The organism is Ruegeria sp. HKCCSP346, from assembly GCF_017872595.1.
GTDB lineage: Bacteria > Pseudomonadota > Alphaproteobacteria > Rhodobacterales > Rhodobacteraceae > Ruegeria.
Genome location: NZ_JAEDOT010000007.1, coordinates 114,872 through 168,412, shown reverse-complemented (window position 1 = coordinate 168,412; position 53,541 = coordinate 114,872). Strand labels below are relative to the sequence as shown.

The following is a 53,541-nucleotide window of genomic DNA, read 5'->3' as shown; positions in this document are numbered from 1 at the left end:
GTGGACCGTCAGAGCGGGTGTTCGGTTCAGGTGGTTGGCCAGCAGGCGGTCGGCCCGTTCCATCCCACGCAGTGTTTCCAACGCCAGTCGCTGGGCACGCGCGCGATCCTCGGGTTCCAACCGATCCACTGCGCCCGCCGCCAGACACTCGGCCAGCAGGCGACCTTCGCCCAGAACCTGATCCAGAAGATAGATTGCGCTGCGCCGTGCTGCTGTCGCGCTGTTAGACATGGTACCGCCTTCATGTGACCTGCGCCCGCATTGCCAATAGCGGACGCGGGCGTATATCAAGACTGCGCAAGGAAAGGAACCCGATGTCATGAGTGACGACCGCAAAGACTTGCCCCCCGCCGCCCAGCGCGCCCTGGCCGAAGCGGAAGAACGCCGCCGCAAAGCCAAAGCCGAGGCCCGGGAATTGCCGAAAGAGCTGGGTGGCCGAGACGGACCGGACCCGGCCCGCTACGGTGACTGGGAAAAGAAGGGCATCGCCATCGATTTCTGAACGGTCAACCACGCAGCGCCTTGAGGAAATCCTCGATCAGCGCCCGTTGTTTTCTGGACTTCGCCCGGTCTTCAGGCCAGGTCAGCCAGTACCCGTCTTTGGTGTGCAATTCGGGTAAATCCAGCCGCCGCAACCGACCCTCTTGCAAGTCGGCAAGGGCCAAGGGCACCGATCCCAAAACCACACCCATGCCGCGCTGCGCAGCCGAAATCGCATGTTCCATCGAATCAAAACTGATTTTTGATTGCGGCAGGTCCTGCTGGCCGTTTTTCTGGCTCCACTCTCTCCAGCCGGGGCGTTCTCCGCGCAGGTCAATCAATTGGGCGCCCCAGTCGACACCCGGCGGCGCCATGGGGGCAAGGACCTCAGGCGCGATCAGGGCGGCATCACGCCCGGCCCAGATGCCCCGACCATATCGGATTTGCAGCCAGGTTCGTTCTTCGTCCAAAGACGACCGGCGCGCGACCGAGTCGGTCATCACCCGAACCCCTGGCTGCATCTCGTGAAACCGGGTCAGTGCCGGCAGAACCAGTGCGTGGATGTTCGACGACAAGCCGGCCACGCGCAACTCGCGCGGGGATTTGCCAAACAGGTCCTCGGTATTGCGCTCCAGCGCGCGAAGGCTGTCCTGCACCAAAGGCAGATAGCTTTCACCTTCGACCGTCAGCGACACGCCCCGCGCCTCGCGCACGAACAAGGATCGGCCCAGCCAGGCTTCGAGGTTGCCGATCCGCTGGCTGACAGCGGCCTGCGTCAGCCCGAATTCCTTGGCTGCTGCCGAGAACCCACCAAGACGCCCCGCGGCCTCGAACACGCGCAGCCAGTCCAGTGGCGGTAGCCCGATCTTTTTCTTAGCCATTAGATTTTCCAAGCCTCAGCCGAAATAAGGATTAATTGTCGTAATGCCATGAACGGCGTATCTGCTCAACCAAAGCTCGCGCCGAACAGGAGACCCCAAATGCTGCGCACCGCCACCCATGACACTTCGATCGTCACCGTCGCGTTCGACACAGGAACGCAAGCCCGCTTTCACGCCGTCTGGTTGCGCGACAACGCGCTGGACCCGGAAACCCGCGCCCCGGGCAACGGCCAGCGGCTGATCACCATCGGCGATATCCCTGCTGACATCTCGGTCAGTTCAGCCGAGGTTGTCGCGGGCGGCCTTCAGGTCACGTTCCAGCCCGAAGACAAAACCGTTACCTTCCCGGCCGAATGGCTGATCGAACACAACTATGATTGCAAACGGGACGATACGCTGGGCCGCACCGCCCCCGGCATCATCACCTGGGAAGGCGGGATCGCCGCACCCTCTGGCGATTGGAACGAGGTTCATGCCAGCCCTGCGGCCAAACGCAACTGGCTGGCGTCTGTGGCGAGTTACGGCTTTGCCAAGCTGACGGGCGGGCCAACCGAACCAGAATCGCTTTTGAAAGTGGCCGACCTGTTCGGCTATGTCCGCGAAACCAACTATGGCCCTTATTTCGAGGTTCGGACGGAAGTGAACCCGACCAACCTCGCCTATACAGGGCTTGGCTTGCAGGCCCACACCGACAACCCCTATCGCGACCCTGTGCCGACGCTGCAAATCCTCTATTGTCTGGAAAACAGCGCCGAAGGCGGCGACTCGATCGTGGTCGACGGCTTTCGCGCTGCCGAAAAACTGCGTGCGCAGAACCCCGAAGGTTTTGCGCTGCTGGCAGGCTACCCGGCGCGGTTTGAATATAAGGGGTCAGACGGTGTCTGCCTGCGGTCTCGCCGTCCGATGATCGAATTGTCGCCGGATGGAGAACTGGTTGGCATTCGCTTCAACAACCGTTCCTCAGCGCCATTCGTGGACGTGCCTTTCGACAGGATGGAAGCCTATTACGCGGCTTACCGCCAACTGGGCGAGATCATCGACGACCCGGCCATGGGCGTGTCGTTCAAACTGGAGCCGGGCGAAAGTTTCATCGTCGACAACACCCGTGTCCTGCATGCACGGCTGGGCTATTCCGGTGCCGGTTCGCGCTGGTTGCAGGGATGCTATGCCGACAAGGACGGGCTGCTGTCAACACTGGCGGCGATGAAGATGACGCAGCCGGAGGCAGCGGAATGAAGCCCGATTTCTCGACCCTGAACCGGGACAATATCGTCGCCTTCATCGGGGATATCTTCGAACGCCGCGGCGGTGAGGAATATCTTGGCGAACCCGTCACCATGGCCCAGCACATGCTGCAAGGCGCCACCATCGCCGAACAGAACGGCCAGCCTGAAGAGATCATCGTCGGCGCCTTGTTGCATGATATCGGCCATTTCACATCCGAGTTCGGGACCTACCACCCCGATGATACCGAAGATCGCCACCACGAGGACGCAGGTGCGGAAGTTCTGGAACAGTTCTTCCCTTCGGTCATCACCGATTGCTGCCGCTATCACGTGGCCGCCAAACGGTATCTCTGCGCCACCAAGCCCGAATATTTCAACCGCCTCTCTGCCGCCTCGGTCCATACCTTGGAACTGCAAGGCGGCCCGATGAGCGCCGAAGAAGTCACCGCCTTCGAATCCAATCCAAACCTGAAAGAGATCATTCAAGTCCGGTACCTGGATGAGGCCGGCAAACGGGCGGACATGGAGACACCGGATTTCGCCCATTTCGCACCGATGGTGCAGCGCATGGTCGACAAGCACCTGGGGGCATCATGACCGCACCCGAGTACATCTTCGAGGCCAGTTCCAAGCCATCCCTGCCGTGGCACGAGGTTCCCCTGATCCGGGCGACGGACAACACGGTTAGGGGGTACGGCTGTTTGGTCGACGACCCCGAGACCTTTGAAATCGAGATCGTACGCTGGCCGCAGCAGGGCTGGCGACCGATTGACGACGGCACGGGTGACGAAGGCGGCTGGGTTGAAGGCACGTTCAAATGCGATTGGCAGGGTGACGTGCTTTACGGTGAGAACGAGGCGGTCAAAGGCCATTACGTGCTGGGTTGGTCCGCCGACCCTCAGCACGCGCAAACCGACCGGCAAACGGCCCCGCGGGATCAGGTGTTGCTGTGGCATATGAATTATCACCCCGATGGCGGGCAGATGTTCTGGCCGCTGGACAACAAGCCCTTCATCGTGCCCGCGGCCCTGCCTGGCGACAATCTGACCCCGGACAAGGTGGTGGCATTCTGGTGTGACGGGTCAAAGGGGCTCTATATCCATCCCGGCATCTGGCACGAGGGGATTTTCCCGGTCGAGGACAACCAGCGTTTTCTGGATCGTCAGGGCCGGGTCCACGCGCGGGTCAGCGCCGATATCGGCAAAGAGTTCGGCGTTTATCTGGCCTGCCCGCTGCGGGCGGATAAAGTCAGGGATTTGTGACCAACGCCCCCTGATGCCTCTGGCGCCGGCGCGCAATCCAGATCTGCACGGCCAGCAGATAAGGCACAAAGAACGCGAAATTCTGCACCAGATCAAAAGGGCCCGAGAAATCGGGCTCTGACCCCACCCCTCCGGTCAGCAGATACCAAAGCGTATAGTGGACTCGGTAAAGCCACGACCCCAACGCCAGCCAGAACAGCCGCAATCCCCATGCCCAATGGCCTGCGCGATCCCCTTCCAAAGCCCTGCGCGCCACCATCAGCGCAGCCGTGAAAAGACACAGCCCGTACAGAAAAAAGGCGGCAGACATCAGCGGCCCACCGATGGTTCCGCGCAGGGGAATATAGCTCATGCCCGCCAGCCCGGTGATCCATGCCAGCGCCACCAGACAGGCTCCCAACATGCGGTGAAATCGATTGTACTTGAGCCGCAGCCCCTTCAACAGTTGAAGCGGGACGAGTGCGACCAGAAAAGTACCAGCCAGAATGTGTACCAACATCGCGGCATTGCCGACATTCTCACCATCAGCGAACAAGTAACTGTGCCGGGCAGCGTCCTGCGACAGGCCTTTGCCGATCATTCCAACGCCATGCGCAACGAATGGCAACAGTGTCAGGTAGAACACCGCAAGCAAAATGCCGGTTGCCAGTCCAGAGCGCCGAATCCTCATGAATCAAAGCTTAGCGTCGGCGACCGCTTCGTCTATGGCTCACAACCCCAGCACATCCACCATGTCATATTGGCCGGGTGCCTTCCCCTGCCCCCACAGCGCCGCCTTCAGCGCGCCGCGGGCAAAAATCGCGCGGTCGCTGGCCAGATGGCGCAGAACGATGCGCTCGCCGGGCGCGGCGAACAGGACGTCATGTTCACCAACGATGTCTCCGCCGCGAATGGCGTGGAAGCCAATGTCACCACGCTTGCGCGCACCGGTGATGCCATCCCGCCCCCGGTCGGCCACATCCGACAGTTTGACGCCACGCCCCTCGGCGGCGGCCTCGCCCAGCATCAGCGCGGTGCCGGATGGTGCGTCCACCTTGTGATGGTGATGCCCTTCGATGATTTCGATATCAAAATCCTCATCCAGTGCAGCCGCGACTTTCTTGGTCAGTTGCACCAGCAGGTTGACGCCAAGGCTCATGTTCCCTGCCCGCACGATCACCGCGTGGCGCGAGGCCGGTTCCAGCGCGGCGATCTGCTCATCCGTCATGCCGGTCGTGCCGATCACATGCACGCAACGCGCCTGCGCGGCCAAAGCGGCAAAGTCCAGCGTCGCCTCGGGCACCGTAAAGTCGATCACCGCCTGTGCCTGCGCAAAAGCTTCCAGCGGGTCATCGGTAACTTTGACGCCCAGCGCTTGGCCACCCATGGCTTCGCCCACATCCTGACCGACCCAGTTATGCCCCATGCGCTCGACCACGCCGACCAGACGCGCCTGATCACTGTCGGTTACGGTCTTGATCAGCATCTGCCCCATACGGCCCGAAGCCCCTGTGATGACTATACCCGGAATATGGGCCATGGCGGTATTCCCTTGCTGCAAACTGCTCAAAGCCTCCTACCCCGTTCGCGCCCGCTTGGCAAAGCCCCGGTTTGCGCTTAGATCGGGGATTATGGCAAAGAACAAATTCCACGATGGCCCCGGCCCATCCCAACGACAGCTGCGCGTCGGCGAACTGATCCGCCGCACCCTGTCCGAGGTTCTGGCGCGCGGAGATGTCCACGACCCCGACCTGAACCGCATGTCGATCACAGTGGGTGAGGTGCGCACCTCGCCCGATCTGAAAATCGCCACCGCCTATGTGCTGCCCTTGGGCGGCAAAGGGCAGGAGGACGTGATCGATCTGCTCGCCCGCAACAAAAGTGAACTGAGGCGCATGGTCGGCAAAAAGGTCGGCCTGAAATTCTCGCCCGATCTTCGGTTCCGCCTGGATGACACGTTTGACCGTCTGGACGACACCCGCCGCATGTTCGAACAGGACGCGGTGCGCCGCGATCTGGACGAGTGATCCGGGCATTCGTCACATTGGGCGCGGTTGTCTGGGCCGCACAAGCCTCTGCGGTCACTTGCGAAAAGCTGACCCATGATGACAAGCGCTATACCGTCTGCGAGGTCGACGCGGAAAACGAAGACCTGCGCCTGTTTCTCAACGACGAAAACGGGGATCTGCTGGGGCATTTCTCGTCGGTGAACGAGGCGCTGGCCCCCGGCGGCAAGCGTCTGGCCTTTGCCATGAACGCGGGAATGTACCACGATGACCGTTCGCCCGTCGGCCATTATGTCGAGAACGGCAAAGAGGTCATGCGGGTGATCTCCAACCCCGGCCCCGGCAACTTCGGCCTGCTGCCCAACGGCGTGTTCTGCATCCGTGAGGGCCGCGCTGACGTGTTCGAGACGCTGGATTTCATCGACCGGGCCCCCGACTGCCGGTTCGCCAGCCAATCCGGCCCGATGCTGGTGATCGATGGTGACCTGCACCCCCGGTTCCTGCCCGATTCGACTTCGCTCTATGTGCGCAACGGGGTGGGCACCAGCGCCGATGGTACCCGCGCGGTGTTCGCGATTTCCGAAGATTACGTCACATTCCACGAATTCGGCCGTCTGTTCCGCGACGTGCTAGAAACTCCGAATGCGCTGTTCTTCGATGGCAATATCTCTCGCATGTATGACCGCGCGAACAATCGGTCCGATGTCGGGTTTTCGCTGGGGCCGATCGTGGGTGTGGTCGAAGACGCACCTTGAAATTGACAGGACGATGGCGATCCGCTAGGTCGCGCGCCTCAGCAAGATTGAAGGTGCTATATGGGACGCAAACGCAAGGGTCGCGACATTTCCGGCTGGCTGGTGGTGGACAAGCCCGCGGGCATGACGTCGACCGCTGTGGTCAACAAGGTGCGCTGGGCGATGGATGCCAAAAAGGCGGGCCATGCGGGTACGCTTGACCCCGAAGCGACCGGCGTTCTGGCCGTGGCTCTGGGTGAGGCGACCAAAACCGTTCCCTACATCACGGACGCTCTGAAAGCCTACACCTTCACTGTCCGTCTGGGCCAGGCCACCAACACTGACGATGCCGAGGGCGAAGTGATTGCCGAAAGCAATGCCCGCCCGTCGGATGAAGACATCAAACAAGCATTGACCCCGTTTCTGGGCGACATCATGCAGGTTCCGCCCAAGTTTTCCGCCGTGAAAATCGACGGCCAGCGCGCCTATAAACTGGCCCGCGACGGCGAAGACGTGGAACTGACAGCCCGGCCTCTTTGGGTCGAGGAACTGATCCTTGTCGACCGCCCCGACGCAGATCACGTGGTGTTGGAGATGACCTGCGGCAAGGGCGGTTATGTCCGCTCGATCGCCCGCGATCTGGGTGAAGCGCTGGGATGCCACGGCCACGTCCGGGAACTGCGCCGGATCTGGTCCGGACCGTTCGAGGCCGAAGACGGGTTGAGCATCGAACAGATCGACGAAATGGCAAAAACCACGGCGTTGGACGACTATCTGCACCCGCTGGAAGCCGGCCTGTCCGACCTGCCAGAGCTTAAATGCACCCCCGAAGGCGCAACCCGCCTGCGCAATGGCAACCCGGGCATGGTGTTGGCCTCGGATGTTGAATACGGCGACGAGGCATGGGCCTCGCTGGATGGCAAGGCCGTGGCCGTGGGGGTTTACAAATCGGGCGAATTGCATCCCAGCCGGGTGTTCGCCGCCTGAACCACGTGTTAGGCGAAAGGCATGATCACCCGAACGCACACCAAGGGCGATGCGCCCTCGACCGCCATTTACTCCGACTGCGAGAAATACCGCTATAGCCTGACCCGCGTGTGGGACCCGGCAGGGCGCAAGGCGCTGTTTGTCATGTTGAACCCGTCTACCGCGACCGAAGTGCAGAACGACCCGACGGTTGAACGCTGCGAACGTCGTGCCCGGGCGCTGGGGTTCGGCGCGTTTCAGGTGACCAACATCTTTGCCTGGCGCGACACCGATCCGCGCAAGATGCGCGCTGCTGCCGATCCGGTAGGCCCGGAAAATGACGCCGCCATTCTAGGAGGTGTTCGGTGGGCTGATCAGGTCATCGCCGCCTGGGGCACCCATGGTGCGCATCTGGACCGGGGCCCGGCGGTGGAAACCCTGCTGCGCCGGACCGGCCAGCCGCTGTTCCATCTGGGCTTGACCAAAGACGGTCACCCCAAGCACCCGCTTTATATCGCCTACAGCCAACAGCCCGAGCAATGGTGATAAAGTATTAACCATTTCAATAACTTGACTTTGACCCGATTGCCGATTGCATGGGATGTTCACCCTCGGAGCATTCTGCGATCGGAGAGGTGTCATGTTTCTGGCCGGATTGATCGGACTCGCCGCCATCGGCGGTGCCGCATACGCGATGAGCGATATGCTGATCGAAGACGAGGACGTTTCAGAGGACGGGCCCAACGAGGACCCGGAAGCGGAACCCTACACCGGAGAGTTTCTTGAGATTGGCGAAAACGTCGAAGACCCGGTGAATCCCGACATCGAAACCCAGTCCACTGGCACCGTAATCTCTGAATTCGAAGGAGACCTGGTGATTGCCGGCAGCGATGGCCCTGACCAGATCACCGGTCAGGACGGTGTTGACCAGATCAACGGGTTTGGCGGCGATGATACCATCGACGGCGGCAAGGGCGATGACGTTCTGCACGGGGGCGAAGGTACGGACACGATTTCGGGCGGTCAGGGTGATGATGTTCTGCACGGAGAGGCGGATAACGACATTCTGTTCGGCAATGAGGGGGGCGATGCCCTGTTCGGCCATTTCGGGGACGACACCCTGGATGGCGGCGAAGGCGAAGACGAACTTTATGGCGGTCAGGGCGACGACACTCTGACGGGCGGGGCGGATGATGACGCGTTGCAGGGCGGGTTCGGAGACGATGCCCTGAACGGTGGCGCAGGTGGAGATACGGTCTTTGGCGGCGACGGCGATGACTTTGTCTTTGGCATCGAAGAGGGCGCAGCCGAAAAGGACTTCCTGAATGGCGGCGCCGGTGACGACACCATTGTGGCAGGCGGCGGGGATGTGGTTAACGGTGGTCAAGGCGCCGATGACATCGTGCTGAGCCCGGGTGACGAAGACGTGACCGTCATGGGATTCCAACCCGGTGAGGACAAGCTGCTTGTCACCTGGGAGGATGAGGCCGACCCGGAGATTGAGGTGGAACCCGACGCTGAAAACGCCAACCTGACCCGGGTGATGATCAACGGTCAGGAAGTGGCGCAGGTATACGGGGCTCAAGGCATGACGGTGGCCGACATTCAATTGATCACCGAAGCGCAACTGGCCCAGTACGGGCAGATGGTCTGAACCCGCAAATTCCCTTTGCCATTTGGTGAAAATGCGCTTATACGCGCCCATCCGCATCGGAATCGGTGCGGTTTTCTCCATGGGCCTGTGCTGGACGACATCCCGGCCTGCGCCATCAACTCTAACCTTTGAAGGAGACCCCGATGTCGATCACTGCTGAAGAAAAAGCACGCGTCATGAAAGAATTCGCAACCAAAGAGGGCGACACCGGTTCGCCTGAAGTACAGGTTGCCATCCTGACCTCGCGCATCACCACTTTGACCGAGCACTTCAAGACCCACAAGAAAGACAACCACGGTCGTCGCGGTCTGCTGAAGATGGTTGCCCAGCGCCGCAAGCTGCTGGACTACCTGAAAGGCAAAGAAGAAGCACGTTACCAGGACCTGATCAAAAAGCTGGGCATCCGCCGCTAAGCGCTTTTTGCAGATGACCTGAAACCGGGTTTTCCGGTTCAACGCCCGCCAACCGGCGGGCGTTTTCCGTTGGATCCGCCGCAAGCGATACATCCCCCTTAACTTGCCAGAACAGCAGAGCATTCCGTGGCGATCAGGGAATGCCGCGGCCGTCAGGGATTGTCCGTTGCGGCACTTGGTTCTAAGCTTTCTGCGTGTTTTCCCAGCGCGTGGCATAGTCGCTTTGCGACACACTTGCACTTGTCTTGGTGCCGGCAACAGGTTTTCGAACCACATAATCCAGAAGGACAGGCAATCCCGGACCAAAAGTTCCCAGCGGTCGCGGACGTTTCTTTGTCTTGTTGGGATTCGTCATCTTCACCACGTCACGGGCGGCATATGGCCTTAACGGCTGCCACACACATTTCAGAGCCTCATAGTTCATAGCGTTGACCCAAAAGCCGTACACGATCTCTGGGCAAATCTGATAGAAGCCGTGATTGATCCAGTTGTTCGATGGCGAATGTGCGATAAACACACCCCCGGGCTTCAGCATCTTGTCGATGTTCCGGTATGCGGTCGGCAAGTCGAACACGTGCTCGCATGTTCCACCGTCATAGATAACGTCAAACCGACCAACCAGGTTTTCAGGCAAATCCCCCGCGAGATCCTGAACGATGCTCGCACCTTCGAAATCCGAAAAATCCAGCGAATCCACTTCCGAGAACCCAAGTTTCCGAAAGAATGTTTCCGAATATCCATCATCCGGGTTGCAAAGGTCAGCTTCGGCCACTCCGGGCAGGTATTTCTGCAAGGTTTCCCTGAACAATGCGGCGGACGCAGACCGGCGCGCACCGATCCAATCCTGCCGCCCAAGCATCAGAAAGCTACCTGACAGGTCATTGGATTTGACATCTTCGATCAGGCGCGCAGCCAGGACATCAACAATTGACACTCATTCCTCCGGGGTGGTCGACAGCAGATCGTTTTGCAGTACAAATCCTGTTCCGAGAGTTCAATGTCAACGCAATAGCAGCGCCGAAGAACACTCGACAAGGCGGGCAAGTTCCCTGTTTGGGCAAGGATGGAATCGTCCCTGCCTCAACAGTATCTTGCAGCCATGGTTATTGGCATCTGGAAACACTCGCTGCGCCAGCCACAAGCCTTGGCACATCATCAGAACCAGCGGCTTTACCGGTATCAATTCCACACCACAGCGCCCTGCAGGGAGGCTGGACTTTCTAGTATGAACCGGAACACAAAACCGATACCACCCAATGCCCAGCTTGATTGTTAAACGCAAATGAGCTTTGTGCTAACTCAGGCTTATACAAAATTCAGAAATTTAGATGACCAGCTTCAGCATATCAGACGGTAACAGTACCACATATACAGATACTTCTCCCGGTGGCGGTGTCGTTATCGATTTCGATACGCTCGACAACAGCTTCAGTGCTCAAATCAACGGTGTTGACCTGTTTGTGGGCGGACCCGGATCTTCGCCCAATGAACTTCAGTTCCAGATTTCTGGAACCTCGGGGCAAACAGTTCGGTTTGCCGACGGTCAGAGATATGAAGTCAACACGCCAGCTGTTTGGCAGTTGGGGAATACAAACGGTGATCCCGTGGTCCGCCTGACGATCAATCCGGATGGGACGGTCGAACTCTACGGTGTGAAGACAAACAATGGTCCGCTTGAACCTCTAGAGCTGTTCAACGGAATGACAGTCAATACCGATGCGATTGCAGCGGCCTGGAACGACGGCGGTACCAATACTATTGAAATTGACCAGATTTTAACCGGCCCGACCAACGCAAGCGGTGAGTTTGTGGACGTTCTGTGCTTTGCATCTGGGACAATGATTGAAACACGCCACGGATCAGTGGCGGTCGAAGACCTGCAGATTTCAGATCAGGTGTTGACCTTTGACAATGGCTACAAACCTATTCGATGGATCGGTACGCGACGCCTCAGCGCTGCCGAGCTTCATGCGCAGCAAAGGCTAAGACCCATTTTGATCCGCACCGGAGCTTTAGGCGACGGATTCCCCAAACAGGACCTTGTCGTCTCACCGCAGCATCGCGTTCTTGTGTCGTCGGCAGTTGCACTGCGGATGTTCGATTGCAAGGATGTGCTGATCTCCGCAAACAAGTTGTTGCCACTGGACGGCGTGGACATTGTGCAAGACACAACTGACGGTATTGAGTATTTCCACTTGCTGTTCGATACCCATGAAATCATCTGGTCCAATGGGACACCGACAGAAAGCCTGTTTACCGGCCCCGAAGCACTCAAATCAGTCTCGGCTGACGCGCGACAAGAAATCATGGACTTGTTTCCAGAGTGCTGCGCTCCGCAGTTTCAAGCAACTTCTGCGCGTTTTATTCCGCAACGGGGCAAGCTAATGCGAAAACTGGTTCAACGGCATCAGGCAAATCGCAAACCCCTCTTGGAAAATGTTCACAGGTAAACGCCCGTGCCCATCTTTACTTGGAGTTACGAGTAACGAAGGTCCAGGATTTCTTAAATCGACCCGAAAAAACGCCCACCATGCGGCAGGCGTTTTTTGGGAATTCGGTGTATAATCTACATCTTTGCCCGCTCAGATTTCAACGCCAGCCACAGGCAGTAGCACATTATCAGAACCACCAGCGTAAAGGGGATGCCGGTTGAAACCGCCGCGCCCTGCAATGCGGAAAGACCGCCTCCCAACAGCAATGCGATGGCAACCAGGCCTTCCAAAGTGCACCAGAACACGCGCTGAACCACGGGTGCGTCCATCTTGCCGCCTGCAGTGATCGTGTCGATCACCAAAGATCCGGAATCAGACGAGGTGACGAAGAAGATCACGATCAGGACTAAGGCGATCGGGGCTACGATGCTGTACAGCGGCAGCTCCTTCAGGAAACCGAACAAGGCTCCCTCGGGGGCGTAGCTGTCGATCACGGTCGCGCGAACGCCTTCCGCTCCGCCTGCGTTCAACATGTCGATGGCAGCGCCGCCGAAGGTCGACATCCACAGGGCACAGACGGCAGTTGGCGCGAGCAGCGCACAGATTACGAACTCGCGCACTGTACGGCCCTTTGAAATGCGGGCAATGAACATCCCAACAAACGGTGACCATGCGATCCACCACGCCCAGTAGAAGGTCGTCCAACCGTGGAAATAGCTGGTGTCTTGCCGTCCGAACGGGTTCGACAGCGCGGGCAGGTGCAGCACGTAATCAGTCATCACGTTGAAATACCGCGCGATGGCGGTGCCAATGCCCGTTACAGCGATGACGAAAAGGAACAGCCCCACGGCCATGATCATATTGATCTCACTCAGCCGTTTGACGCCCGCATCCATGCCCAGCAAAACCGAGCCCAGCGCGATCAACGTAATGCCAATGATCAGCAGAACCACGACGGTGGGGCTGGGTTCGATGCCGAAGACCTCGTAAAGGCCAGCGGCAACCTGCTGGGCACCCAGACCGAGCGATGTGGTCAATCCGAACAACGTGGCAAAAACCGCCAACGTGTCGATGATATGGCCCCACCAGCCCCAGACCCGTTCACCCAGAATTGGATAGAAGGCCGAACGCAAAGTCAGGGGCAGGTTCAGATTGTAGCTGAAGATCGCCAGGCTCAGGCCGACCGCGGCGTAAACCGCCCAGCCTTCCAGCCCCCAATGGTGAATGGTACCGACGATGCCGATATACTCATTGCCCGGGACAGTGATATCGATACCCAGTGGGCGCGCATTCCCGTCTTCGGCAAAGTTGTAGTAGACCGGCTCCATCACCCCGAAGAACAACAGGCCGATACCAATACCGGCGGCGAACATCATCGCGATCCATCCGGCGTAGGAATAATCAGGCGTGGCGTCCTTGCCGCCGATCCGCACACTGCCGACGGGCAGGATGATCAGTACCAGACAAAACAGGGTGATTGCATCTACCGAAAGGACCAGAAACCAATCGAACGTGCTGGTTAGCCAAGGTCGGAGCCAGCCGAAAAACGTAGCTGCGGCCTCTTGGTTGGCCAATGCGATCAGAACGAACGCAAAGATCATGATACTCGAGATCAGAAAGACCGGGTTGTGAATGTCCAAGCCAAACGGCCGGACGTTATCCTGCCCCAGTTCATATTCCGTTTCGAAGTCGTAAATCCGGGGGTCCGGATCCAGCATCTTCTTTGTTTGTGCCATTCGATTGCCCTTCTGTTCGCTGTCTGCAAACGCCAAGGTATTCGGTCGGCGGACGGGAATGAGTTAGTTAACCCCCTTGGCGCGTTTCCGTCATTTCGACCGCAGGCTTAATGGTAAGAGCTTATACTGCCTTCATATTTTTACAAAATGCATTCGACTGCAGATATGTTAGCGCTACAAATTGTTCTGTGTTCCCGTAATCCCGCTCGTGAAAAACGAACCGCGACTTGATAAGTTGATCGTTGTTCGGGCTTGAATCTTTTGCACCCGGTGGCAGCACAAGCCAGTCCCGGCATGAAACGGCCATCCGATGCAGTTTCTCTTTCCTTCCAACGCATTCTCATGTATGCGCGCGGTATCTGAGACGTTGTGCCCTGACCTCGGCACTCGAATGGAAGATAAATTGGGGTCGGCGGCAATGGGGCCGCCACGCAAAACGGGAGACCCGCAGGGGCGGGAGTGCTCCCATCTAGGATACGCATATGTTTGATGTAACGAAGAAATCGATGCAGTGGGGCGAGGAAACGCTTACACTGGAAACCGGCAAGGTTGCCCGTCAGGCTGACGGCAGCGTGATTGCCACCCTGGGCGAAACCAGCGTCATGGCCAACGTGACCTTCGCCAAGGAACAGAAGCCCGGTCAGGACTTTTTCCCGCTGACCGTGCATTACCAAGAGAAATACTATGCCGCCGGCAAGGTTCCGGGTGGCTTCTTCAAGCGCGAAGCGCGCCCGACCGAAAAAGAGACGCTGACCGCGCGTCTGATCGACCGTCCGATCCGTCCGTTGTTCGTTGACGGCTTCAAAAACGAAGTCCTGGTGATGTGTACCGTGTTGAGCCACGATCTGGTCAACGATCCCGACATCGTTGCGATGATTGCTGCTTCGGCTGCTCTGACCATCTCGGGCGCACCGTTCATGGGCCCGATCGCGGGCTGCCGCGTGGGATACACCGACGGTGAATATGTCCTGAACCCGACCGTGGACGACATGCAGGATCTGCGCCTGAACCCCGAACAGCGTCTGGACCTGGTTGTGGCCGGCACCAAAGACGCCGTGATGATGGTGGAATCGGAAGCGTACGAACTGTCCGAAGCGGAAATGCTGGGTGCGGTGAACTTTGCGCATGAGCAGATCCAACCTGTCATCGACCTGATCATCTCGCTGGCGGAAGAAGCCGCGAAAGAGCCGTTTGACTTCCAGGCGCCGGATTACTCCGAGCTTTATGCCGCCGTTAAGGCCTCCGGTGAAGAGCAGATGCGCGCCGCCTTCGCGATCACCGACAAGCAAGAGCGCACCGCCGCTGTTGCCGCCGCCCGCGAAACGATCAAAGAGGCGCTGACCGAAGAGCAGCTGGAAGACGGCAACCTCGGTTCCGCGATGAAAAAGCTGGAAGCCGGCATTCTGCGCGGCGACGTCGTCAGGGGCGGCAAGCGGATCGACGGTCGTTCGACCACCGATGTCCGCTCGATCGTTGCAGAAACCTCGATTCTGCCCCGGACCCACGGTTCTGCCCTGTTCACCCGCGGTGAAACACAGGCGCTGGCCGTGACCACGCTGGGCACCGGCGACGATGAGCAATTCATCGACGCGCTGCACGGCAACTTCAAATCGAACTTCCTGCTGCACTACAACTTCCCTCCGTATTCGGTGGGTGAAGTGGGCCGCGTTGGTTCGCCCGGTCGTCGCGAGATCGGCCACGGCAAACTGGCATGGCGCGCGCTTCAGGCGGTTCTGCCTGCGCCGACCGATTTCCCCTACACCATTCGCGTGGTGTCCGAGATCACTGAATCCAACGGCTCAAGCTCGATGGCCTCTGTCTGCGGCGGTTCGCTGTCGATGATGGATGCGGGTGTTCCGCTGAAAGCGCCAGTTGCCGGTGTGGCCATGGGTCTGATCCTGGAAGATGACGGTGAATACGCTGTTCTGACCGACATCCTGGGTGACGAAGACCACCTGGGCGACATGGACTTCAAGGTTGCGGGCACCGAAAACGGCATCACCTCGCTTCAGATGGACATCAAGGTTGCCGGCATCACGCCTCAGATCATGGAAACCGCCCTGGCACAGGCCAAGGAAGGCCGGATGCACATTCTGGGCGAGATGGGCAAAGCCCTGTCCGAGACCAACGATTTCTCGGTCCACGCCCCGCGCATCGAGACCATGAACATCCCGACCGACAAGATCCGTGAAGTGATCGGTTCAGGCGGCAAGGTCATCCGCGAGATCGTCGAGGTTTCGGGCGCCAAGGTCGACATCAACGACGATGGCGTCATCAAGATCGCCTCGCCCGACGGGGAATCGATCAAGAAGGCCTATGACATGATCTATTCGATCGTGGCAGAGCCTGAAGAAGGTCAGGTTTACACCGGCAAGGTGGTCAAGATCGTCGATTTCGGCGCCTTCGTGAACTTCTTTGGCAAGCGTGACGGTCTGGTCCACGTGTCGCAGATCGAAAACCGCCGCCTGAACCATCCGTCGGATGTTCTGAAAGAAGGTCAGGAAGTCAAAGTCAAACTGCTGGGCTTTGACGATCGCGGCAAGGTGCGCCTGTCGATGAAAGTCGTCGATCAGGAAACCGGCGAAGAGATCGTTCCGGAAAAGAAAGAAAAGAAAGAGGAAAACGCAGAGTAATCTGCCCCTCTGACAGACAGCGGAAGGCCCCGGTTTCATCCGGGGCCTTTTTGTTTGCGCGGCACAGGACGGTTAACTGCGCCGCAACTTTGGTAAATCAATTATTAACACTTATTGCGTGTATTGGCTCAACCTTAAGGGGGATATTGCCGTTTTCAAGGAAGCTGTTCGACCGTGGCATCGATTACTGTTTACGAAATCAGCGCAGACCCGTTCAGCAACCGCAGTGTTGATATTACTGCTGCGTATTCGGTCGAAGTCACGGATAATGACGCCCTGCTGCAAGATCCCGACCCGGATGGCAGCTCGCAACTTGACCTCGGGTCTCTTCCCGGCTTTTCCGGCTCGACCCAGAAATTCAGTACTTTCGAAAACTACACAGGAACGGTCGATGGCGCGCCGGTCACGTTCATCCTGATCCAGTTTTCAAACCCGCGTTACATCATAGTCACTTCGGGTCAGGCCGAACTGAATGACACGATTTCAGATACCAGTTTTGCCGGCACCGCGCCGCCATCCGCGTATGACACTTTGCCTTCTTTCGTGTGTTTCACCACAGGATCTCTGATCCAGACACCGACTGGGCTGCGCAGGGTCGAGGCGCTGGAGCCCGGCGACCCGGTCATCACCGCCGGCGGCCATGCACGCCCGGTCCGCTGGATCGGCAAGCGCCGGTTGTCCGCGGCTGAGTTGCGGCGAAACACGCACCTGTCCCCTGTACGGATCAAGGCGGGCTGTTTCGGGCCGAACAGCCCTAGCCGCGATCTCGTCATTTCCCCACAGCACCGGATTGCCGTGACCTCGACCATGATGGAGCTTATGCATTGCGAGCCGGCGATGCTGGCCCCCGCAAAGGGGCTGATCAATGGGCATACCATCGTTCAGGAAACGCCCGCACATGGGGTGGAGTACATTCATATCCTCTTTGATCAGCATGAGTTGGTGAATGTCGAAGGACTCTGGTCCGAGTCCTTTTACCCCGGTGACACAAGTCTTAGGGCAATGGCATCCGCCACACGAAGCGAGCTGTTCGAACTGTTCCCGGAACTGGCCAATGGTGAAGGCTGTTGCGGTTCGACCGCATTGCCGGTCCTCAAACCCTTCGAAGTCCGGGTGCTGTCGGCGGATCTGGCGGTTCCGGGCTGGAAGATCCGCCCCGATGAATCCGCGAAAGCCGCCTGACCGCAGGTCAGTGCGCGACGCCACCGGGGCCATGTTTCAACAGGTGCCACTGGCCGTAGCTGTCTTTCAGATCCAGTTTGATCGCCGCATAAGCTCGGGTCGAGGCGCTGCCGATCTCGGCAATGGTGAATTCGATCCCGCCGGGAATATCGATGCGTACACGGTGTTCGCCGCCACCATGCGGGGCCTGAATCGGGCGCCCGGTCGACTTTAGAACGTCGCCAACGGCAACGCTGGCCGTTCGTCCTTCGATATCCATCTTAAGCTCGATCGGCAGGTACAGCGTGTCGTGCACCGTCTCACACATGGCTCGGAACACGTACCAATGGGTTGCCATCTCTTCGGTTTCTTCGCCGTGAAAGACTTTTTCCAGCGCATCGCGCTGCGCCGGTGAGGCCGCGGGGTCGACGATCACCTGCATTTCACCGCCACCCTCGAATATTGGCCCGGGCCATGCATAGATCAACGCAGCCTTGGTTCCACTCAGATCCGTTTCGCCAAAATATCCGGTGGATATTTCAAGCACCTCGAAGCCGCGGCAATCGCCATGCGTCGGCAATTCCTCGAACTGGCAGGGGCAGGCATAGCCGCAGTTGCAGTTTCCGAAGCTTTCTCCCTCGACGTACCAATCTGTAAAAGCCATGGTTTTCTCCTGTTCAGGACAGTCAGAAAGCCCGACATCGTTGGTCCCATGCCCGTATGTTTCCGCAAAACAAACTAGCACAACTTGATTGCAATCTGAACCTGACGCGCGCAAACGGCTGCGAATGGCCTAAACCTTGGTTCTATTCACCCTGTTTCAACCAAAAACCAATCGCAGGGCGCCTCTGCCATCCCCAGTTCCACTGCATCGCCACAACGCAAAAAGGAGATGCGATATGGAAACCTTGAAACTGCTGACACTGACGGGATTGATCGCAACCGCACCAGTTCTTGCTTTGGCCAATGTCGGACTGGGCGACAAATTGGGCACAAGCGAAGCCGATATCCGCGCGGCGCTTGAAGCCCAGGGGTACCAGATCGAAGAGATCGAATTCGAAGGTGGGAAGATCGAGGTTGAACTCACCAAGGATGGCGTGGAAACTGAACTGGTTCTGTCTGACACGGACGGGGTGGTGACAGCCATCGAGCTCGAAGAGGACGACGACTGAACCCGCAACGTCCATGGGGCCGCATGAAAGTTACTCAAACGTCTTTGCTCTGGCTTCTTCTGGTGGTGCAGGCCCTCTGCGCCGCCTTTTTCATGACGGATGCGCTGCTGGATTGGACAGGCGGCGACGGCGCGGGATTTCGTCACCTTCATTCGTTCGAGCTGTTTTTGTCGCTGGCGCTTGTCGGCGGCCTGAGCGCCACGATCGCCCTGATCCGTTCCCAGTCCAGACGGGTGCGCGACATGCAGCGGCAACTGCAAGTGGCGCAAGGGGCTTTTGCCCAGGTCATCGAAACCCAGTTCAGCGCGTGGCAGCTTAGTGAGGCTGAGCGTGACGTTGCCATGCTGACGATCAAGGGGCTTTCCATCGCGGAAATCGCCGAAATACGACAGACGAAAGAAGGGACGATCAAGGCCCAAAGCGCTGCGGTCTATCGAAAGGCCGGCGTTTCCAGCAGGGTGCAGTTGCTCAGTTTCTTTGTCGACGAACTCCTGTCAGAACCGTTGGTCAGGGATGTGCCCTGAAACAGTGGCAGAGCCTCGTGCCTATTCACTCACACATTCCTAAAAACCTGTGAAACGAAGTGAAGGCCCGGCGCCTTTCTTTTTTGGGCCAGCCTCGTCCACATCCATGGCATGCGGACTTTGGAACACTGGAGATGGTTATGTTCACACGCCTCATTCTCGCCTCTTCGGCTCTGGCGATCAGCGCAACGGCGCTTGCCGCGCAGAGCCTGGGCGACGGCACCTTTATTCACGGCTTCATCGGCTACAGCCAGCTACAGGACAGCGATTTCACCGGGACGATCGGTGGCGCGACGCAATCGGTCGATACCGAATTCGACGCAGGTTTCGGACTGGGCCTCGCGGTAGGCAAGGAAATCCCGCAATGGTCCAACGATATCATCGGAACGCGGATCGAGCTGGAACTGTCATATCGCGACAGTGACGTGGATGGTGTAAACTTTACCGGCAATGGTCCGGGGCCCGAGGGCAATATCTCGGGCGACGTCACGCAGACCTCGTTATTTGCCAATCTGCTGTTCGATTTCAAACAGGCCGGCGCGCTGACACCGTTTGCCGGGTTTGGGCTGGGTGCCACCTATTCGAATCTGGATTTTTCTTACGGGCCGGGTGTGGCGCTGGACGACACCGACACCACCTTGGCCGCCCAGCTGATCGCCGGTGTGGCATATGACATCAACCCGTCGACAGCGTTCACGATTGACGCCCGTTACGCCCGCGCCTTTGATGTTTCGTCGCAGCGCCTGGCCCCCAACGGAGCTTTGACCGGCAACGTAGAGAACGATCTGGATACTTTCAGCATCAATTTCGGACTTCGCCATAATTTCTGATTGCTTCGGGTGTCAGGTTTCTCTCCGGATTCCTGCACCTCTTTGCCCTCGCGCCTCAGGCGCGGGGGCACCCGGAAAACCCCAAAAAATGCAGTACGCGCAGGACATCTCGGTGGTCGCTCGACCTGCAACAACCGCCTGCTTCATCTGGCTAAAAATATCCTCGGGGGGAATCGTGCCTGCGGGCACGATGGGGGGCAGACAGCCCCCCTGACCCGGCAACCGGCTTACGACGGCGCTTTGGTCTTGCGCAGATAGGGGAAGATCGTTTCGAACTCGCCAAACTTGGCCTTGGCGTCTTCGTTCGACACGGTTGGCGGGATGATCACGTCTTCACCCGGCACCCAGTTGGCAGGTGTCGCAACGCCCTTGGCCGACATCTGCAAACCGTCAAGCGCGCGCAGAATTTCGGCAAAGTTCCGGCCCACGGTCATCGGGTAGGTCATCGACAGCTTCAGCTGCTTGTCCGGTCCGATGATAAAGACGGAACGCACCGTGGCACTGTCAGCCGGTGTACGGCCGTCGGGCAGATATGCTTCGGCGGGCAGCATGTCGAAAGCCTTGGACACAGCCAGACCGTCGTCGGCGATGATCGGAAAGCCGGGTTCGGCCTTGCCATATTCCTCAATGTCCTTCTTCCACTTTTTGTGGTCTTCGACACCATCGACCGATACGCCGATCACCTTGGTGTTGCGCGCGGCCCATTCGTCATTCAACTGCGCAACGGCCGAAAACTCGGTGGTGCATACAGGTGTGAAATCCTTTGGGTGCGAGAACAGAATGGCCCAGCTATCGCCAATCCAGTCGTGAAACTGAATGGTGCCCTGATCCGTTTCTGCCGTGAAATTCGGAACGGTGTCGTTGATACGCAAACCCATGGGGCATCTCCTTCTCTGTGAAAAACCTGAATCGGTTGTTTGGAACCTAATCACTTTGTGTGCAGGTTAAACCGTCCATCGCGCTTGAGGATACGGATTTCGTGGGCATTGCCAGAAAATAATTTGATCAAATTCACTATTGCTCAGCCTGTGCATGGGTGACAGAGTGGCCCCGAACAGCCGGCTTCAGGCAGACCTTCAGGAGGGCTCAGGATGATCGAAAAGCGGGATTTCTATATTAATGGTCAGTGGGTGGCCCCATCGCAGCCCAATGACTTCGAGGTCATCAACCCGTCAACCGAAGACCCCTGCGCCGTGATCTCGCTTGGCGCCGAAGCCGACACGAATGCGGCCGTTGCCGCGGCCAAGGCCGCCCTGCCGGGCTGGATGGCCACGCCAGTGGAAACCCGCATCGCGCTGGTGGAAAAACTGGTCGAACTCTATGCAACCCGGGCAGAGGATCTGGCGCAGGCGATGTCGCTGGAAATGGGCGCCCCGATCGATCTGGCGCGCTCAGCGCAGGCGGGCGCCGGCATCTATCACCTGAAGAACTTCATCCGCGCCGCCAGGTCGTTTGAATTTGAGCGCCCGCTGGGGGATCATGCGCCGAATGATCGCATCATTTACGAGGCGGTAGGCGTTGCCGCTTTGATCACGCCGTGGAACTGGCCGATGAACCAGATCACGCTCAAGGTTGGTGCTGCTGCGATTGCGGGCTGCACGATGGTGCTGAAACCGTCGGAACAAAGCCCGCTGAACGCGATGATCTTTGCCGAGATGATGGGCGAGGCAGGCTTCCCGCCCGGTGTGTTCAATCTGGTCAACGGCGACGGCGCGGGGGTTGGTTCGCAACTTTCGGGCCATCCGGATGTAGACATGGTCAGCTTCACCGGCTCGACCCGCGCAGGCACCGCGATTTCCAAAAATGCGGCTGATACCCTCAAGAAAGTACATCTTGAGCTAGGAGGCAAAGGGGCCAACGTCATCTTTGAGGACGCGGACGAAAAAGCGGTCAAGCGTGGGGTGCTGCACATGATGCAAAACACCGGCCAAAGCTGCAACGCCCCCAGTCGGATGCTGGTGCAGCGCCCGATCTATGACAAGGCTGTGGAAACCGCGGCCGAGGTCGCAAACATGGTCAAGGTTGGCCCTGCCTCAGAGGAAGGCCGCCATATCGGACCGGTGGTGAATGAAGTTCAGTGGACCAAGATTCAGGACCTGATCCAAAAGGGCATCGATGAAGGGGCGCGGCTGGTCGCAGGCGGCACCGGACGGCCAGAGGGGCTGAACAAGGGCTACTATGTCCGCCCCACGGTCTTTGCCGATGCAAACAACCAGATGACCATCGCCCGCGAAGAAATCTTTGGCCCGGTTCTGACCATGATCCCCTTCGACACCGAAGAAGAGGCTGTCGAAATCGCCAATGATACACCCTATGGCCTGACCAACTATGTTCAGACGCAGGACAGCGCGCGTGCCAATCGCATGGCGCGGGCGCTGCGGTCGGGCATGGTCGAAATGAACGGACAATCGCGCAGCGCGGGCTCACCGTTCGGCGGCATGAAGCAATCCGGCAACGGGCGTGAAGGCGGCGTCTTTGGGCTTGAGGACTTCCTCGAGATCAAAGCTGTCGGTGGTTGGGCGGCAGAGTAACTATACCTGCAAAGCAGACAGATCGGGCGGGGCAACGCGGTTGGCCCCGCCCGTAACCCCCTATAGCGGCCGCACTACAAGCTGGGGTACGCCATCGGACGTGCGGCGCCGGGATCGACCGTCCCACCCAATCTCGCCGGTGACGCGCTGTCGAAATGCGGAAAAGCTGTCAAAGCGCACCACATCTACCGGCGTATCGAAATGCAGGGTCACTCGGCGACGCGCGCCATCGCCAAGCATGGTCAGACCGCGAATTTCGGCCGTGAACGCCTGACCCAGATAGCGCCCTTCGACCCGATCACCCACGCGCAGATGCATCCGGTTTCCGGCCATTGCGTGCAAGGTGTTCCAGTCTCGAACGCCATGCTGATGGGCCAGCAGTTCCAATGCCGCACTGTGCGACAGCGAAACGCCCTTCGTTTTCAGTTCTTCCCGCAGGCGTTTCGCCTGCGCTTTCAGCTCTTCAACCGGAGCAACGGTTCGGGATCGTGTCATCATGTGCCTCGTTTCCTTGAACGGGCGCGAAATCAGGACGGGGCTCGCATTTCCATCCGCGCGCCGGGAAAGGGCAACAGATGCTCTTCAAACCGGGTTTCACCAGAGCCAATGGCCGCGAACGGCAGGGGACCCGAACCTGAGGTGCCTTTTGGCAGCGGCCGGGCCGCATGTCAATCAGGCGTCTGCCTGCGCCGCCTCATAGGCCAGCATGGCACGCTTGACAGGCAAGCCCCAGTGATAGCCCCCCAGACCACCTGATTTGCGCAATGCCCGATGGCAGGGGATCAACCAACTGACCGGGTTGCGACCAACTGCCGTTCCAACGGCGCGAACGGCTTGCGGCGAGCCGACTCGCTGGGCGATCTCGGAATAGGTCGTGACCTGCCCGGACGGGATATGCATCAGCGCTTCCCACACCTTGATTTGCAAAGGTGATCCGATCAGGAAAAGCGGTGTCGGCTCCAACCGGTCGCTGGCAGCGCCAAAAGCACTCAGCGCCCAAGGGCGCAGGCGCATCAGATCTTCGACAAACGTTGCCTTGGGCCAGCGCGAGATCATGTCTTCCATCGCGGCCTCTTCGCCGGTCTCGGCACCGAAGGCGATGCCGCAGATGCCCTTGTCGGTTCCCATGACCAGCGCAGGGCCAAAGGGGCATTCGAACCACCCCCAATAGATCGTCAGGCCTTCGCCCTTGCGGGCATATTCGCCGGGGCTCATCGATTCCCACTTCAGGAACAGATCATGCAGACGCCCGCTGCCGGACAGGCCCACATTGTGGGCCGTTTCCAATGTCGTAAACCGTTCACGCAACAATGCCTTCGCATGGCCCAGCGTCAGGTATTGTTGATACCGTTTCGGTGACACTCCGGTCCAACGCGAGAACAAACGCTGGAAATGGGCCGGGCTCATATCCATCTGGCGTGCCAGTTCATCAAGGCTCAGGCCTTCACCGCCCTGATCGATCAACTCGATTGCCCGGCGCATGACGTTGTAATGATAACCGCTTTCTGGGGTCTGGACGTTCATGGTTCCACCTCATCATCTGACAAAACCATAGCGCGACGGCCACGCTGCCGCGACCCGGAACTTGCGCATTGGCTTTGTGCTTGTGTCAGGGCGCGGTGGACGGCATTAAGGCCCGGATGGCAAAGCAACTCGACTATCATACGATCCGCGAGATTTTCACGCGCTTTCAAGAGGCCGACCCGGAACCCAAGGGCGAGCTGGAGCATGTGAACGTCTATACTCTGGTCGTCGCCGTGGCCCTTTCGGCGCAGGCCACGGATGCGGGCGTCAACAAGGCGACGCGCGAGTTGTTCAAGATCGCCGACACGCCGCAAAAGATGCTGGATCTGGGCGAGGACGGCCTGATCGAGCACATCAAGACCATTGGCTTGTTCCGCCAGAAGGCCAAGAACGTCATCAAGCTCAGCCGTATCCTGGTTGACGAATATGGTGGCGAGGTTCCCAATTCCCGGGCTGCCCTGCAATCCCTTCCGGGTGTGGGCCGCAAGACGGCCAACGTGGTTCTGAACATGTGGTGGCGGCAACCGGCGCAGGCGGTGGACACCCATATCTTTCGCGTCGGCAACCGCACCGGTATTTGCCCCGGCAAGGATGTGGACACGGTCGAACGCGCCATCGAAGACAATATTCCCGCTGACTTTCAACTTCATGCGCATCACTGGCTGATCCTGCATGGCCGGTACCACTGCAAGGCGCGCAAGCCGCAATGCCCGACCTGCATCATCCGTGATCTGTGCCAATTCGAGGACAAAACCCTATGAAGACTTATCAACTGACCGGCATCGGAAATGCCGTTGTGGACGTGATTTCCCAGGCCGATGACAGCTTTCTGGAGCTGATGGGCATCGAAAAAGGCATCATGCAGTTGATCGAACAGGAACGCGGCGAGGTGCTGTACGCCTCGATGGAAAGCCGCGTTCAAACGCCGGGCGGCTCAGTAGCTAATACCATTGCGGGCGCAGGCGCGCTTGGGCTGGATGCAGCGTTTATCGGCCGGGTACACGATGACGCTCTGGGCCGGTTCTATGCAGATGCGATGAACGAAGATGGCGTCGACTTCGTGAACCCGCCTGTTCCGGGTGGCGAATTGCCGACGTCACGCTCGATGATCTTTGTGTCGCCTGATGGCGAGCGGTCGATGAACACCTATCTGGGCATTTCCTCGGAACTGTCGTCTCAGGACGTTCCGGATGAGGTCGCAGGAAACAGCCAGATCATGTTTCTCGAGGGGTATCTGTTCGACAAGGAAAAAGGCAAGGCGGCATTCCTTGAGGCCGCACGTGCCTGTCACAAGGGTGGCGGCAAGGCCGGGATTGCCATTTCCGACCCATTCTGTGTGGAACGGCATCGGGTGGATTTCCTGCTGCTGATTGAAAACGAGCTGGATTTCGTGATCGGCAACGAGGCCGAGATCAAATCCCTGTTCGAGACCGACGACCTAGAAGAGGCGCTGCGGCGTACGTCGGCGATCTGCCCGCTGGTGGTCTGCACCCGTTCGGGTGACGGGGTGACGGTTATGAACGGCGATGCTCGCATTGACGTACCGGTCGAGAAGGTCGTCCCCGTTGATGCAACAGGTGCGGGCGACCAGTTTGCCGCCGGGTTCCTGTTTGGCATGGCAACCGGCCGCGATTTCGAGACCTGCGCCCGTATTGGCAATGTCTGCGCCCGCGAGGTCATCAGCCATATCGGCCCGAGACCCGAGGCGGATATGCTGGAATTGCTGCGGGAGGAAGGGCTGCTTTGAGCCCAAACCTACCAAGGTTGGCTGCCCCGGGAACTTCCTTCTTAACACCAACGGTAGTTCAGCTAGATAGTTCGAAACTGTCTAAACACAGATGGATATCGGGGGGCCTATTTTGGATAGAAGCGCTTTGATTGGGTCATGGAAAATGCATGCGTGGACGCGGCAGTCGGTGGCAACGGGAGAAATTACCGATGCACTGGGGCCCGACCCAATCGGCTATATTGCATACCACGCAGACGGTCGGATGATGGCCACTGTTTTCAGGCGCGATCGCCCGAACTCAGGCCGAAATGGTTGGACCGAAAGCGAAAAAGCGCAGCTTTTCGACGACATGCTTGCCTACGTCGCGTCTTATTCACTGGAAGAAGACCGCGTCGTTCATCATGTTGATGGGTCTTGGAATCCAAATTGGCACGGCGACCTTTCGCGTCCATTTGTACTCGAAGGTGATAGATTGGTGATTAGTGGTGCTCCCGGAATCGATCCCATGACGGGCGAAGAAGTCGTCTATCGGATGGAATTTACGAAGGTATAGGCGCTTTAACGACAGAACCGCCAAACACCGGCTGGTATTGGTTTTGGTATACATGCCGACCAATACGAACGGCAGATTTGTCCGCCTAGCGGATCAATCTGAAACGCAACCCAAGCGATCAGAATTCGCTTAGATAGTCGGAAAAAGCCTCGACCACGCGCTCATACACCTCGCGCTTGAAGGGCACGATCTCGGCGATCAGCCGGTCTGGCTCCTGCCATTTCCAGCAGGTGAACTCGGGGTGGTCGGTTTCGATGTCGATCTGATCGTCGGTTCCCAGATACCGCATCAGGAACCATTTCTGCTCCTGCCCGCGGAAGCGGCCCTTCCATATCTTGGGCACGATGTCATGCGGCAGGTCATAAGGCAGCCAGCCCTCGGTTTCCGCGATGATTTCAACCAGATTAGCCGTGACTCCGGTTTCCTCCAACAGCTCTCGCAAGGCCGCATCACGAGGGTCTTCGCCCTTGTCCACACCGCCCTGCGGCATTTGCCAGGCGTTCGCGTGGCGGTCGTTGCGCTGTCCGACAAAGATCTGGCCCTGATCGTTCATCAGCATCAGCCCGACGCAGGGGCGGTAGGGCAGTTTTGCAATATCTTCGGGGGTCATGCGCGGCCTCATCGGGTTGTTCCGCCCACCTCTAGCAACCACCGGCGCAACAGCAAAGAGGGTGACGTGGGGTTTCGCGTGACAAAGTTTACGCGAACGTCAATCTATCGCACAAATTCAGGAGGGAGAGTTTTGCCATGACTGTGTACCCAAACATGCTGGCACCACTGGATCTGGGCTTTACCACGTTGAAGAACCGGGTCCTGATGGGCTCGATGCATACCGGGTTGGAAGAAACCGGCGACTGGAACCGGGTGGCCGAGTTCTATGCCGCCCGCGCGCGCGGTGGCGTGGCGCTGATGGTCACGGGGGGAATCGGGCCGAACCTTGAAGGCTCGGTCCTGCCGGGGGCAGCGATGATGACCAGCGACAAGGACGTGGCCAATCATTCCGTCGTCACCGACCGTGTGCATCAGGCAGGTGGCAAGATCGCGATGCAGATCCTGCATGCGGGCCGCTATGCCTATGGGCCGAAATGCGTGGCGCCCAGCCCGGTGAAGTCTCCGATCTCGCCCTTCCCCCCCAACGAGTTGGACGAGGACGGCATCGAGAAACAGATCAGCGACATCGTCAACGCCGCCGTGCTGGCCCAAAAGGCGGGCTATGACGGGGTCGAGATCATGGGGTCCGAGGGTTATTTCATCAACCAGTTTCTGGTGACCCACACCAACAAGCGCACAGACCGTTGGGGCGGGTCCTATGAGAACCGCATGCGCTTGGCTATCGAGGTGGTTCGCCGCACCCGCGTGGCGGTGGGAACCGATTTCATCATCATCTACCGGCTGTCGATGATCGATCTGGTACCCAACGGCTCGACCCATGACGAGGTGGTGCAACTGGCGCAGGAGATCGAAAAGGCCGGGGCCACGATCATCAACACTGGCATTGGCTGGCACGAGGCGCGGATTCCGACCATCGCCACCAGCGTGCCACGCGCGGCCTTTTCCTGGGTGACCAAGAAGCTGATGGGCAAGGTGGGGATTCCGGTCATCACCTCGAACCGGATCAACACGCCCGATGTGGCCGAGCAGGTGCTGGCCGAGGGCTGTGCCGATATGGTCTCTTTGGCGCGGCCGATGCTGGCGGATGCGGATTTCGTGGCCAAGGCGATGGCCGGCGAGTCGGCCAGGATCGCGCCCTGCATCGCCTGCAACCAGGCCTGCCTGGATCACACCTTCAGCGGCAAGCTGACATCCTGCCTTGTCAACCCGCGCGCCTGCCACGAGACCGAGCTGGTGATCGAAAAGGCCGCCACGCCCAAGCGCGTGGCCATCGTGGGCGCGGGTCCGGCGGGCCTGTCCACGGCGATGACGGCGGCGGAGCGCGGCCATAACGTGACCGTGTTTGACAAAGCCGACGAGATCGGCGGCCAGCTGAACATGGCCAAGCAGGTGCCGGGCAAGGAAGAGTTCTGGGGCTTGGTGGACTGGTACCGCACCATGCTGAACGATCTGGGCGTCAAGGTCGAATTGGGCCGCAAAGTCGGCGCCGACGATCTGGGCGGGTTCGATGAGGTGGTGATCGCCACGGGCGTCAACCCGCGCGACCCGCAGATCCCGGGCGAAGACAGCGACAATGTCGTGAACTATATCGACGTGCTGCGCGACAAGGCCCCGGTGGGCAAATCGGTGGCCGTGATCGGCGCCGGCGGCATCGGCTTCGACGTGTCGGAATACCTGTTGGAGGAAGGCCATTCGCCCACCACCGACCTGCCCTTGTGGATGAAGGAATGGGGCGTCGCCGACCCTGAACAGCACCGCGCAGGCCTGGCGCCCGAAGGCCCGCAACCCGAGGCGCCCAAGCGGCAGGTCACGCTGCTGCAGCGCAAGAAGCAGGCGCATGGCAAGGGGCTGGGCAAGACCACCGGCTGGATCCACCGCGCCACGCTGAAGATGAAGGATGTCAACTTCGTGGGCGGCGTGAACTATGAACGCATAGACGACGAGGGGCTGCATGTCTCGTTCGGAGAAGAGCGCGCCGATCCGACCGTCATCAAGGCGGATACGATCGTTCTGTGTGCAGGACAGGTGCCCGAGCGGTCGCTGGCCGACGCGCTGATCGAACGCGGGATCACCCCGCATGTGATCGGTGGGGCGGACGTGGCGGCCGAACTGGACGCCAAACGCGCGATCAATCAGGGCACACGCCTTGCCGCAGAGTTCTGAAGCCACTCGTTCAGAGTGTCTTCAGTCCGACAGCGCGAGCTTTGCACCCAATGCACCAAAAGCGGTTGCGAAACACCGCTTTATCCACGCCATCACAGCAGGGCGCCGGATCACATAGTCCCGCGCCAGTGCGGCGCATGCCCCATACCCGACAAAAACAACAAATGTCATGGCCATGAAGGCCAGCGCCAGTTTGGCCAGTTCCATTCCTGCATTTGCTGCGTTCGCCGGCAGGAATTGAGGCAGAAAGGCCAGGAAGAATAGCGACAACTTTGGGTTCAAAACGTTGATCAGCGTTCCTGTCACGGCAATTCCAAAGTCGCTTTTTGCGGATTTCTCCGCCGCGACATCCATGGCACCGCCGTCCTTCAGGATACCCCATGCCATGTAGAACAAGTACAAGACGCCAAGATATTTGATGAATTGAAACGCGACGGCACTGGTGTGCAGCAAGGCTGCAAGTCCGATGATGCCGGCCAAGGCCGCCGGAACGATCCCAAGTGTGCATCCGAAGGCTGCGGCAAGACTTGCGCGAAACCCGCGCCCAAGACCGACAGCCAAAGTATAGATGACGCCGGTACCCGGCAGCAAAACAACAATCAATGATGTGACGAAGAATTCCAGCGACATTATTACCCCCTGCAAATGCAGGCAGATTCACTAAGTGCGCCGAAAATGTAAATGCCCTTCCATCACATGAACCGAACGGACGGTTTCAACGACCTGCGGCTATTCCACGGTGATCGTGATCACTTCGGATACAATCGGCGGGGAATGCGGCACATGCCCGGCATCGCCCAGAACCAATTGCAGGGTGTGTTGGCCCGGCGACAGATTCAATGCTACTTCGGTCTGACCGCCTCCGAAGTGCATGTGATTATCGTCGGCGGGCAGGCCATTGGCCAACTCATCCGCGCCATCCTCGCCTTCACCCAGCGGGGGACGGTCAAGCAGCAGGTGGTGGTGCCCGGTGTTTTCTTTGTCGGTTCCGGCGGGCGCGACGCCCATGCCGCTTAGGCCAAAGACAACCGTGACCGGTGATTGCACGGTATCGCCATCCGACAGGTTGACGAAATAGACTTTTGCATCAGGATTCGACGGGGTCTCTCCTCCGGCATGCGCAAAGCCCACAGAAAGGCAAAGCGCAGCAATGGCGAAAAAGGTTCTCATGATCTCCTCCCTGGTCACAAAAATGCCATTCTCAATGAGAGATCTTAGCGCGATTGCCTGAAAAACACAGCATCACAATGCCTGAGGTGAGTTTGGAAACCACTGTTTCTGCGTTTCTCATACGCAAACGATCCGATTCAAATCCCTGATATTATCCCATGTCTGCCCCGTTTCCGCCCAGATTCAGCGCCATAGTCAGGACGGAAATCAAGATCTGGGGAACGAGTATGGACCGACTGACCGAAATGGAAGCCTTCGCCAATGTGGTGGACCAGGGTGGCTTCACCGATGCGGCCAAAAAGATGGGCATCTCCAAATCAGCTGTGTCCAAACACGTATCGAGCCTTGAGGCGCGTCTGGGAGCGCGGCTGTTGAACCGCACCACGCGCCGGGTTTCACCAACGGAAATCGGGCTGGCCTATTATGACCGCGCGCGGCGCGTGTTGAATGATGCCGGAGAAGCGGATTCACTGGTCACGTCAATGCAATCGGCCCCGTCTGGTCTTTTGCGCATCAGCGTCGCCACGGATTTCGGCGTCAATCACCTGTCACCTGTTCTGTCCGAGTTCCTTGCAGCCTACCCCGACATCACCGTGAACATGGTTTTGAACAACCGCTATGTCGAACTGATTTCCGAAGGATTTGACGTGGCCGTGCGCATTGGTGAGCTGGAAGACAGCACGTTGCGCGCCCGCAAACTGACCGAGACGGTCAAACGCATGGTCGCCGCGCCCAGTTATGTCGAAAGATTCGGCCGGCCGCAGAAGATCGATGATCTGAACGAACACAAGCTGCTGCATTATTCCAGCCAATCCTCGGGCAATGTCTGGAAACTGACCGCGCCGTCCGGCGAAAAACGTCAGGTTCGTACCGCCGGGTGGTTGAGTGTCAATGATGGCCAATCCCTGTTGAACGCGGCGGTTTCCGGCCTGGGTATCGCCTATCTGCCCAGCTATCTTTACGCCGAAGCCCTGAAGGCCGGGCTGGTTGTCGATGCAATGCCGTCCCTGCCTGACGAAGTTCAAGGCGTTTACGCCGTCTACCCGCCGGGCCGCTTTACGCAACCCAAAGTGCGGGCCTTCATCGATTTCCTCGTTGATTCCTTCCACGGGAAGGGTCCGATGGACTGGTAATTTCTCCCTGAAGACCAACCTTTGGCCCGCGTATGAAAGTGCGGGCCTTTTTTTACGGGTCGATCACTGACAGTCCCATGGACCGGGCGGAAGTGCGCAAGCTGTCCGTCAGCACATTCTGACCCGGCGGTGGGGTCTCGGAACTGCGTGCCAAAAGAGCAATATCGCGATTTGCATTGGCGATGGACAGCGGTCGCAAGCGCACCTCGTCGCGGTAGATCCCCTGTCTGCGAGCATAAAGATCAGGCAGTACCGCAACACCAACACCCGAAGCCGCCATCAGAACAATGGAATCAAGCGTCGTGCCTTCATACTCATCCGAAACAACCCCACCGCATTCCGCCGCCAATGCATAGACGATGCGCGACAGGCGGTGGCTTTGATCCAGGGTGAGGAAGATCCGGTTCTGAAGATCGGTGGCACTGACACCCTGCAAGTCCCGCGCCAGAACGTCATCAACGGCAACCGCGACCCAAAGAGGTTCGTTGAACAACCGGTGTTGCACGGTATTCGGATGATCTTCGGGCGTGGACAATATCAGATCAAAGCGACCGGATTTCAGACCCTGTTCCAGATCCAGTGTGTTTTCCTCGCGAACCGCAATACGCAATCCGGGGCGAATCCGGTGCACCTGTTTGATGGCTTGCGGCAACAGATAAGGCCCGATCGAAGGCAAAACCCCCAGTCGCAACCTTCCTCCGACGGGCATATCGTTCGACATGGCGTGGCGAAGGTCCTTGACCTCTGCCAGGATCTTCTGTGCGCGCAAGATGAATTCTTCTCCTTTCGCCGTCACCTGGATACCACCCCGGTTACGCTCAAAGATCCGAACGCCAAGCTCTTGTTCTACAGTCGCAATTTGCGTCGACAGGCTGGGCTGGCTGACATTCAGCACCTCGGCAGCCAAACTGAATCGCCCAAGGCGACTGACCGTAACGATGTATTCCAACTGTCGCAATGTGGGACGCATTTCATAGCCTGAAACTATATATAACTTAGAAAGATAGTATTTGGCGAAATCAGTTTTGCAAGGCACCTAACCCGAAAACGAGGGATCAGGAGTCAATTATGCCCGGAGTGATCGAGACGCTTTCCAGCAACCTGCTTGTGCCGACCATACTGTTTTTTGCCCTTGGGCTTCTGGCTGCCTTTGTACGCAGTGACCTGTCCATTCCGGCGGGCGCGGCCAAGTTCATGTCGCTTTACCTGCTGCTGGCCATCGGGTTCAAAGGCGGTGCCAGTCTGGCCGCGCATGGCATTCACCTGCAACTGTTCCTGACGCTGCTGGGCGGTGTCGCCTTGTCCTTTACCATCCCCTTCGTGGCCTTTGGCCTGCTCAGGGTGATGACACGGCTGGATGCGCTGAACGCGGCGGCGGTGGCAGGGCACTATGGTTCGATCTCGATCGTCACCTTTGTTACGGCCACCAGCCTGCTGGATCTGGTGGGGCTGACCCATGACGGATTCATGGTGGCCGTTGCGGCTGCGATGGAGGTGCCCGCAATCCTGTCGGCGCTTTGGTTGGCGCACAAGACCGGAAGCAATGGCGTCAAGGATGACAAGCTGTGGCGCGATCTGCTGGCCAACGGCTCGATCGTGCTGCTTACCGGTGCCTTCCTGATCGGAGCCATCACCGGTGGTGAAGGCATGCAGATGATCGCGCCTTTCATCGTGACGCCTTTCACAGGAATCCTGTGCCTGTTTCTGCTGGATATGGGCCTGTCGGCAGGGCGCAGCCTGATCAGCAACCGAGACAAGCTGTCGGTTGGCCTGTTCGCCTTTGGTGTCTTGATGCCCCTGATCGGCGCATTTATGGCCTGGGCGGTAGGTGCCGTGATCGGCTTGCCACAGGGCAGCTTGTTCCTGTTCATGGTGCTGTCAGCCTCGGCTTCGTATATCGCGGTTCCCGCCGCGATGAAGATCGCCCTTCCAAAGGCCGAGGCCGGGATCTATCTGACCTTGTCGCTGGGGGTGTCGTTTCCGTTCAACATCACCGTCGGATTGCCGCTGTACCTGTGGTTGGTCAGTTGACCAGCAATACGGCTTCGACCCGACGGTTGAGATCGCGCCCTTCCGGAGTTGCATTCGATGTGAGCGGAGACAGATAGCCAACACCCTGCGCTTCGATCCGGTCGGGTGCCACGCCATGCGCATCGATCAGGCGGGTCCGCACCGCCTCGGCCCGGCTTTTGCTAACCGCAATATTTGCCTGTAAGGCACCGGTATCGTCAGTGTGCCCTACCAACGCCAGGCGTGTGTTCGGGTTGTCGGTCAAGTATCCGGCCAGCAAGGTCAGCGAGTCAAACGGCCCTTCGCCCAGGGCAACCTCGCCCGTCGGAAAATGCAGGTCATCCAGGATCACGTGGCCCGTTGTCGCCAAGGCCTCCAGCAATCCGACCGGGCCTTCCACGGCTTGCTCGATCACCACAGGGTCCGGGTCCGGCGCGTCCTGGGGTGTGACCCGGATCATCTGAACATAGCCATCCGGGGGATTGCGGCTGACCAGCAGGCTAAGGGCAACCGGCCCCTTGGTGGCCGACAAAAACCGGTAATCCTGAATGGCGACATACATGTCCGGGGTTGGCACGACCTCGGTGCCAAAACGGAAATCGAAACCGCCACAAACCCGCGCGTCGCATTCGAACAGGATCTTGTAGCCCTGCGCCTCGATCTGTTCCCGCAACGGTGCCAGCAGCTGCAATGTCGTGCTCGACCCCGCCTGAAGCCGCCACGTATAGCGTTCCACGCGCCCTTCGAGCGTTTCTGCGGGAACCGAGCCATTTGCATAAGGCCCCGTCGGCAGGTCATAGCTGTCCAGTGGCGATGTTCGGTCGCTGATCTGTCGGGCACTGGCCGGCAGGGTCAGGTCCTGTGCGGCAACAGGTCCTGTCATCAGCAGGGCAACAAGGGCGGCGGCGCGGATCATCGAAACTGTGCGTGATATTCTTCGTTGGGCACCATCGCCGTTGCGCTGGCGACCCGGTTTGACATGTTGAAAAACCCGGCGACATTGGCGATGTCCCAGATGTCGCGGTCGGAAAAGCCTGCATCGCGCAGGCGCTGGCGGTCGGGCTCTTCGATCTCGGCGCTGGCGGTGGTCATCTTTGCGGCAAAGTCCAGCATCGCCCGTTGACGCGGCTCCAGCGGGGCGACGCGATAGTTCATCACCAGCATTTCGCCCAGTTGCGGATTGCCCGAAAGCTGACGCACCGCCGCCCCATGGGCGACCAGACAGTAGAAACATTTGTTGATTGACGAGACGACGACCGCGATCATCTCGCGTTCCAGTTTGGTCAGCCCGCTGTCAGCCAGCATCAGGTCGTTATACATCGCGGTGAAGGCGTTCAGCTTGTCGATGTCGAATGCGTTGGCTTTCAGCACATTCGGCACCATGCCCAGTTTTTCGACACAGATATCAAAGTATTTCTGCGTTTCCGGCGGCAGTGGATCGACCATGGGCAGGTTCAGCGCGGTAGGCATGTCTTTTTGTGTCACGGCGGCCTCTTCGGTTCAGACAAGATGACGGTAATGGTATTCGCCCGCGATCTCCATCCCGAGGGCACGATAAAGACCGTTGGCGCCCTCATTGGCCTTGGTGCAGATCACGCTGAGGTTCTGCGCACCGTGATCACGCGCCCAGAATGCGGCCGCGCGCATGGTCCAGTGGCCCAGCCCCTGACGACGGTGCTCGGGCAACACTTCCAGCGCGTGGACCATCGCAGTGTCTGCATGCATCGCCACAAAAGCCACGCCGCTGGGTTTGTCGTTGTGACGCAGCAAAAATCCTGTCTTGGGTCCCTTGGCACGTTCCATCACCGCGATCCGCTCGGGTCCGATCCCGCCCGAGGCCCAGATTTCGCGCATGATCTCAAGCGGTTCCCAGATCGAAAACACCATTACCGGTGGGATCGGCTGATCGATCAGCCGAGAGATGGGGCAGACATAAATGTTGACCGGGTCAAGAATGTCGTATCCCCGCTGGGCCAGCATTGCATCCAGAGCTTCATCCCCGGGCGGCAGGCAAAAGATGCGTTTTTGCCCCATGGACAGCATCGCGGCCTCGGCGGCGTCGATATCGTCTTCGTTGGCCGGGCCCAATGCACTGGCCGCTGATACGCGCGACCCTCCGCCCCGCCCCTCACGCAGCAGAAACGGGCCAAGCCGCTGATAGCGTGCGGCGGGCCATGTTCCGTCGACTATTTCCGCCCAGTTATTGCTCAAAGCTCAAGCTCTTTCGCCAGGCGGGTGGTGGCCGCGTCGATCCGGCCTCCGTCGGTGCCGCGTACAACCACGTTGGCCCCGAAGGCACCGTTGATCTGAAACGGATAGCACCCGATGGACAAGTCACTGAAATCTTCGGCCAAGGCCGCCAGGGTTGCGGCGATATCACCTTCTCCGCGGTCCACACGCAGAGTTTGCGACAGCAAAGGGCGGCCTCCGGTCAATGTTGGCAACACGCTCGCCACCATCGCCTGAAAAACCGACGGCACACCCGCCATGACATGCACATTCGCAAGCGTGAACCCGGGCGCTGTCGAAACCGGATTTTCGATCAGCGTCGCCCCGTCCGGAATACGCGCCATGCGCAGGCGGGCGGCATTCAGTTCCAGCCCGGATTTGTCGTAATGGGCCTGCAATAGCGCGCGCGCGTCATCGCGCACATCAATGGGTGTGTCAAAAGCGCGGGCAATGCAATCGGCCGTGATATCGTCATGGGTCGGGCCGATGCCGCCGCTGGTGAAGACATTGTCATAAGCGTCGGACAGCGCTTTGACGGCCGCTTCAATGGCAGGGGCGTCATCGCTGACAATGCGGACCTCTTTCAGGTCGATGCCGTGTTTGGTCAGTTCCTGCGCCAGAAAATGCATATTCGCATCGCGGGTGCGACCCGACAGGATTTCATCCCCGATCACCAGCATCGCTGCGGTTGGATTGCCCATGGCGCTGTCCCCTCTTGATCGTTCTCAGGGGCAGGTATAGGCCCTGAACCATGCGATTTGAAACCCCTCTTGTCCCCGCCCGGCTGATCCGCCGCTACAAACGCTTTCTGGCTGATTGCAGGCTTGAGGACGGGAGTGAGGTAACGGCCCATTGCGCCAATCCGGGATCGATGATGGGGCTGGCCGAGCCGGGTGAGAAAATCTGGCTGGAACCCAACGACGATCCGAAGAAAAAGCTGAAATTCGGATGGCGGCTGGTGGACCACGAGAACGGGCATTTTACCGGGGTCGATACCTCGGTCCCGAACCGGGCGCTGCGGGCTGCTTTGGAAGCCGGTGAGATTCCCGAACTGGCCACCTATGACACCATCCGGCCCGAGGTGAAATACGGCGACAACAGCCGCATCGATTTCCTGCTGACGGAGCCGGGCCTGCCGGATGCCTATGTCGAGGTGAAAAGCGTGACACTGTCACGCCAGCCCGGACTGGCCGAGTTTCCCGACAGCGTCACAGCCCGTGGCACCAAGCATCTGGGCGAGTTGGCCGCGATGGCGTCACAAGGGCACCGGGCGATCATGCTGTATTTGGTTCAGCGAACCGATTGCGACCGGTTTGCTTTGGCGGCCGATATTGATCCAGCCTACGCGGCGGCATTTGAGGCGGCGCAGGCGCAAGGGGTGGAACGGATCGTTTGCGGGACGCGGATAACGCCGTCGGGGGTTTGGGTGCAGACTGAAATGAGGATTTTGGCCGGCTGAGTCAGTCCGCAACGACAGCATCAACCTCAATCTCGACCAGCCACTCGGGATTCACAAATCGTTCGATGGCCATGATAGTATCTACAGGGCGAGCATCCAGACAATACAGCTTTCGGGCTTCGATCGCCTGTTTCCAGTTTTCGATTTCGGTCAGGATGACACGCGTTCTGACAATATCGTGCAGCCCTGACCCGGCACGCTCAAGCGCATCTTTGATGATTTCGAAACATTGTCTGGTTTGCAGATAGACATCGCCGACACCCACAGTGTTGCCGTCAGCATCGACTGGTGCGGTTCCCCCGACCGCGATGAAGTTCCCGACCCGAACCGCTCGGCTGAACCCAACGATGCTTTCCATGGGGTTTCCGTTAGAGATCAATTCTCGTTTCTGTGACATGCATCCGGTTCCCTGATTTTCTCAAGAAAAAGTGCAATCATTAGATACTGATCCGCCTGCCGTGAAAAGTGTCCAAGCCAGTAGCCGTACGGATTGCAGTCGAGGCGGTGGGGTCCGAGATGCTGCAATGCAGCCCCTACTCTTGAATCCTGAGCCAACGGAACCAAGTTTCCCGCATGGTTTACGCAGTCTGAACACGCGCCCTCTGGTACTTTCTGCACAAGCAGCGTAAAAGGAATGCTGCGCGCAACATTTGGAGCTTAGCGTCGATGAAAGAGCATCGTGGCCGCCTGACCAAGGACGGCATTCGCATCTATGAACAAGGTGACTTCGCCGGGATGCACGCGGCGGGGGCTTTGGCGGCGCGGATTCTGGATGATATTGCCGAACATGTGTTTCCCGGACAAACCACGGGCGCCATTGACGGGCTGATCACGCAGATGGTCGAAGACGCCGGCGCGACCTCGGCCACCATAGGCTACAAGGGCTATCAGCACGCCAGCTGCATCAGCGTGAACCACGTGGTCTGCCACGGTATTCCAGGTGAGAAAAAGCTGAAGGACGGCGATATCCTGAATATCGACGTCACCGTCATCGTCGATGGCTGGTTTGGCGACACCTCGCGCATGTATGTGGCAGGCAAGCTGCCGCGCAAGGCGGAACGGCTGATCCAGGTGACCCATGACGCGCTGTTCAAGGGCATTGAGATGGTCAAGCCGGGCAATACCTTTGGTGACATCGGCCATGCCATCCAGTCCTATGTCGAAGCACATCGGATGAGCGTCGTGCGTGATTTCTGCGGTCATGGTCTGGGTCGTGTTTTTCACGCGCCACCGAACGTATTGCACTATGGTCGCCCGGGCACCGGTGCCGTGCTGGAAGAGGGTATGTTCTTTACCATCGAACCCATGGTCAATCTGGGTCGCCCGGAAACCAAGACTCTGGCCGACGACTGGACAGCAGTGACCCGCGACAAATCGTTGTCGGCACAGTTCGAGCATTCGGTGGGCGTCACCTCGGATGGGGTCGATATCTTTACCCTGTCACCCGCTGGCAAGTTTCACCCGACCTATTCCTCCTGATCCGCGGCCTGCTCACGGAGGAGTTTCAGCAGCACCGTTTCAGCCCCCCACGGCGTGACCGCGTCGTGGATGAAGACCGGCGCGCGCAAGGGTTTGCGCTCTGGGCTGGTGGAAACTTCTGCATCACTGGAAAAGGTCCAGGCAAAAGGTGTCAGGGTGCGGTCCATGCGTGCACACTAGCACAACCGCGGGTCAAAGTCCCAACAACCCATGCGCCTGTGACATGTCCGTGATCACCTCGGCCCCCAGATCCGCCAGCTTTTCACCGCCTCCATGAGGCGCATAAGCAAGGCAACGCATGCCGGCGCGGATCGCCGCCGTGACACCACTGTGGCTGTCTTCGATCACCACCGGAGCCGTCGCGCCAAAGTGCTCGGCAGCCAGGCGGAACATCTTTGGGTCCGGCTTTCCGGTGCCCAGCACATGGGCCGAGAACATCACGTCTTTGAAACGGTCCCAAAGCCCGTTCTGACCCAGAGTGATCTTCATCTTGTCCGGGCTGCCATTCGACGCGACGCAACAGGGGATACCCTTTTGATCCAGCCCCGCAAGCAGGTCTGCGATGCCGGGGACCAATGGCACACCTGCGCGTAGGCGGTCGTAGGTTTCGGCATAGACCTGATCTATCCAGTCTTTGGGCAGAACGGCGCCCATCGCGCGGGCCTTGTCCCGCACCCCCACCATGGTTCCGCCCACGAACAGGGACATGCATTCACGCAGTGCCAGTTGCAGGCCATGATGCGCCAGATTGTCCACCAGCACCTGGTTCGAGATCACCTCGCTGTCCACCAGAACGCCGTCGCAATCGAAAATGACAAGATCGTGCATATGGGATTCCTGCTGTGCCTCGCGCTCGGCCTATCCAAGCTGTCCCGTCAATGCAAACACAGGCCCCGGGCCAAACCGCACGGAACATCTCAGCCTGGCACATCTTTCCACATCAAGGAAATATGCGTGTCGCCATATTTGCGACTGTCTTGCAATGTGAACCCGGCCGGCGCCTGCATCGGGGCATTTTCTTCCCAGACCAACAAGGCATCATCCGCGATCCAGCCATTGGCCAAGGCGGCGACGGCCTTCTGCCCCATGGATTTCCCGTAAGGCGGGTCCAGAAAAACCAGATCGTATGGCGCGCCGGGATTGTCGCCCAACCGGGTCGCATCGCGACGGACCAAGTCGGTACGGTCGGCGCTGCGGGTCAGGTCGATATTCTTGCGTATCAACCCCTGAGCCACCCGCCCGTCATCGACGAAGGTGACATGCGACGCCCCCCGCGACAGCGCCTCGAGCCCCAGCGCCCCGGTTCCCGCGAACAGATCCAGCACGCGCAAACCGTCAAAATCGATCTGGTGGTTGAGCACATTGAACAGGCTTTCACGCACGCGGTCGGTGGTGGGGCGCAGATGCGCGCCCGCATCACCCTTGCCAACCGAGGCGAGGGCGCGGCCCCGGAATTCTCCGGCTATGATCCTCACGCCTTGAGCAGCGGTTTCAGGTCCGCGTTGGGGTCTGCCACGACTTCGGGATCAGCGGTCTTGCCCATTTCGATCAATCGCTTGCCGACCATGTATGCCCGCGGGTCATTCATCGCGTCCACAGCAATCAGCCTGTCGCCTTTGTAATACCAGAAAGACACGGTCTGACCCTCGCCCTTGCGGGTCACCACGCGATCATATCCGGTGTTCAGGCCCGCGATCTGAAGCTTGACGTCGTACTGGTCCGACCAGAACCATGGGGTCGCCACATAATCCTTGGCGGCACCTAGCATGTTCTGCGCCACAATTTCGGCCTGGTCGATGGCGTTTGGGACGCTTTCCAGACGGATACGCCCTTCGCCATGCGGAAAAGAGGCGCAATCGCCCGCCGCCCAGATCGACGAATCAGACGTGCGACCATGGGCATCGGTTTTGATGCCGTTGTCCAGTTCGAGCCCTGCCATCTCGGCCAGTTGGGTTGAGGGGGTGATGCCCACACCAACCACGACGAAATCAACGTCCAGCGTCGTGCCGTCCGTCAACACGGCCCCCACAACCCTGCCATTTTCGCCAATCAGACGATCCAGCCCGACGCCTTCGCGGATGTCGGCACCGTATTCGCTGTGTAACGCGCGGAAATACGCGCTGGTTTCTGGCGCAGCGACCCGTTGCAGGATGCGGTCGGCCATCTCGACCAAGGTGACCTTGACGCCGCGTTTCGCGCAGACGGCGGCGGCCTCGAGCCCGATGTAACCGCCGCCCACAATCAACGCGCGGGCGCCTTCGGTCACTTTGGGTTCCATCTCGTCAATATGGGCCAGGTCGCGCACCACGTGCACGCCGTCCAGATCACCTCCGATGGCGGCAGGCAGGCGGCGCGGATCTGACCCGGTGGTCAGCGCCAGTTCGTCATACGGGATGACTTCATCCCCAACAGTGACCGTCTTGGCCTTGGGGTCGATGCCGGTCACGCGCAGGCCAAGCCGCAGAGTGATGTTGTTTTCGGCATAGAAGCTTTCGGGTCGCAGGAACAGGCGCTCCAGTTCCATCTCTCCAAGAAGATAGGCCTTGGACAAAGGCGGGCGCTGATACGGCAGATGCGGCTCGGCCCCGATCAGAGTAATCTCTCCGTCGAACCCGTCCTTGCGCAACCGCGCCACCAAGGACGCTCCTGCCTGACCCGCGCCAATCACGACAATATGGCTCATGCTTTGCCCACCCTGCAGATTTCCCGTGGTCTCTCTGATTTGACCACCTATATTGCGGCTTAGCCCAATTCTGCAAATCCAAACGACAGGAGCTGAAAAATGATTTCAACAGGAGACACTCTGCCCGAGGCCACACTGATCCAGATGGGGGCCGACGGGCCAGAGGAAGTTCGGATTTCAGACAAGACCAAAGGGCGCAAGGTTGTCATTTTCGCTGTGCCCGGCGCCTATACCGGCACATGCACCACCGCACATGTGCCAAGCTTCATTCGCACCAAAAAGCAGTTCGACGACAAGGGCGTGGACGAGATCATGTGCCTGTCGGTCAACGACCCTTTCGTCATGCAGGCCTGGGGTGAATCCACCGGCGCGGCCGCAGCCGGACTGACCATGGTTTCAGACGCGGCCTCAGAATTCACCAAAGCCATCGGCATGGATTTCGACGCCCCGCCCGTTGGCCTGTTCGCACGCTCGAAACGGTATGCGATGCTGGTCGAGAACGGCAAGGTCACGGCCCTGAACCTGGAAGATAACCCCGGTGCTTGCGGGATCTCGGCGGGTGAAGGTCTGCTGGAGGTGATCTGAATTTGGCCGGCCCCGGTCTGTCCGGGGCCGCGTGAACCCAATTTAACTTGAAGCACTGCCTCAATGCGCGAATACTCGTCGCACAAAATTGGGGAGACTTTTATGAAACTTAAGGTATTTCCATCCATCCTGACCAGCGCAGCCCTTTTGGCAGCCTGCGGTCCGGCCCCAACCCCGCAACAGCAAGCCGCCCGGCAGCACGAAATTGCCTGCCTCAGCGGCACATTGGGCGGCGCCTTGATCGGCGGCGCGATCGGCAACCAGTTCGGCGGCGGATCGGGCAAGACGATCCTGACCGCAGCCGGCGCTGCTGCCGGTGGCATTGAAGGCCAAAGGTTTGCATGCTGAGGAGATTGGACATGAAACGGACGATTTTTGTATTCACGGCTGCAGTCCTGGCCTCGGCGACCAATGCCGAAACCGTGGCCGAGCTGCATGAAAAAGAATTGAATGCCATCGACGCAAACAATGACGGGTTCCTGTCCAAAGACGAATTCGACGCTTTTTCAGACTATGCGTTTCAGGCCATGGACGAAGACAAGAACGGCACACTGGGTCAGGCCGAGGCCAAGCCGTTTCTGGACATAAAGCAGTTCCAGAATGTTGACCGCAACAAGGACAGCTTTATCTCAAGATCGGAATATGATGCACAGATGAATGAAGATTTCGGCGTGGCAGATCAGAATGGCAATGGTCAACTGGACTAAGCCCGCTTGAGGGAGCTTGCTATGAAAAAATGGATCGGAATGGGTGCTTTGGCACTGGTCGCGGCCTGTGACGTTCAGCAATCTCCTGTGGTGACGGGGCCTGACGGACAGGCCCGCATCCAGATCAATCCGTCTGGCCTGACCTGCTATGAAAACCGGTGTCTGGATATCAACCCAGCGGCGCGCAGCGTGCGCCAGATCGGGAACAAGACCACTGGCATCCCAAGGTCCATCGATGTCAGCGATGGCACCGTCACACCTGCGGAATTCAAGCAGATGGGCACGGCTGCGTCGCTTGCCGGTGGCCAAGGGTCAGGCAACGACCGCTAGCACAGACTGTCCATCTTTCGGGCCAGTTTGGCGTCCAGTGACGACAGGCCGCCTACGTCATGGGTGGACAGAACCACCTCGACCGTGCGGTAGACGTTGGACCATTCTGGATGATGGTTCCATTTCTCGGCCCAGATCGCCACTTGCGTCATCCAGCCAAATGCGTGCACGAAGTTGTCGAAAATGAAAGTCTTGGTGATCGCGTCGCGGCCTTCGACCATGGTCCAGCCGTTTTTGAACAGCGGATCCAGCAGCGGGCCACGGGTCTCGGCGGACAAAAGTTCAGTCATTGCTGTTCCTCCGGGTTCGATTTCCTGAACGGGCCGTAATCCGTCAGAATCTCGATCTCTTCTCCCACTGCGCGGCCTTCGGCGTCCAGATATTTTTTGACGGCATCGGCAAACCCCGGATCGCCGACCCAGTGCAAGCTATGCGTGCGCGTCGGCAAATAGCCCCGCGCCAGCTTGTGTTCGCCCTGAGCGCCCGCTTCCACCCGGGCCAGACCGTGGGCAATGGCAAAGTCTATCGCCCTATAGTAGCACAGTTCGAAATGCAGGCAGGCATGATGTTCGATGCAGCCCCAATACCGCCCAAAAAGCGTTTCGCGGCCTATGAAGTTCAGCGCACCCGCAATGGCATGACCATCCCGTTCAGCCAAAACCAGGGCCATGTCATTCGCCATCGTCTCTTGTGCGATGTCAAAAAACTGGCGCGTCAGATAGGGTGAGCCCCATTTTCGCGCCCCGGTGTCCTGATAGAACCGCCAAAACGCATCCCAGTGTTCCGGGCGCAGGTAATCGCCCGTCAATGTGCGGATTTCTCCGCCAAAGCCATTGGCCTGCGCCCGTTCCTTGCGGATGTTCTTGCGCTTGCGTGAGGACAAGGCCGCAAGGAAGTCATCGAATTCGGCGTAGCCATCATTCAGCCAGTGAAACTGTTGCGAGCTGCGAAGCATTAGCCCCATCTGCTCACCGGCCAATGCCTCGGCTTCTGTACAGAAGGTCACGTGAACCGAAGAAACCTGATTGTCGGCCGCCAGTTGAACGGCACCCTGCACCAAAGCCGACATTCCGATCCTGTCATAACCCGGGCGCACCAGAAACCGCCGCCCGGTGGCGGGTGTGAACGGCACCGCAATTTGCAGCTTGGGATAATACCGCCCGCCTGCGCTTTCATAGGCATGGGCCCAGCTGTGGTCAAAGATGTACTCGCCCTGGCTGTGCGATTTGGCATACATCGGGGCCGCTGCGATCAGGATCCCGTCAAGAAAGGCGGTCAGGTATTGCGGCTGCCAACCCGTACCGCGCCCGACCGAGCCGCTTTCTTCAAGCGCCAGCAAAAAACGATGCGTGGTGAAGGGATCAAGGGGACGCCCACCGTCGGCGGTCTCGGGGCAGGCGCAGGCATCCCACTCGGCCGCTGAAATCCGCGACAGAGACCCAATGACCTGAACTTCGATTTGGGCCTGATCCATGTTTCCTCCGCACCAGCCCTTTATCTGTGACCGAAGCGGCAAGGTTCAAGCTGAATGCGCAGCCAGATACCCTTCGAAGGTCACATTGTCGGCAACCATGCGGGCCTCTGCCTCTTGTTCAGGCGTTCGGACGGTCCAGCACAGGATCGGCACGCCTTGCGCCTTCAGTTCGGCCACACGCGGGCGGGAAAGATCTTCCGCCTCGTGGCTGATGAAACCGGCCCCGACACGTTCAAAATCAGGAATGTCGCGCAGGGTGTCGCAGACGTCATGCGGCAGAAGCTCGACACTGGGCTCATAGGCGCAAGTCGTGATGCCGCGCGGCAGGTGCGGGGCCAGCCGCGCCAGTTCCGCAACCGAGTTTGGATTGAAGGACATCAGGGCCACCGGGCCGTCATAGCCCTGCAATGCGCGCACAGTGTCGTGCTCGAGGGCACCGATATTCATACCCATAATGCCGTCCTGATCCTTCAGCTCGATAAGCAGCGGCACTTGGCCTGCGACCATATCCAGCACTTCATCCAGCGTTGGAATGCCGTCATCACCATACAGAAGGGTCAATTCGGACGCCGCCGCCGCCGACACCTGCCGGATCGGCCCGGGCTGGCCGGTCAGACGCCCCATGTCGTAATCATGGAAAACGACGGCACGATCATCAGATGTCAGCTGAAGGTCGATCTCGATCCCGTATCCGGCATCAATGGCGGCACGAATGGCCGCCCGGCTGTTTTCCGGGCGGTTGTTCGAGACGTCATGCAGCGCCCGATGAGCAATCGGGGCCTGCAAAAACGCAGCTGGCAGGGGCGGTATCATTCGATCTCGAAAATGCCTTCGATCTCGACCGCCACGCCCAAAGGCAGCGACGCAGCACTTACGGCAGAACGCGAGTGGCGACCGGCGTCGCCCAGCGCTTCGACCAGGAAGTCGGATGCACCGTTGATCACTTGCGGCTGCGCAGTGAAATCTGCGGTCGAGTTCACGAAACCGGTCAGCTTGATGACACGCACCAGTTTGTCGATATCTCCGCCACAGGCCGCCTTGACCTGTGCCAGCAGATTGATCGCGCAGACCCGCGCCGCTGCGGCTCCGGCCGCGACATCCATGTCATCGCCCAGCTTGCCGGTGATCAGCTCGTCTGATTTCGATATCTGGCCGGACACGTACACGATATTGCCCACACGTACATACGGCACATAATTTGCCGCTGGCGCGGGTGCGTCGCCCAGCGTGACACCGAGGCTTTCCAATTTTGCAGCGATGCTCATTGAGAGGGTCCTTCCCTGATTGACTCTGCCGGACGCTAACCGGGAAGCACATCCGTGGAAAGACGGAATGCGGCAAATTCCGGCTTGCATGCGATCTGAGCATATCTTTACTTATTATGACTTGCAGATGCTCAATTGCTTTACCCGGACCTGACGAACAGGTTACACGCTAGGTGTTTCATTTGAGACCTGAAACGACTATGTGACAAGAACTTGTGCCTTACCGGCGTGTTAGTATTGGTGAATTGTGATTGTTGGCCCGAGAGAACGGATGTCGGGCATTTGGGAGAAGCAAAGATCGTGTCGAGCAGATTTTGCCTGAAACACCTGGTTGTCCTGTCACTCATGGCCATTCTGTCCGCCTGTGCAACGACACCGCCCGAGGGCGCCTCACGCAGCGACGTGTTTGACCCTTACGAAAACGCGAACCGGGGAATTCACAAGTTCAATCTGGGCGTTGACCGGTTTCTGTTTCGACCTGCGTCGAAAGGGTACGTGAAGATCGTTCCTGATCCCATGGTCACCAGTTTCAGCACATTCGCCGAAAACATCTCGTTGCCCGGACAAGCGGTCGACTACCTGCTTCAGGGCAACCCGAAACAGATGGGGAATGCGCTGCTGCGGTTCGTAATCAACATGACCGTGGGCGGTTTTGGCCTGTCCGCGCCCGCAGATGAGCTGAACCTGCCGCCCGTCGATACTGATTTCGGTGAGACCCTGCATGTCTGGGGGGTCGGCGAAGGGGCTTATGTTGAACTGCCTTTCTATGGCCCGTCGACCCAAAGGGATGCCATCGGGGTCGTGATCAACCTGTTCTCGAATCCGATCAATTTTACCCCGGTCCGGCCCGCCGACAATCTGGGCGTCTATGCCGAAGTCGTTCGCCGCATGGGTGATCGTGGACGGTTCTCGGATACCGTGGACTCGATTCTGTATGAAAGCGCAGACAGTTATGCGCAGGCCCGCCTGATCTATCTGCAAAACCGCCGCTTCGAACTGGCGAGAGATGACGAAGACGCCTATCTGGATTTGTATTCTGACCCCTATGCCGAAACCGGGACAGACCCGGTCAGGGACCCCTATCTAGACCCCTACGAGGACCCCTATGCTGAATAACGAGTTGAACCGCCGTAACTTTGTCGCAGCCGGTCTGGCTTTGGCCGTCTTGCCCAAATCCGCGTTTGCCCAAACCGAGGCATCAGCCAAGGCACTGGTCAACAGTGTGGTCAACGACATCAACAGGGTTATCGCATCGGGCAAGTCAGAGAATGCGATGCTGCGTGATTTCGAGAAGATCTTTGTGCAATATGCCGACGTCCCGATCATGGCGCGTTATGCCCTCGGTGCCGATGCCCGCACGGCCACCCCATCCCAGCTAAAGCAATTCACCAAGGCTTTTCAGGGCTATATCTCGCGTAAATATGGTCGCCGCTTCCGCGAGTTCATCGGCGGTAAGGTCAACGTGCGCAATGCCCGCAAGATCAAGGCCGGATATGAAGTGCGCACAATTGTCAAGCTGCGCGGCTCGGCTCCGTTTGATGTGACGTTCCTTGTTTCGGACAAGTCAGGGCGTGAAAAATTCTACAACATGTTCATCGAAGGCGTGAATTTGTTGCTGACCGAGCGTACCGAAATCGGCGCGATGCTGGATGCCCGCAAAGGCAACCTGGACCAGTTGATCAAAGACCTGAACAAGACGGGCTGATCCATTTCACTTGCGGCGGGACATTGAATTACGCCTTTGGCAACAGTGGGGCAGAGGCGTCTGACCACCTGTTTTTTCAGCGCGCCGCGGCTACATGTCGAGGTCACGGCATGTAACTGCGCACCAAAGCGCCTGCAATCAAAGCCCACCCATCGGCGATCACGAAAAACGCCAGCTTGAATGGCAAGGATACGATGGCCGGAGGCACCATCATCATACCCATCGACATCAATACAGCGGCCACGACAAGATCGATGATCAGAAACGGCAGGAAAATCAGAAACCCGATCTGAAACGCCCGCGCGATTTCCGACAGCATGAAGGACGGCATCAAGACAGACAACGGCGCTTTTGCGGACAACTCCATAGCCTCACCGCCGGGGCGCAAAGCCGCCATGGCATAGAACGTGTCCGCATCCAGTCGGGCCGCCATGAAGGCACGGAACGGCTCTAACGCGCGCTCCAACGCTGGTTCCACTTCCATCGTCTCTTCCATCATCGGTCGTATCCCTGTCGCCCATGCTTCTGAAAACACCGGGTCCATGATGAAATAGGTCAGGAACAACGCCAGGCTGACCAACAGCATATTGGGCGGAGATTGTTGCAGGCCGATCCCTTGCCGCAGGATCGACAGAACGGTGATCAGGAAGGGAAAGCAGGTGATCATGATCGCCAACCCCGGAGCGATGCTCAGGACTGTGATCAGCAGAATCAGCTGGATCGTCCGGGCGGAAATCGAGCCGCCCTCGCCCAGGGACAAGGTCAAATCCTGGGCAGCGGCCAGTGAGGGCGTCAACACGGCCACCAAAGCCAGGCAGAATACATAGCGCATCAACCGATTCCGTTGTGCAAATCCGCAATCTCGGTCAAGCGCACTGCAAGTTGCCCTGCCTGATCGCCTTCCATTTCTTCCAACAGCCCGCGCGCCACCAACTGATCCCCAACATAGAGGTCAACCGGATCTTCGATCCGTTTGTCCAGGGTCAGCACGGCATTCTCTCCCATGTTCAACAGGTCCTTGATCAATGGGCGCGCACGACCAACGGAAACGGTCACTTCAATCGGGACCGAGTCGAAGGGGTTGGGTTTTTCAGATTTCGGGATCTGGGTGTCATTCATTGGACAAAGCCTCTCTTGTCTCAAAGACATAAGCGTCAAAGGTCTGTTCGATGGCGGCGAGCAAAGCGGTGCAATCAACCTCACGCCGGCTCGTGCCGACCTGAAGGCGGGCCTGACCCGGCTCCAGTTCAGAGTGTTCGATCACCTGAGGAGTGGAATGCAGATCTTGCGGCAACAGCGCTGCGACACTCTCGGCACATCCCGGCGGCACCAAAATCTGCATCGGCTGCTCTATCCGCGAACGCGCCATTTCACAGAATTGCTCCACAATGCGGGCTGCCAGGCCCCGATCGGCCATCTCAGGCAGTACGGTCTGAACCAGGCTGGTGAACATGGGCTCCAGCGACAGGGTCATGCGGGCGATGGCTTCGTGATAGGTGAAAGACATATCCTCAAGCGACCTTGCCAATTCAGCCGAAATCTGGCTGCGGCTTTGCTCCTGCGCCCGCGAGGCATCTTCCCAACCGGCCCCATACCCGTCTTCGAAGGCAGAGAGCCGTTGTTCTTCCAGCGTGTCCTCATTCAAGATCAGAACGGGCCCCGTACCGGTCTGGGTGGTGAAATCCTCAAGAAGATGGGCAATCGACATCATACCCGCTCCTCGCCTTCTTCAAGCCAACTGCGCAGGATCTCGACAGTTTCTTCCTGCTTGTCACCGATCATGGCGCGCAGCCGGTCGACAGGATCCTCAGTGGCGTTCGAGCCGAGAGCCGGAACACCACGCTCTGCCGGCAGGGTCGAGTGCTCTGCCGGTTCCTCCGGTGCGATTTCACCTGTCAGTGCCAGGGTATCCGAATCCGCCCCTCCTGCCGCCGCCAGCAGCGCCGGTGTCGGTGTTGCATTTGTCAGGATCGGGCGGATCACGAACAAGGCCAGCACGAGCGAAACCAAAGCCAGCACAGCCATCTGTATCAAGGACATGACATCCAGATGGATGTTCTGCCAGAGCGACGACGAAACCAGAGTGCCCTGTGGTTCGACCGACGGCAAATCCATGGATTTCAGTGTAATAACGTCCCCGCGCGCCGCATCGTACCCGACTGCCGACGCCACGAGCTCTTCCAGAGCGGTAAGCTCTTCCTGAGGCAAGGGCGTGAAGACTTCGGCACCGGAGGCGTCCACCGATCTTTTCCCATTGACCAGAACTGCAACCGTCAGACGCTTGATCGCGCCGGGGGCTTTATGGACTTCCAGCTCTGTCTCGGAGACTTCGTAGTTCACCCGCTCACGAGTCTGGGTAGCCGTCGAGTTCGATTCGTCCCCGCCCGCCGCATCGCCATCCGGCAGGTTCGACGCCACGGTGACATCCGATGACTGATTTCGGGCGCTGTCCGAACGTTCTTCGACATCCGTGCTGATCGCCACGCGGCCTTTGGGGTCAAAGCGCCGCTCGCGAATGGATTCCGTCCTGGTTTCGGTATCGACACTGACTTCGACCACGGCGTTGCCGGTACCGACACGCGCCTCGACCAGACGCAGAACACGTTCCCGCAACTGGCGCGACTTGTCGTCCGAAGTGTCCGCAGGCGCTGCGGTATCCTGCCCGCCAATCACGGCCCCGTGCGAATCAACCACCGTGACGTTCTCGGGCGTCAGGCCGCTGACGGCCGAGGCAACGAGGAACCGGATGGCCTTGGCCTGATCCCCGGTAATTTCGGTCCCGGATGGCACGAGGTAGACCGAAGCCGTTGGTGACACGCTGCGCTGAAACGGGTTTGCCGTCCCGTTGGCAATATGGACGCGCGCCTGACTTATATGCGGGCTACCGACAATCGTCCGCGCCAGTTCACCCTCTTTCGCGCGCCAATAGGCAGCATCGAACATCTGAGAGGTAGTGCCAAACCCGCTTAGCGAATCAAGCAGTTCGTACCCTTTATTGCCGTTTGCGGGCAGGCCTTCGCTGGCAAGGGTCATTCGCAGCTCGTCGCGCTGCGCGCCGGATACGTAGATCGATCCGCCCCGAATTTCATATGTGACGCCACGCTGGTCCAGCGCGCGTACTATTTCCCCGGCGGCACCGCTTTCCAGACCCGCATAAAGCAGCGTCATGGACGGAGCCGTTACAAGGCGCGACATGCCAAGGATTCCCAGAAACACCAGCGCAACCGCACCGGCGACGATGATTTGTTTACGCCTGTCCAAATTAGCCCAGACAGTTCCGATCTGCTGCACGCTCACCTCCGACTCGCCGGCATTCTGCCCGACGCACCCTCTGTTTGGACGATTGCTCTTAACAATCGGTTAGTCCCTGCGCGGTTATGACGGGGTCGGAACGGATGAATGAGGACGTCATGACCGACGCAACCGACGAACTGGCGGAACCCACCGGGAAAAAAGGGAAAAAGGGAATGCTGATCGGTATGCTTCTTGCCATCGCCGGCGCTGCGGGCGGGTATTTCCTGACGTCATCCGGATTGATTCCGCTGGGTGGCAAGGCCGCGGTTGAGGCCGGCAAGGACAAGGCGAAAGAAGAACCTGCCAAAGCGCTGGCAGATGTCGGGTTCATTGATCTGCCGCCGGTTGTTGTATCGGTGAATTCCGGCAAGTCACGACATTTGAAGTTCCACGCTCAGCTCGAAGTTAACGCGCCGTACATAGCTGATGTGAAAAAAATGCAGCCACGAATCATGGATGTCCTGAACGGATACCTGCGAGCCGTCGAATTGAAGGACCTGGAGGATTCGCTGGCATTGACGCGCATCCGAGGTCACCTGCTGCGACGCATTGGAATTGTCGTTGGCGAAGGGCGCGTTCGCGATGTGCTGGTGATGGAATTTGTACTGAATTAGGAGGCGGAATTGGAGCTGATTGCGGATATTTTGCTGGTCGCCGGTGCGTTGGGCGCGGGTCTTTATTGTTTTGTGCTGTCGCGCCGCCTCAGGCGGTTCACCGATCTTGAAAAAGGCGTCGGTGGCGCGGTGGCCGTGTTGTCGACCCAGGCAGAAGAGCTGAAGAAATCCCTGGACAGCGCGCGAAATGCCTCTGATCAATCGGGGGATCAGCTGAAGGCGCTGACGCAAAGGGCTGAGACCGTGGCGCAGCGCCTGGAGCTGATGATGGCATCTCTGCATGATGTCATCCCCGAAGAAGAAACTGCTGCCCCGGAAAAAGCAAAGCCTGTCCAAGACGAGCCCCAGCCTAAAGAGGACCAGGGCACCAAGCACGAGAAAGCAGCGGAACCGGTCGAAACTGGTGCGCGTGAAGAGCAAGCCAAGGCGCCAGAGGGCCTGATGTTCTTCCGCCATGACCGCAAGCAGAACGGGGCGCAGGTATGAGCCTTGCGCGCAACGCCAAACACGATACACGCCCGCGCGGTGGTGTGCTTGCTGTCATCTCATTGCTGATGATCGGCTCGGCAGCCATTCGCGTTGGCTTGGAGGCAGGACCCGCGCTCGCCAAACCGGCGACACACGAAGCCGTGGAAAACGAGCCCGCCGCGTCCGAAACACGCGATGTTCAGGTTGTGCTGGCGGAGCTTTTGCGCCGGGAGGATCGCGTCAAACAGCGAGAGGCTGAATTGCGCGATCAGGAAAAAGCACTGGAGATCGCAACCCAGGCCGTTGAAACGCGTCTGACGGCCCTGAAGGAAGCAGAAGATGCCCTGCGTGCCACGTTGGCGGTTGCGGACAAAGCGGCAGAGAACGATCTGGCGCGCCTGACGGATGTTTACCAGAACATGAAACCCAAGGACGCAGCCGCGTTGTTTGAAACCATGGACCCGACCTTTGCCGCAGGGTTCCTGTCCCGCATGCCGGCGGACGCAGCGGCTGGCGTACTGGCGGGCCTGAGCCCCGAAGCGGCCTATACAATCAGCGTTGTCATGGCCGGACGCAACGCCTCGGCCCCACAGGAGTAGTCGCTCGTGTTGCCCGGTAACGCACAGAACTCATCTGGAGATCTCAAATGATTGGAATTGTTGGAATTGTTGTCATCTTCGTAATGGTCTTCGGCGGCTATCTCGCGGCAGGTGGCAAGATGACCATCATCATGAAATCTCTTCCCTTCGAAATGATGATGATCGGTGGTGCTGCCGTAGGAGCCTTTCTGATCAGCAATGACATGGGCGGCGTGAAACATACGATCAAAGACATGGGCAAGGTGTTCAAGGGCCCGAAATGGAAGCCCGAAGACTATCGTGACCTTCTGTGCCTTCTGTTTTCGTTAATCCGCATTGCCCGAGCCAACCCTGTTGAGGTCGAGCAGCATATTGAAGACCCCGAAAACTCCAGCTTGTTTTCCGCATACCCCAAGATCCAATCAGACAAGGAGGCCGTCGACCTGATTTGTGACACTATGCGGTCGGCGGCGATGAATTATGACGATCCGCATCAGGTTGAAGAGGTTCTGGAGAAGCGCATGGAGGCGAATTTTCATCACGCCATGCACTCAAGCCATGCACTTCAAACAGTGGCAGACGGCCTGCCCGCGCTGGGGATCGTTGCTGCGGTTCTGGGCGTGATCAAGACGATGGGATCAATCGATCAGCCGCCCGAAGTGCTGGGGAAGCTGATTGGGGGTGCCCTTGTGGGCACGTTCCTGGGCGTTTTTCTGGCCTATGGTCTGGTCGGCCCCTTCGCAGGCAAACTGAAAGCCGTGGTTGAAGAAGACAACCACTTTTATCAGCTGATCAAAGAAGTATTGGTGGCCAACCTGCACAACCACAATGCTGCCATGTGCATTGAGGTCGGACGCCAGAACACCCCAACCCATAACCGCCCTGGCTTTTCCGAGCTGGAAGACGCATTGAAAGAGCTCAAGCAGGCTGCAGCATGAAGCGCATCGGGTTTCTGATTGCGGTTTTGGTCACGGCTGCATCTGCCGTGACCGCACAGGGCGTGGTGGTGCGATCCGGTGAGCATGACGGATTCACACGTCTGGTTTTCGACGTGCCACCGGATACCCGCTGGGTGCTGGCGCAACGGAAGAACGGCGCCAGCCTTACAATTGCCCTGGACGACGTGACATTCAAGACCAGCTCGGTTTTTGGGCGTT

67 protein-coding genes (2 of these 67 only partly in view) are annotated in these 53,541 nt (G+C 58.9%); 36 read left to right on the top strand and 31 right to left on the bottom strand.

The window, feature by feature from the left end; all coding sequences use genetic code 11:
- Window positions 1-231: the 5' portion of a transcription antitermination factor NusB gene (locus I9185_RS17285; RefSeq protein WP_210093679.1), read on the bottom strand. It extends 1,029 nt beyond the left edge of the window; the window shows 231 of its 1,260 coding nt (coding positions 1-231); the start codon lies at window positions 229-231; its stop codon lies off the left edge, out of view.
- Window positions 232-319: 88 nt separating this feature from the next.
- Here I9185_RS17285 and I9185_RS17280 point away from each other — a divergent pair, with 88 nt between their 5' ends.
- Window positions 320-502, top strand: coding sequence for a DUF1674 domain-containing protein (locus I9185_RS17280; protein ID WP_152459369.1), 183 nt, complete (start codon window positions 320-322; stop codon window positions 500-502).
- A 4-nt stretch (window positions 503-506) separates the two neighbouring features.
- Here I9185_RS17280 and I9185_RS17275 read toward each other — a convergent pair whose 3' ends face one another.
- Entirely contained in the window at window positions 507-1,361 is an 855-nt protein-coding gene (locus tag I9185_RS17275) for a LysR family transcriptional regulator (protein ID WP_171637293.1), read from the bottom strand.
- A 99-nt stretch (window positions 1,362-1,460) separates the two neighbouring features.
- On the opposite strand from I9185_RS17275, the gene I9185_RS17270 reads away from it, so the two are divergent.
- Genes I9185_RS17270 through I9185_RS17260 form a run of 3 tightly spaced genes read left to right on the top strand, consistent with a single transcriptional unit; the run spans window position 1,461 to window position 3,849 of the window.
- Window positions 1,461-2,597 (top strand): TauD/TfdA family dioxygenase, encoded by a 1,137-nt coding sequence (locus tag I9185_RS17270; protein ID WP_210093678.1) that lies wholly within the window; start codon window positions 1,461-1,463, stop codon window positions 2,595-2,597.
- Window positions 2,594-3,184 (top strand): HD domain-containing protein, encoded by a 591-nt coding sequence (locus I9185_RS17265; RefSeq protein WP_210093677.1) that lies wholly within the window; start codon window positions 2,594-2,596, stop codon window positions 3,182-3,184. Before I9185_RS17270 ends, I9185_RS17265 begins: the two co-directional genes overlap by 4 nt.
- Window positions 3,181-3,849 (top strand): ureidoglycolate lyase, encoded by a 669-nt coding sequence (locus I9185_RS17260; RefSeq protein ID WP_171724678.1) that lies wholly within the window; start codon window positions 3,181-3,183, stop codon window positions 3,847-3,849. Before I9185_RS17265 ends, I9185_RS17260 begins: the two co-directional genes overlap by 4 nt.
- Here I9185_RS17260 and I9185_RS17255 read toward each other — a convergent pair.
- On the bottom strand, window positions 3,836-4,519 hold the full coding sequence (locus tag I9185_RS17255) for a DUF2306 domain-containing protein (protein WP_171724679.1): 684 nt from the start codon (window positions 4,517-4,519) through the stop codon (window positions 3,836-3,838). The two genes, I9185_RS17260 and I9185_RS17255, sit on opposite strands and share 14 nt — an antisense overlap.
- A gap of 39 nt (window positions 4,520-4,558) precedes the next feature.
- Entirely contained in the window at window positions 4,559-5,368 is an 810-nt protein-coding gene (dapB, locus tag I9185_RS17250) for a 4-hydroxy-tetrahydrodipicolinate reductase (protein WP_210093676.1), read from the bottom strand.
- Between the two features lie 91 nt (window positions 5,369-5,459).
- Between dapB and rbfA the strand changes: the two genes are divergently transcribed.
- From rbfA to rpsO, 6 genes are all read left to right on the top strand, one after another.
- On the top strand, window positions 5,460-5,855 hold the full coding sequence (rbfA, locus tag I9185_RS17245; RefSeq protein WP_152459376.1) for a 30S ribosome-binding factor RbfA: 396 nt from the start codon (window positions 5,460-5,462) through the stop codon (window positions 5,853-5,855).
- Window positions 5,852-6,589: a phosphodiester glycosidase family protein gene (locus I9185_RS17240; protein ID WP_210093675.1), complete on the top strand. Its 738-nt coding sequence runs from the start codon at window positions 5,852-5,854 to the stop codon at window positions 6,587-6,589. Before rbfA ends, I9185_RS17240 begins: the two co-directional genes overlap by 4 nt.
- 60 nt (window positions 6,590-6,649) lie before the next feature.
- Window positions 6,650-7,555 carry a tRNA pseudouridine(55) synthase TruB gene (gene truB, locus I9185_RS17235; protein ID WP_210093674.1) on the top strand — a complete coding sequence of 302 codons (906 nt, stop codon included), beginning with the start codon at window positions 6,650-6,652 and terminating at the stop codon, window positions 7,553-7,555.
- Between the two features lie 21 nt (window positions 7,556-7,576).
- Entirely contained in the window at window positions 7,577-8,080 is a 504-nt protein-coding gene (locus tag I9185_RS17230; RefSeq protein WP_210093673.1) for a DUF1643 domain-containing protein, read from the top strand.
- A 94-nt stretch (window positions 8,081-8,174) separates the two neighbouring features.
- Window positions 8,175-9,188: a calcium-binding protein gene (locus I9185_RS17225; RefSeq protein ID WP_210093672.1), complete on the top strand. Its 1,014-nt coding sequence runs from the start codon at window positions 8,175-8,177 to the stop codon at window positions 9,186-9,188.
- 143 nt (window positions 9,189-9,331) lie between these two features.
- Entirely contained in the window at window positions 9,332-9,601 is a 270-nt protein-coding gene (gene rpsO, locus I9185_RS17220) for a 30S ribosomal protein S15 (RefSeq protein ID WP_152459381.1), read from the top strand.
- Window positions 9,602-9,782: 181 nt separating this feature from the next.
- Here the strand turns inward: rpsO and I9185_RS17215 are convergent, their stop codons facing one another.
- Complete coding sequence (locus I9185_RS17215) at window positions 9,783-10,535, bottom strand: class I SAM-dependent methyltransferase (RefSeq protein ID WP_171637304.1); 753 nt, start codon at window positions 10,533-10,535, stop codon at window positions 9,783-9,785.
- Between the two features lie 394 nt (window positions 10,536-10,929).
- On the opposite strand from I9185_RS17215, the gene I9185_RS17210 reads away from it, so the two are divergent.
- Window positions 10,930-12,051, top strand: a complete 1,122-nt coding sequence (locus tag I9185_RS17210) for a Hint domain-containing protein (RefSeq protein WP_245223619.1) — start codon at window positions 10,930-10,932, stop codon at window positions 12,049-12,051.
- A gap of 116 nt (window positions 12,052-12,167) precedes the next feature.
- Here I9185_RS17210 and I9185_RS17205 read toward each other — a convergent pair whose 3' ends face one another.
- A complete protein-coding gene (locus I9185_RS17205) occupies window positions 12,168-13,769 on the bottom strand; it encodes a BCCT family transporter (protein ID WP_210093671.1) in 1,602 nt (533 codons plus the stop codon).
- Window positions 13,770-14,251: 482 nt separating this feature from the next.
- Between I9185_RS17205 and pnp the strand changes: the two genes are divergently transcribed.
- Together pnp and I9185_RS20625 are read left to right on the top strand one after the other, a co-directional pair.
- Window positions 14,252-16,402, top strand: coding sequence for a polyribonucleotide nucleotidyltransferase (gene pnp, locus I9185_RS17200; RefSeq protein WP_210093670.1), 2,151 nt, complete (start codon window positions 14,252-14,254; stop codon window positions 16,400-16,402).
- A 174-nt stretch (window positions 16,403-16,576) separates the two neighbouring features.
- Window positions 16,577-17,584, top strand: coding sequence for a Hint domain-containing protein (locus I9185_RS20625; protein ID WP_210093669.1), 1,008 nt, complete (start codon window positions 16,577-16,579; stop codon window positions 17,582-17,584).
- 7 nt (window positions 17,585-17,591) lie between these two features.
- Here I9185_RS20625 and I9185_RS17190 read toward each other — a convergent pair whose 3' ends face one another.
- On the bottom strand, window positions 17,592-18,227 hold the full coding sequence (locus I9185_RS17190) for a DUF1326 domain-containing protein (protein ID WP_171637310.1): 636 nt from the start codon (window positions 18,225-18,227) through the stop codon (window positions 17,592-17,594).
- A 235-nt stretch (window positions 18,228-18,462) separates the two neighbouring features.
- Between I9185_RS17190 and I9185_RS17185 the strand changes: the two genes are divergently transcribed.
- The 3 genes from I9185_RS17185 to I9185_RS17175 all read left to right on the top strand — a co-directional run bounded on the left by I9185_RS17185 (window position 18,463) and on the right by I9185_RS17175 (window position 20,089).
- Entirely contained in the window at window positions 18,463-18,735 is a 273-nt protein-coding gene (locus I9185_RS17185) for a PepSY domain-containing protein (protein WP_171233448.1), read from the top strand.
- Between the two features lie 23 nt (window positions 18,736-18,758).
- A complete protein-coding gene (locus I9185_RS17180) occupies window positions 18,759-19,259 on the top strand; it encodes a LuxR C-terminal-related transcriptional regulator (protein WP_210093668.1) in 501 nt (166 codons plus the stop codon).
- A gap of 140 nt (window positions 19,260-19,399) precedes the next feature.
- Window positions 19,400-20,089 carry an outer membrane beta-barrel protein gene (locus I9185_RS17175; protein ID WP_210093667.1) on the top strand — a complete coding sequence of 230 codons (690 nt, stop codon included), beginning with the start codon at window positions 19,400-19,402 and terminating at the stop codon, window positions 20,087-20,089.
- 227 nt (window positions 20,090-20,316) lie between these two features.
- Here the strand turns inward: I9185_RS17175 and I9185_RS17170 are convergent, their stop codons facing one another.
- Window positions 20,317-20,967 (bottom strand): peroxiredoxin, encoded by a 651-nt coding sequence (locus I9185_RS17170; RefSeq protein WP_171637316.1) that lies wholly within the window; start codon window positions 20,965-20,967, stop codon window positions 20,317-20,319.
- 213 nt (window positions 20,968-21,180) lie between these two features.
- Between I9185_RS17170 and I9185_RS17165 the strand changes: the two genes are divergently transcribed.
- Window positions 21,181-22,620, top strand: a complete 1,440-nt coding sequence (locus tag I9185_RS17165; RefSeq protein WP_171640106.1) for an aldehyde dehydrogenase family protein — start codon at window positions 21,181-21,183, stop codon at window positions 22,618-22,620.
- Window positions 22,621-22,680: 60 nt separating this feature from the next.
- On the opposite strand, the gene I9185_RS17160 is transcribed toward I9185_RS17165, so the two are convergent.
- Together I9185_RS17160 and I9185_RS17155 are read right to left on the bottom strand one after the other, a co-directional pair.
- Window positions 22,681-23,115 (bottom strand): glyoxalase superfamily protein, encoded by a 435-nt coding sequence (locus I9185_RS17160; protein ID WP_210093697.1) that lies wholly within the window; start codon window positions 23,113-23,115, stop codon window positions 22,681-22,683.
- Between the two features lie 177 nt (window positions 23,116-23,292).
- Window positions 23,293-24,144 carry a bifunctional helix-turn-helix domain-containing protein/methylated-DNA--[protein]-cysteine S-methyltransferase gene (locus I9185_RS17155; protein WP_210093666.1) on the bottom strand — a complete coding sequence of 284 codons (852 nt, stop codon included), beginning with the start codon at window positions 24,142-24,144 and terminating at the stop codon, window positions 23,293-23,295.
- 116 nt (window positions 24,145-24,260) lie between these two features.
- On the opposite strand from I9185_RS17155, the gene nth reads away from it, so the two are divergent.
- The 3 genes from nth to I9185_RS17140 all read left to right on the top strand — a co-directional run bounded on the left by nth (window position 24,261) and on the right by I9185_RS17140 (window position 26,426).
- Window positions 24,261-24,905, top strand: coding sequence for an endonuclease III (gene nth / locus I9185_RS17150; RefSeq protein ID WP_171117154.1), 645 nt, complete (start codon window positions 24,261-24,263; stop codon window positions 24,903-24,905).
- Entirely contained in the window at window positions 24,902-25,891 is a 990-nt protein-coding gene (locus I9185_RS17145; protein ID WP_209835214.1) for an adenosine kinase, read from the top strand. The genes nth and I9185_RS17145 overlap by 4 nt, the downstream gene beginning before the upstream one ends.
- A 112-nt stretch (window positions 25,892-26,003) precedes the next feature.
- Window positions 26,004-26,426: a lipocalin-like domain-containing protein gene (locus tag I9185_RS17140; protein ID WP_245223618.1), complete on the top strand. Its 423-nt coding sequence runs from the start codon at window positions 26,004-26,006 to the stop codon at window positions 26,424-26,426.
- Window positions 26,427-26,544: 118 nt separating this feature from the next.
- Here the strand turns inward: I9185_RS17140 and I9185_RS17135 are convergent, their stop codons facing one another.
- Window positions 26,545-27,036 carry an RNA pyrophosphohydrolase gene (locus I9185_RS17135; protein ID WP_171637326.1) on the bottom strand — a complete coding sequence of 164 codons (492 nt, stop codon included), beginning with the start codon at window positions 27,034-27,036 and terminating at the stop codon, window positions 26,545-26,547.
- Window positions 27,037-27,173: 137 nt separating this feature from the next.
- On the opposite strand from I9185_RS17135, the gene I9185_RS17130 reads away from it, so the two are divergent.
- Window positions 27,174-29,201, top strand: a complete 2,028-nt coding sequence (locus tag I9185_RS17130) for an NADPH-dependent 2,4-dienoyl-CoA reductase (RefSeq protein WP_210093664.1) — start codon at window positions 27,174-27,176, stop codon at window positions 29,199-29,201.
- Between the two features lie 21 nt (window positions 29,202-29,222).
- Here I9185_RS17130 and I9185_RS17125 read toward each other — a convergent pair whose 3' ends face one another.
- Window positions 29,223-29,831 carry a LysE family translocator gene (locus I9185_RS17125; protein ID WP_210093663.1) on the bottom strand — a complete coding sequence of 203 codons (609 nt, stop codon included), beginning with the start codon at window positions 29,829-29,831 and terminating at the stop codon, window positions 29,223-29,225.
- A 99-nt stretch (window positions 29,832-29,930) separates the two neighbouring features.
- On the bottom strand, window positions 29,931-30,371 hold the full coding sequence (locus tag I9185_RS17120; protein ID WP_210093662.1) for a DUF4399 domain-containing protein: 441 nt from the start codon (window positions 30,369-30,371) through the stop codon (window positions 29,931-29,933).
- 227 nt (window positions 30,372-30,598) lie between these two features.
- Between I9185_RS17120 and I9185_RS17115 the strand changes: the two genes are divergently transcribed.
- Entirely contained in the window at window positions 30,599-31,504 is a 906-nt protein-coding gene (locus I9185_RS17115; RefSeq protein WP_152459401.1) for a LysR family transcriptional regulator, read from the top strand.
- A 52-nt stretch (window positions 31,505-31,556) separates the two neighbouring features.
- Here the strand turns inward: I9185_RS17115 and I9185_RS17110 are convergent, their stop codons facing one another.
- The gene (locus I9185_RS17110) at window positions 31,557-32,474 is read right to left on the bottom strand and encodes a hydrogen peroxide-inducible genes activator (protein ID WP_171172024.1); all 918 of its coding nucleotides are present in this window, start codon (window positions 32,472-32,474) and stop codon (window positions 31,557-31,559) included.
- A gap of 98 nt (window positions 32,475-32,572) precedes the next feature.
- Here I9185_RS17110 and I9185_RS17105 point away from each other — a divergent pair, with 98 nt between their 5' ends.
- Window positions 32,573-33,535, top strand: coding sequence for a sodium-dependent bicarbonate transport family permease (locus tag I9185_RS17105; protein ID WP_210093661.1), 963 nt, complete (start codon window positions 32,573-32,575; stop codon window positions 33,533-33,535).
- On the opposite strand, the gene I9185_RS17100 is transcribed toward I9185_RS17105, so the two are convergent.
- From I9185_RS17100 to I9185_RS17085, 4 genes are read right to left on the bottom strand one after another with little or no spacing between them, the layout of a single operon-like run.
- The gene (locus I9185_RS17100; protein ID WP_210093660.1) at window positions 33,528-34,430 is read right to left on the bottom strand and encodes an OmpA family protein; all 903 of its coding nucleotides are present in this window, start codon (window positions 34,428-34,430) and stop codon (window positions 33,528-33,530) included. The two genes, I9185_RS17105 and I9185_RS17100, sit on opposite strands and share 8 nt — an antisense overlap.
- Entirely contained in the window at window positions 34,427-34,999 is a 573-nt protein-coding gene (locus I9185_RS17095; RefSeq protein WP_224858256.1) for a peroxidase-related enzyme, read from the bottom strand. The genes I9185_RS17100 and I9185_RS17095 overlap by 4 nt, the downstream gene beginning before the upstream one ends.
- Window positions 35,000-35,014: 15 nt before the next feature.
- On the bottom strand, window positions 35,015-35,725 hold the full coding sequence (locus I9185_RS17090; RefSeq protein WP_210093659.1) for a GNAT family N-acetyltransferase: 711 nt from the start codon (window positions 35,723-35,725) through the stop codon (window positions 35,015-35,017).
- Complete coding sequence (locus I9185_RS17085; protein WP_171724696.1) at window positions 35,722-36,444, bottom strand: molybdopterin-binding protein; 723 nt, start codon at window positions 36,442-36,444, stop codon at window positions 35,722-35,724. The genes I9185_RS17090 and I9185_RS17085 overlap by 4 nt, the downstream gene beginning before the upstream one ends.
- A gap of 50 nt (window positions 36,445-36,494) precedes the next feature.
- Here I9185_RS17085 and sfsA point away from each other — a divergent pair, with 50 nt between their 5' ends.
- A complete protein-coding gene (gene sfsA / locus I9185_RS17080; RefSeq protein WP_210093658.1) occupies window positions 36,495-37,202 on the top strand; it encodes a DNA/RNA nuclease SfsA in 708 nt (235 codons plus the stop codon).
- Window position 37,203: 1 nt separating this feature from the next.
- On the opposite strand, the gene I9185_RS17075 is transcribed toward sfsA, so the two are convergent.
- The gene (locus tag I9185_RS17075) at window positions 37,204-37,599 is read right to left on the bottom strand and encodes a RidA family protein (RefSeq protein WP_245218178.1); all 396 of its coding nucleotides are present in this window, start codon (window positions 37,597-37,599) and stop codon (window positions 37,204-37,206) included.
- A 269-nt stretch (window positions 37,600-37,868) separates the two neighbouring features.
- On the opposite strand from I9185_RS17075, the gene map reads away from it, so the two are divergent.
- On the top strand, window positions 37,869-38,681 hold the full coding sequence (map, locus tag I9185_RS17070) for a type I methionyl aminopeptidase (RefSeq protein ID WP_171637336.1): 813 nt from the start codon (window positions 37,869-37,871) through the stop codon (window positions 38,679-38,681).
- Here map and I9185_RS17065 read toward each other — a convergent pair.
- From I9185_RS17065 to I9185_RS17050, 4 genes are all read right to left on the bottom strand, one after another.
- A complete protein-coding gene (locus tag I9185_RS17065) occupies window positions 38,669-38,848 on the bottom strand; it encodes a hypothetical protein (protein ID WP_209835206.1) in 180 nt (59 codons plus the stop codon). The genes map and I9185_RS17065 overlap by 13 nt on opposite strands.
- A gap of 25 nt (window positions 38,849-38,873) precedes the next feature.
- Window positions 38,874-39,509: an HAD family phosphatase gene (locus I9185_RS17060; protein WP_210093657.1), complete on the bottom strand. Its 636-nt coding sequence runs from the start codon at window positions 39,507-39,509 to the stop codon at window positions 38,874-38,876.
- A gap of 89 nt (window positions 39,510-39,598) precedes the next feature.
- On the bottom strand, window positions 39,599-40,156 hold the full coding sequence (gene rsmD, locus I9185_RS17055; protein ID WP_171724700.1) for a 16S rRNA (guanine(966)-N(2))-methyltransferase RsmD: 558 nt from the start codon (window positions 40,154-40,156) through the stop codon (window positions 39,599-39,601).
- On the bottom strand, window positions 40,153-41,364 hold the full coding sequence (locus I9185_RS17050) for an FAD-dependent oxidoreductase (RefSeq protein WP_210093656.1): 1,212 nt from the start codon (window positions 41,362-41,364) through the stop codon (window positions 40,153-40,155). The genes rsmD and I9185_RS17050 overlap by 4 nt, the downstream gene beginning before the upstream one ends.
- A 99-nt stretch (window positions 41,365-41,463) precedes the next feature.
- On the opposite strand from I9185_RS17050, the gene I9185_RS17045 reads away from it, so the two are divergent.
- From I9185_RS17045 to I9185_RS17030, 4 genes are all read left to right on the top strand, one after another.
- Window positions 41,464-41,949 carry a peroxiredoxin gene (locus I9185_RS17045; protein WP_171637345.1) on the top strand — a complete coding sequence of 162 codons (486 nt, stop codon included), beginning with the start codon at window positions 41,464-41,466 and terminating at the stop codon, window positions 41,947-41,949.
- Between the two features lie 102 nt (window positions 41,950-42,051).
- On the top strand, window positions 42,052-42,297 hold the full coding sequence (locus I9185_RS17040) for a glycine zipper 2TM domain-containing protein (RefSeq protein ID WP_171637346.1): 246 nt from the start codon (window positions 42,052-42,054) through the stop codon (window positions 42,295-42,297).
- A gap of 11 nt (window positions 42,298-42,308) precedes the next feature.
- Complete coding sequence (locus I9185_RS17035; protein ID WP_171637347.1) at window positions 42,309-42,656, top strand: hypothetical protein; 348 nt, start codon at window positions 42,309-42,311, stop codon at window positions 42,654-42,656.
- Between the two features lie 21 nt (window positions 42,657-42,677).
- Window positions 42,678-42,986, top strand: a complete 309-nt coding sequence (locus I9185_RS17030; protein ID WP_210093655.1) for a hypothetical protein — start codon at window positions 42,678-42,680, stop codon at window positions 42,984-42,986.
- On the opposite strand, the gene I9185_RS17025 is transcribed toward I9185_RS17030, so the two are convergent.
- The 4 genes from I9185_RS17025 to I9185_RS17010 are packed head-to-tail and all read right to left on the bottom strand — an operon-like array spanning window position 42,983 to window position 45,725.
- Entirely contained in the window at window positions 42,983-43,276 is a 294-nt protein-coding gene (locus I9185_RS17025; protein ID WP_152459417.1) for a 4a-hydroxytetrahydrobiopterin dehydratase, read from the bottom strand. The two genes, I9185_RS17030 and I9185_RS17025, sit on opposite strands and share 4 nt — an antisense overlap.
- Window positions 43,273-44,460 carry a GNAT family N-acetyltransferase gene (locus I9185_RS17020; protein ID WP_210093654.1) on the bottom strand — a complete coding sequence of 396 codons (1,188 nt, stop codon included), beginning with the start codon at window positions 44,458-44,460 and terminating at the stop codon, window positions 43,273-43,275. The genes I9185_RS17025 and I9185_RS17020 overlap by 4 nt, the downstream gene beginning before the upstream one ends.
- Window positions 44,461-44,505: 45 nt before the next feature.
- A complete protein-coding gene (locus tag I9185_RS17015; RefSeq protein ID WP_210093653.1) occupies window positions 44,506-45,273 on the bottom strand; it encodes a glycerophosphodiester phosphodiesterase family protein in 768 nt (255 codons plus the stop codon).
- Entirely contained in the window at window positions 45,270-45,725 is a 456-nt protein-coding gene (locus I9185_RS17010) for a RidA family protein (protein ID WP_171233424.1), read from the bottom strand. Before I9185_RS17010 ends, I9185_RS17015 begins: the two co-directional genes overlap by 4 nt.
- 345 nt (window positions 45,726-46,070) lie before the next feature.
- Between I9185_RS17010 and I9185_RS17005 the strand changes: the two genes are divergently transcribed.
- A complete protein-coding gene (locus I9185_RS17005) occupies window positions 46,071-46,841 on the top strand; it encodes a VacJ family lipoprotein (protein ID WP_171637476.1) in 771 nt (256 codons plus the stop codon).
- The gene (locus I9185_RS17000) at window positions 46,831-47,430 is read left to right on the top strand and encodes an ABC transporter substrate-binding protein (RefSeq protein WP_210093652.1); all 600 of its coding nucleotides are present in this window, start codon (window positions 46,831-46,833) and stop codon (window positions 47,428-47,430) included. Before I9185_RS17005 ends, I9185_RS17000 begins: the two co-directional genes overlap by 11 nt.
- Window positions 47,431-47,533: 103 nt before the next feature.
- Here I9185_RS17000 and fliP read toward each other — a convergent pair whose 3' ends face one another.
- The 4 genes from fliP to fliF are packed head-to-tail and all read right to left on the bottom strand — an operon-like array spanning window position 47,534 to window position 50,721.
- Window positions 47,534-48,262 (bottom strand): flagellar type III secretion system pore protein FliP, encoded by a 729-nt coding sequence (gene fliP / locus I9185_RS16995; protein ID WP_210093651.1) that lies wholly within the window; start codon window positions 48,260-48,262, stop codon window positions 47,534-47,536.
- Window positions 48,262-48,549, bottom strand: coding sequence for a FliM/FliN family flagellar motor C-terminal domain-containing protein (locus tag I9185_RS16990; RefSeq protein ID WP_152459423.1), 288 nt, complete (start codon window positions 48,547-48,549; stop codon window positions 48,262-48,264). Before I9185_RS16990 ends, fliP begins: the two co-directional genes overlap by 1 nt.
- Window positions 48,542-49,141 carry an ABC transporter ATP-binding protein gene (locus I9185_RS16985; RefSeq protein WP_245223617.1) on the bottom strand — a complete coding sequence of 200 codons (600 nt, stop codon included), beginning with the start codon at window positions 49,139-49,141 and terminating at the stop codon, window positions 48,542-48,544. The genes I9185_RS16990 and I9185_RS16985 overlap by 8 nt, the downstream gene beginning before the upstream one ends.
- On the bottom strand, window positions 49,138-50,721 hold the full coding sequence (gene fliF, locus I9185_RS16980; protein WP_210093650.1) for a flagellar basal-body MS-ring/collar protein FliF: 1,584 nt from the start codon (window positions 50,719-50,721) through the stop codon (window positions 49,138-49,140). Before fliF ends, I9185_RS16985 begins: the two co-directional genes overlap by 4 nt.
- Window positions 50,722-50,840: 119 nt before the next feature.
- On the opposite strand from fliF, the gene I9185_RS16975 reads away from it, so the two are divergent.
- The 5 genes in view from I9185_RS16975 to I9185_RS16955 are tightly spaced (at most 47 nt apart) and all read left to right on the top strand, a layout consistent with a single transcriptional unit that may run on beyond the window.
- Window positions 50,841-51,338 carry a flagellar basal body-associated FliL family protein gene (locus I9185_RS16975; RefSeq protein WP_171724707.1) on the top strand — a complete coding sequence of 166 codons (498 nt, stop codon included), beginning with the start codon at window positions 50,841-50,843 and terminating at the stop codon, window positions 51,336-51,338.
- A gap of 9 nt (window positions 51,339-51,347) precedes the next feature.
- A complete protein-coding gene (locus I9185_RS16970) occupies window positions 51,348-51,824 on the top strand; it encodes a hypothetical protein (protein ID WP_210093649.1) in 477 nt (158 codons plus the stop codon).
- Window positions 51,821-52,405 carry a hypothetical protein gene (locus I9185_RS16965; RefSeq protein WP_171637360.1) on the top strand — a complete coding sequence of 195 codons (585 nt, stop codon included), beginning with the start codon at window positions 51,821-51,823 and terminating at the stop codon, window positions 52,403-52,405. The genes I9185_RS16970 and I9185_RS16965 overlap by 4 nt, the downstream gene beginning before the upstream one ends.
- 47 nt (window positions 52,406-52,452) lie before the next feature.
- Complete coding sequence (motA, locus tag I9185_RS16960; RefSeq protein ID WP_171637362.1) at window positions 52,453-53,322, top strand: flagellar motor stator protein MotA; 870 nt, start codon at window positions 52,453-52,455, stop codon at window positions 53,320-53,322.
- On the top strand, window positions 53,319-53,541 hold the 5' portion of the coding sequence (locus I9185_RS16955; protein WP_210093648.1) for a hypothetical protein. 1,913 nt of this gene lie beyond the right edge of the window; the window shows 223 of its 2,136 coding nt (coding positions 1-223); it begins with the start codon at window positions 53,319-53,321; the stop codon falls past the right edge of the window. The genes motA and I9185_RS16955 overlap by 4 nt, the downstream gene beginning before the upstream one ends.

Coding starts and splice junctions, on each gene's coding strand:
- I9185_RS17040 (WP_171637346.1), top strand. CDS start 42,052: ATGAAACTTAAGGTATTTCCATCCATCCTGACCAGCGCAGCCCTTTTG.
- I9185_RS17020 (WP_210093654.1), bottom strand. CDS start 44,460: ATGGATCAGGCCCAAATCGAAGTTCAGGTCATTGGGTCTCTGTCGCGG.
- I9185_RS16965 (WP_171637360.1), top strand. CDS start 51,821: ATGAGCCTTGCGCGCAACGCCAAACACGATACACGCCCGCGCGGTGGT.
- I9185_RS17225 (WP_210093672.1), top strand. CDS start 8,175: ATGTTTCTGGCCGGATTGATCGGACTCGCCGCCATCGGCGGTGCCGCA.
- I9185_RS16985 (WP_245223617.1), bottom strand. CDS start 49,141: ATGATGTCGATTGCCCATCTTCTTGAGGATTTCACCACCCAGACCGGT.
- I9185_RS17125 (WP_210093663.1), bottom strand. CDS start 29,831: ATGTCGCTGGAATTCTTCGTCACATCATTGATTGTTGTTTTGCTGCCG.
- I9185_RS17075 (WP_245218178.1), bottom strand. CDS start 37,599: ATGTCACAGAAACGAGAATTGATCTCTAACGGAAACCCCATGGAAAGC.
- I9185_RS17060 (WP_210093657.1), bottom strand. CDS start 39,509: ATGCACGATCTTGTCATTTTCGATTGCGACGGCGTTCTGGTGGACAGC.
- I9185_RS17190 (WP_171637310.1), bottom strand. CDS start 18,227: ATGGCTTTTACAGATTGGTACGTCGAGGGAGAAAGCTTCGGAAACTGC.
- I9185_RS17045 (WP_171637345.1), top strand. CDS start 41,464: ATGATTTCAACAGGAGACACTCTGCCCGAGGCCACACTGATCCAGATG.
- I9185_RS17175 (WP_210093667.1), top strand. CDS start 19,400: ATGTTCACACGCCTCATTCTCGCCTCTTCGGCTCTGGCGATCAGCGCA.
- I9185_RS17005 (WP_171637476.1), top strand. CDS start 46,071: ATGGCCATTCTGTCCGCCTGTGCAACGACACCGCCCGAGGGCGCCTCA.
- I9185_RS17230 (WP_210093673.1), top strand. CDS start 7,577: ATGATCACCCGAACGCACACCAAGGGCGATGCGCCCTCGACCGCCATT.
- map (WP_171637336.1), top strand. CDS start 37,869: ATGAAAGAGCATCGTGGCCGCCTGACCAAGGACGGCATTCGCATCTAT.
- I9185_RS17210 (WP_245223619.1), top strand. CDS start 10,930: ATGACCAGCTTCAGCATATCAGACGGTAACAGTACCACATATACAGAT.
- I9185_RS17180 (WP_210093668.1), top strand. CDS start 18,759: ATGAAAGTTACTCAAACGTCTTTGCTCTGGCTTCTTCTGGTGGTGCAG.
- I9185_RS17000 (WP_210093652.1), top strand. CDS start 46,831: ATGCTGAATAACGAGTTGAACCGCCGTAACTTTGTCGCAGCCGGTCTG.
- I9185_RS17025 (WP_152459417.1), bottom strand. CDS start 43,276: ATGACTGAACTTTTGTCCGCCGAGACCCGTGGCCCGCTGCTGGATCCG.
- I9185_RS17085 (WP_171724696.1), bottom strand. CDS start 36,444: ATGGGCAATCCAACCGCAGCGATGCTGGTGATCGGGGATGAAATCCTG.
- rpsO (WP_152459381.1), top strand. CDS start 9,332: ATGTCGATCACTGCTGAAGAAAAAGCACGCGTCATGAAAGAATTCGCA.
- I9185_RS17280 (WP_152459369.1), top strand. CDS start 320: ATGAGTGACGACCGCAAAGACTTGCCCCCCGCCGCCCAGCGCGCCCTG.
- pnp (WP_210093670.1), top strand. CDS start 14,252: ATGTTTGATGTAACGAAGAAATCGATGCAGTGGGGCGAGGAAACGCTT.
- I9185_RS17145 (WP_209835214.1), top strand. CDS start 24,902: ATGAAGACTTATCAACTGACCGGCATCGGAAATGCCGTTGTGGACGTG.
- I9185_RS17185 (WP_171233448.1), top strand. CDS start 18,463: ATGGAAACCTTGAAACTGCTGACACTGACGGGATTGATCGCAACCGCA.
- I9185_RS17035 (WP_171637347.1), top strand. CDS start 42,309: ATGAAACGGACGATTTTTGTATTCACGGCTGCAGTCCTGGCCTCGGCG.
- sfsA (WP_210093658.1), top strand. CDS start 36,495: ATGCGATTTGAAACCCCTCTTGTCCCCGCCCGGCTGATCCGCCGCTAC.
- I9185_RS17015 (WP_210093653.1), bottom strand. CDS start 45,273: ATGATACCGCCCCTGCCAGCTGCGTTTTTGCAGGCCCCGATTGCTCAT.
- I9185_RS17265 (WP_210093677.1), top strand. CDS start 2,594: ATGAAGCCCGATTTCTCGACCCTGAACCGGGACAATATCGTCGCCTTC.
- I9185_RS17255 (WP_171724679.1), bottom strand. CDS start 4,519: ATGAGGATTCGGCGCTCTGGACTGGCAACCGGCATTTTGCTTGCGGTG.
- I9185_RS17105 (WP_210093661.1), top strand. CDS start 32,573: ATGCCCGGAGTGATCGAGACGCTTTCCAGCAACCTGCTTGTGCCGACC.
- I9185_RS16990 (WP_152459423.1), bottom strand. CDS start 48,549: ATGAATGACACCCAGATCCCGAAATCTGAAAAACCCAACCCCTTCGAC.
- I9185_RS17160 (WP_210093697.1), bottom strand. CDS start 23,115: ATGACACGATCCCGAACCGTTGCTCCGGTTGAAGAGCTGAAAGCGCAG.
- truB (WP_210093674.1), top strand. CDS start 6,650: ATGGGACGCAAACGCAAGGGTCGCGACATTTCCGGCTGGCTGGTGGTG.
- I9185_RS17115 (WP_152459401.1), top strand. CDS start 30,599: ATGGACCGACTGACCGAAATGGAAGCCTTCGCCAATGTGGTGGACCAG.
- I9185_RS17050 (WP_210093656.1), bottom strand. CDS start 41,364: ATGAGCCATATTGTCGTGATTGGCGCGGGTCAGGCAGGAGCGTCCTTG.
- I9185_RS17010 (WP_171233424.1), bottom strand. CDS start 45,725: ATGAGCATCGCTGCAAAATTGGAAAGCCTCGGTGTCACGCTGGGCGAC.
- I9185_RS17110 (WP_171172024.1), bottom strand. CDS start 32,474: ATGCGTCCCACATTGCGACAGTTGGAATACATCGTTACGGTCAGTCGC.
- I9185_RS17130 (WP_210093664.1), top strand. CDS start 27,174: ATGACTGTGTACCCAAACATGCTGGCACCACTGGATCTGGGCTTTACC.
- I9185_RS17170 (WP_171637316.1), bottom strand. CDS start 20,967: ATGGGTTTGCGTATCAACGACACCGTTCCGAATTTCACGGCAGAAACG.
- I9185_RS16975 (WP_171724707.1), top strand. CDS start 50,841: ATGACCGACGCAACCGACGAACTGGCGGAACCCACCGGGAAAAAAGGG.
- I9185_RS17030 (WP_210093655.1), top strand. CDS start 42,678: ATGAAAAAATGGATCGGAATGGGTGCTTTGGCACTGGTCGCGGCCTGT.
- fliP (WP_210093651.1), bottom strand. CDS start 48,262: ATGCGCTATGTATTCTGCCTGGCTTTGGTGGCCGTGTTGACGCCCTCA.
- rbfA (WP_152459376.1), top strand. CDS start 5,460: ATGGCAAAGAACAAATTCCACGATGGCCCCGGCCCATCCCAACGACAG.
- dapB (WP_210093676.1), bottom strand. CDS start 5,368: ATGGCCCATATTCCGGGTATAGTCATCACAGGGGCTTCGGGCCGTATG.
- I9185_RS17120 (WP_210093662.1), bottom strand. CDS start 30,371: ATGAGAACCTTTTTCGCCATTGCTGCGCTTTGCCTTTCTGTGGGCTTT.
- I9185_RS17165 (WP_171640106.1), top strand. CDS start 21,181: ATGATCGAAAAGCGGGATTTCTATATTAATGGTCAGTGGGTGGCCCCA.
- I9185_RS17275 (WP_171637293.1), bottom strand. CDS start 1,361: ATGGCTAAGAAAAAGATCGGGCTACCGCCACTGGACTGGCTGCGCGTG.
- I9185_RS17135 (WP_171637326.1), bottom strand. CDS start 27,036: ATGACCCCCGAAGATATTGCAAAACTGCCCTACCGCCCCTGCGTCGGG.
- I9185_RS17065 (WP_209835206.1), bottom strand. CDS start 38,848: ATGGACCGCACCCTGACACCTTTTGCCTGGACCTTTTCCAGTGATGCA.
- I9185_RS17155 (WP_210093666.1), bottom strand. CDS start 24,144: ATGAACGTCCAGACCCCAGAAAGCGGTTATCATTACAACGTCATGCGC.
- motA (WP_171637362.1), top strand. CDS start 52,453: ATGATTGGAATTGTTGGAATTGTTGTCATCTTCGTAATGGTCTTCGGC.
- nth (WP_171117154.1), top strand. CDS start 24,261: ATGGCAAAGCAACTCGACTATCATACGATCCGCGAGATTTTCACGCGC.
- I9185_RS17205 (WP_210093671.1), bottom strand. CDS start 13,769: ATGGCACAAACAAAGAAGATGCTGGATCCGGACCCCCGGATTTACGAC.
- I9185_RS17100 (WP_210093660.1), bottom strand. CDS start 34,430: ATGATCCGCGCCGCCGCCCTTGTTGCCCTGCTGATGACAGGACCTGTT.
- I9185_RS17270 (WP_210093678.1), top strand. CDS start 1,461: ATGCTGCGCACCGCCACCCATGACACTTCGATCGTCACCGTCGCGTTC.
- I9185_RS17260 (WP_171724678.1), top strand. CDS start 3,181: ATGACCGCACCCGAGTACATCTTCGAGGCCAGTTCCAAGCCATCCCTG.